Annotated in this window: 54 protein-coding genes, 2 tRNA genes and 1 pseudogene (2 of these 57 only partly in view); 29 read left to right on the top strand and 28 right to left on the bottom strand. The window is 31.7% G+C overall.

Going from position 1 to position 57,671, the window contains the following annotated elements:
• From clpX to AC0L3M_RS09410, 6 genes are all read right to left on the bottom strand, one after another.
• Positions 1–670, bottom strand: the 5' portion of a protein-coding gene (clpX, locus tag AC0L3M_RS09435) for an ATP-dependent Clp protease ATP-binding subunit ClpX (protein ID WP_028283431.1). 563 nt of this gene lie to the left of the window's left edge; 670 of the gene's 1,233 nt are visible here — the first part of the coding sequence; it begins with the start codon at positions 668–670; the stop codon falls past the left edge of the window.
• Between the two features lie 85 nt (positions 671–755).
• Entirely contained in the window at positions 756–1,430 is a 675-nt protein-coding gene (gene clpP / locus AC0L3M_RS09430; protein WP_145003521.1) for an ATP-dependent Clp endopeptidase proteolytic subunit ClpP, read from the bottom strand.
• A 140-nt stretch (positions 1,431–1,570) separates the two neighbouring features.
• The gene (gene tig / locus AC0L3M_RS09425; RefSeq protein ID WP_292942606.1) at positions 1,571–2,899 is read right to left on the bottom strand and encodes a trigger factor; all 1,329 of its coding nucleotides are present in this window, start codon (positions 2,897–2,899) and stop codon (positions 1,571–1,573) included.
• 131 nt (positions 2,900–3,030) lie between these two features.
• A complete protein-coding gene (locus AC0L3M_RS09420) occupies positions 3,031–3,384 on the bottom strand; it encodes a phage holin family protein (protein WP_473430568.1) in 354 nt (117 codons plus the stop codon).
• Positions 3,385–3,408: 24 nt separating this feature from the next.
• Positions 3,409–4,170, bottom strand: coding sequence for an alpha/beta fold hydrolase (locus tag AC0L3M_RS09415; protein ID WP_473430567.1), 762 nt, complete (start codon positions 4,168–4,170; stop codon positions 3,409–3,411).
• A 6-nt stretch (positions 4,171–4,176) separates the two neighbouring features.
• A complete protein-coding gene (locus AC0L3M_RS09410; RefSeq protein WP_473430566.1) occupies positions 4,177–4,890 on the bottom strand; it encodes a pyridoxine 5'-phosphate synthase in 714 nt (237 codons plus the stop codon).
• A 92-nt stretch (positions 4,891–4,982) separates the two neighbouring features.
• Between AC0L3M_RS09410 and AC0L3M_RS09405 the strand changes: the two genes are divergently transcribed.
• The 10 genes from AC0L3M_RS09405 (at position 4,983) to AC0L3M_RS09360 (ending at position 14,159) form a co-directional block, all read left to right on the top strand.
• Positions 4,983–5,642 (top strand): CBS domain-containing protein, encoded by a 660-nt coding sequence (locus AC0L3M_RS09405; protein WP_473430565.1) that lies wholly within the window; start codon positions 4,983–4,985, stop codon positions 5,640–5,642.
• A 2-nt stretch (positions 5,643–5,644) separates the two neighbouring features.
• The gene (locus tag AC0L3M_RS09400) at positions 5,645–6,514 is read left to right on the top strand and encodes an NAD kinase (RefSeq protein ID WP_473430564.1); all 870 of its coding nucleotides are present in this window, start codon (positions 5,645–5,647) and stop codon (positions 6,512–6,514) included.
• 98 nt (positions 6,515–6,612) lie between these two features.
• Positions 6,613–7,302 carry a type IX secretion system protein PorG gene (gene porG / locus AC0L3M_RS09395; protein ID WP_292942625.1) on the top strand — a complete coding sequence of 230 codons (690 nt, stop codon included), beginning with the start codon at positions 6,613–6,615 and terminating at the stop codon, positions 7,300–7,302.
• 58 nt (positions 7,303–7,360) lie between these two features.
• Positions 7,361–8,044, top strand: a complete 684-nt coding sequence (locus AC0L3M_RS09390; RefSeq protein ID WP_414692205.1) for an isoprenyl transferase — start codon at positions 7,361–7,363, stop codon at positions 8,042–8,044.
• 10 nt (positions 8,045–8,054) lie between these two features.
• The gene (locus AC0L3M_RS09385; protein WP_261375356.1) at positions 8,055–10,631 is read left to right on the top strand and encodes a BamA/OMP85 family outer membrane protein; all 2,577 of its coding nucleotides are present in this window, start codon (positions 8,055–8,057) and stop codon (positions 10,629–10,631) included.
• Positions 10,632–10,863: 232 nt separating this feature from the next.
• A complete protein-coding gene (locus tag AC0L3M_RS09380; protein WP_473430563.1) occupies positions 10,864–11,877 on the top strand; it encodes an OmpH/Skp family outer membrane protein in 1,014 nt (337 codons plus the stop codon).
• Between the two features lie 41 nt (positions 11,878–11,918).
• Complete coding sequence (locus tag AC0L3M_RS09375; protein WP_292942639.1) at positions 11,919–12,428, top strand: OmpH/Skp family outer membrane protein; 510 nt, start codon at positions 11,919–11,921, stop codon at positions 12,426–12,428.
• A 63-nt stretch (positions 12,429–12,491) separates the two neighbouring features.
• Positions 12,492–13,271 (top strand): glutamate racemase, encoded by a 780-nt coding sequence (murI, locus tag AC0L3M_RS09370; protein WP_473430562.1) that lies wholly within the window; start codon positions 12,492–12,494, stop codon positions 13,269–13,271.
• 208 nt (positions 13,272–13,479) lie between these two features.
• Positions 13,480–13,665, top strand: coding sequence for a hypothetical protein (locus tag AC0L3M_RS09365; RefSeq protein ID WP_473430561.1), 186 nt, complete (start codon positions 13,480–13,482; stop codon positions 13,663–13,665).
• A gap of 11 nt (positions 13,666–13,676) precedes the next feature.
• A complete protein-coding gene (locus AC0L3M_RS09360) occupies positions 13,677–14,159 on the top strand; it encodes a hypothetical protein (RefSeq protein WP_473430560.1) in 483 nt (160 codons plus the stop codon).
• 284 nt (positions 14,160–14,443) lie between these two features.
• Here AC0L3M_RS09360 and rpsU read toward each other — a convergent pair whose 3' ends face one another.
• The 4 genes from rpsU to AC0L3M_RS09340 form a co-directional block, all read right to left on the bottom strand.
• Positions 14,444–14,638, bottom strand: coding sequence for a 30S ribosomal protein S21 (gene rpsU / locus AC0L3M_RS09355; protein WP_028283445.1), 195 nt, complete (start codon positions 14,636–14,638; stop codon positions 14,444–14,446).
• A gap of 102 nt (positions 14,639–14,740) precedes the next feature.
• On the bottom strand, positions 14,741–15,604 hold the full coding sequence (locus tag AC0L3M_RS09350) for a sigma-70 family RNA polymerase sigma factor (RefSeq protein ID WP_145003481.1): 864 nt from the start codon (positions 15,602–15,604) through the stop codon (positions 14,741–14,743).
• A gap of 158 nt (positions 15,605–15,762) precedes the next feature.
• Positions 15,763–18,372, bottom strand: a complete 2,610-nt coding sequence (locus AC0L3M_RS09345) for an AsmA family protein (protein WP_473432496.1) — start codon at positions 18,370–18,372, stop codon at positions 15,763–15,765.
• Positions 18,373–18,519: 147 nt separating this feature from the next.
• A complete protein-coding gene (locus AC0L3M_RS09340; RefSeq protein ID WP_473430559.1) occupies positions 18,520–19,224 on the bottom strand; it encodes a queuosine precursor transporter in 705 nt (234 codons plus the stop codon).
• Positions 19,225–19,296: 72 nt separating this feature from the next.
• Here AC0L3M_RS09340 and folK point away from each other — a divergent pair, with 72 nt between their 5' ends.
• The 3 genes from folK (at position 19,297) to AC0L3M_RS09325 (ending at position 23,376) form a co-directional block, all read left to right on the top strand.
• Positions 19,297–20,433, top strand: a complete 1,137-nt coding sequence (folK, locus tag AC0L3M_RS09335; protein ID WP_292942665.1) for a 2-amino-4-hydroxy-6-hydroxymethyldihydropteridine diphosphokinase — start codon at positions 19,297–19,299, stop codon at positions 20,431–20,433.
• Positions 20,420–20,902 (top strand): GyrI-like domain-containing protein, encoded by a 483-nt coding sequence (locus AC0L3M_RS09330; RefSeq protein ID WP_473430558.1) that lies wholly within the window; start codon positions 20,420–20,422, stop codon positions 20,900–20,902. Before folK ends, AC0L3M_RS09330 begins: the two co-directional genes overlap by 14 nt.
• Before the next feature lie 128 nt (positions 20,903–21,030).
• Entirely contained in the window at positions 21,031–23,376 is a 2,346-nt protein-coding gene (locus tag AC0L3M_RS09325) for a hypothetical protein (RefSeq protein ID WP_473430557.1), read from the top strand.
• A gap of 13 nt (positions 23,377–23,389) precedes the next feature.
• Here AC0L3M_RS09325 and AC0L3M_RS09320 read toward each other — a convergent pair whose 3' ends face one another.
• Positions 23,390–23,923: an RNA methyltransferase gene (locus AC0L3M_RS09320; RefSeq protein ID WP_339809207.1), complete on the bottom strand. Its 534-nt coding sequence runs from the start codon at positions 23,921–23,923 to the stop codon at positions 23,390–23,392.
• A 99-nt stretch (positions 23,924–24,022) separates the two neighbouring features.
• On the opposite strand from AC0L3M_RS09320, the gene mutS reads away from it, so the two are divergent.
• From mutS to AC0L3M_RS09305, 3 genes are all read left to right on the top strand, one after another.
• Entirely contained in the window at positions 24,023–26,635 is a 2,613-nt protein-coding gene (mutS, locus tag AC0L3M_RS09315) for a DNA mismatch repair protein MutS (RefSeq protein WP_473430556.1), read from the top strand.
• A gap of 95 nt (positions 26,636–26,730) precedes the next feature.
• Positions 26,731–26,802: transfer RNA gene (locus AC0L3M_RS09310), tRNA-Gly, on the top strand.
• A 28-nt stretch (positions 26,803–26,830) separates the two neighbouring features.
• A tRNA-Leu gene (locus tag AC0L3M_RS09305) sits at positions 26,831–26,914 on the top strand.
• A gap of 134 nt (positions 26,915–27,048) precedes the next feature.
• Here AC0L3M_RS09305 and AC0L3M_RS09300 read toward each other — a convergent pair.
• The gene (locus tag AC0L3M_RS09300) at positions 27,049–27,303 is read right to left on the bottom strand and encodes a hypothetical protein (RefSeq protein WP_292942680.1); all 255 of its coding nucleotides are present in this window, start codon (positions 27,301–27,303) and stop codon (positions 27,049–27,051) included.
• Positions 27,304–27,389: 86 nt separating this feature from the next.
• Positions 27,390–28,623 (bottom strand): annotated as a pseudogene (locus tag AC0L3M_RS09295) (3-deoxy-D-manno-octulosonic acid transferase).
• A 120-nt stretch (positions 28,624–28,743) separates the two neighbouring features.
• On the opposite strand from AC0L3M_RS09295, the gene AC0L3M_RS09290 reads away from it, so the two are divergent.
• The 3 genes from AC0L3M_RS09290 to AC0L3M_RS09280 all read left to right on the top strand — a co-directional run bounded on the left by AC0L3M_RS09290 (position 28,744) and on the right by AC0L3M_RS09280 (position 31,378).
• Positions 28,744–29,901, top strand: coding sequence for a DegT/DnrJ/EryC1/StrS family aminotransferase (locus AC0L3M_RS09290; protein WP_341588550.1), 1,158 nt, complete (start codon positions 28,744–28,746; stop codon positions 29,899–29,901).
• A gap of 101 nt (positions 29,902–30,002) precedes the next feature.
• Positions 30,003–31,022 (top strand): UDP-glucose 4-epimerase GalE, encoded by a 1,020-nt coding sequence (gene galE / locus AC0L3M_RS09285; protein ID WP_473430555.1) that lies wholly within the window; start codon positions 30,003–30,005, stop codon positions 31,020–31,022.
• A gap of 164 nt (positions 31,023–31,186) precedes the next feature.
• On the top strand, positions 31,187–31,378 hold the full coding sequence (locus AC0L3M_RS09280) for a hypothetical protein (RefSeq protein WP_028283458.1): 192 nt from the start codon (positions 31,187–31,189) through the stop codon (positions 31,376–31,378).
• A 33-nt stretch (positions 31,379–31,411) separates the two neighbouring features.
• On the opposite strand, the gene lspA is transcribed toward AC0L3M_RS09280, so the two are convergent.
• From lspA to AC0L3M_RS09255, 5 genes are all read right to left on the bottom strand, one after another.
• Positions 31,412–31,894, bottom strand: coding sequence for a signal peptidase II (lspA, locus tag AC0L3M_RS09275; RefSeq protein WP_292942695.1), 483 nt, complete (start codon positions 31,892–31,894; stop codon positions 31,412–31,414).
• Positions 31,887–32,786, bottom strand: a complete 900-nt coding sequence (gene fabD, locus AC0L3M_RS09270; protein ID WP_473430554.1) for an ACP S-malonyltransferase — start codon at positions 32,784–32,786, stop codon at positions 31,887–31,889. Before fabD ends, lspA begins: the two co-directional genes overlap by 8 nt.
• Positions 32,787–32,923: 137 nt before the next feature.
• A complete protein-coding gene (locus tag AC0L3M_RS09265; protein ID WP_473430553.1) occupies positions 32,924–34,480 on the bottom strand; it encodes an NAD(P)/FAD-dependent oxidoreductase in 1,557 nt (518 codons plus the stop codon).
• Positions 34,481–34,505: 25 nt separating this feature from the next.
• Entirely contained in the window at positions 34,506–34,865 is a 360-nt protein-coding gene (locus AC0L3M_RS09260; protein ID WP_473430552.1) for a hypothetical protein, read from the bottom strand.
• Between the two features lie 12 nt (positions 34,866–34,877).
• Positions 34,878–35,789, bottom strand: coding sequence for a dihydrofolate reductase (locus AC0L3M_RS09255; RefSeq protein WP_473430551.1), 912 nt, complete (start codon positions 35,787–35,789; stop codon positions 34,878–34,880).
• A 262-nt stretch (positions 35,790–36,051) separates the two neighbouring features.
• Between AC0L3M_RS09255 and AC0L3M_RS09250 the strand changes: the two genes are divergently transcribed.
• Positions 36,052–36,348 (top strand): isoamylase early set domain-containing protein, encoded by a 297-nt coding sequence (locus AC0L3M_RS09250; protein WP_292942713.1) that lies wholly within the window; start codon positions 36,052–36,054, stop codon positions 36,346–36,348.
• 35 nt (positions 36,349–36,383) lie between these two features.
• Here AC0L3M_RS09250 and AC0L3M_RS09245 read toward each other — a convergent pair whose 3' ends face one another.
• From AC0L3M_RS09245 to AC0L3M_RS09220, 6 genes are all read right to left on the bottom strand, one after another.
• Complete coding sequence (locus AC0L3M_RS09245; protein ID WP_473430550.1) at positions 36,384–37,256, bottom strand: energy transducer TonB; 873 nt, start codon at positions 37,254–37,256, stop codon at positions 36,384–36,386.
• 9 nt (positions 37,257–37,265) lie between these two features.
• Entirely contained in the window at positions 37,266–38,090 is an 825-nt protein-coding gene (locus AC0L3M_RS09240; protein WP_473430549.1) for a thymidylate synthase, read from the bottom strand.
• Positions 38,091–38,180: 90 nt separating this feature from the next.
• The gene (locus AC0L3M_RS09235; RefSeq protein ID WP_473430548.1) at positions 38,181–39,869 is read right to left on the bottom strand and encodes a NupC/NupG family nucleoside CNT transporter; all 1,689 of its coding nucleotides are present in this window, start codon (positions 39,867–39,869) and stop codon (positions 38,181–38,183) included.
• 10 nt (positions 39,870–39,879) lie between these two features.
• Positions 39,880–40,488 carry a bifunctional nuclease family protein gene (locus tag AC0L3M_RS09230; RefSeq protein WP_473430547.1) on the bottom strand — a complete coding sequence of 203 codons (609 nt, stop codon included), beginning with the start codon at positions 40,486–40,488 and terminating at the stop codon, positions 39,880–39,882.
• Between the two features lie 113 nt (positions 40,489–40,601).
• Positions 40,602–41,564 carry an electron transfer flavoprotein subunit alpha/FixB family protein gene (locus tag AC0L3M_RS09225; RefSeq protein WP_473430546.1) on the bottom strand — a complete coding sequence of 321 codons (963 nt, stop codon included), beginning with the start codon at positions 41,562–41,564 and terminating at the stop codon, positions 40,602–40,604.
• 29 nt (positions 41,565–41,593) lie between these two features.
• The gene (locus AC0L3M_RS09220; RefSeq protein ID WP_145003363.1) at positions 41,594–42,340 is read right to left on the bottom strand and encodes an electron transfer flavoprotein subunit beta/FixA family protein; all 747 of its coding nucleotides are present in this window, start codon (positions 42,338–42,340) and stop codon (positions 41,594–41,596) included.
• A gap of 242 nt (positions 42,341–42,582) precedes the next feature.
• On the opposite strand from AC0L3M_RS09220, the gene AC0L3M_RS09215 reads away from it, so the two are divergent.
• From AC0L3M_RS09215 to AC0L3M_RS09190, 6 genes are all read left to right on the top strand, one after another.
• Positions 42,583–43,560, top strand: a complete 978-nt coding sequence (locus AC0L3M_RS09215; protein WP_473430545.1) for a pyruvate dehydrogenase complex E1 component subunit beta — start codon at positions 42,583–42,585, stop codon at positions 43,558–43,560.
• A gap of 76 nt (positions 43,561–43,636) precedes the next feature.
• Positions 43,637–46,138 carry a DUF5686 family protein gene (locus AC0L3M_RS09210; protein ID WP_292942733.1) on the top strand — a complete coding sequence of 834 codons (2,502 nt, stop codon included), beginning with the start codon at positions 43,637–43,639 and terminating at the stop codon, positions 46,136–46,138.
• Between the two features lie 261 nt (positions 46,139–46,399).
• Positions 46,400–46,927, top strand: a complete 528-nt coding sequence (locus AC0L3M_RS09205) for an inorganic diphosphatase (protein WP_145003354.1) — start codon at positions 46,400–46,402, stop codon at positions 46,925–46,927.
• A gap of 274 nt (positions 46,928–47,201) precedes the next feature.
• Positions 47,202–49,619: a sodium-translocating pyrophosphatase gene (locus AC0L3M_RS09200; RefSeq protein ID WP_473430544.1), complete on the top strand. Its 2,418-nt coding sequence runs from the start codon at positions 47,202–47,204 to the stop codon at positions 49,617–49,619.
• A gap of 34 nt (positions 49,620–49,653) precedes the next feature.
• On the top strand, positions 49,654–50,412 hold the full coding sequence (locus AC0L3M_RS09195) for a phosphatase domain-containing protein (RefSeq protein ID WP_473430543.1): 759 nt from the start codon (positions 49,654–49,656) through the stop codon (positions 50,410–50,412).
• 19 nt (positions 50,413–50,431) lie between these two features.
• Positions 50,432–50,695, top strand: a complete 264-nt coding sequence (locus tag AC0L3M_RS09190) for a phosphatase domain-containing protein (RefSeq protein WP_473432495.1) — start codon at positions 50,432–50,434, stop codon at positions 50,693–50,695.
• An 85-nt stretch (positions 50,696–50,780) separates the two neighbouring features.
• Here the strand turns inward: AC0L3M_RS09190 and AC0L3M_RS09185 are convergent, their stop codons facing one another.
• Positions 50,781–51,395, bottom strand: coding sequence for a deoxynucleoside kinase (locus tag AC0L3M_RS09185; RefSeq protein ID WP_145003349.1), 615 nt, complete (start codon positions 51,393–51,395; stop codon positions 50,781–50,783).
• Positions 51,396–51,397: 2 nt separating this feature from the next.
• Positions 51,398–52,177 (bottom strand): hypothetical protein, encoded by a 780-nt coding sequence (locus tag AC0L3M_RS09180; protein ID WP_473430542.1) that lies wholly within the window; start codon positions 52,175–52,177, stop codon positions 51,398–51,400.
• Between the two features lie 156 nt (positions 52,178–52,333).
• Here AC0L3M_RS09180 and AC0L3M_RS09175 point away from each other — a divergent pair, with 156 nt between their 5' ends.
• From AC0L3M_RS09175 to AC0L3M_RS09165, 3 genes are read left to right on the top strand one after another with little or no spacing between them, the layout of a single operon-like run.
• Positions 52,334–52,504 (top strand): hypothetical protein, encoded by a 171-nt coding sequence (locus AC0L3M_RS09175; RefSeq protein WP_473430541.1) that lies wholly within the window; start codon positions 52,334–52,336, stop codon positions 52,502–52,504.
• Positions 52,505–52,515: 11 nt separating this feature from the next.
• A complete protein-coding gene (locus tag AC0L3M_RS09170; protein ID WP_473430540.1) occupies positions 52,516–53,238 on the top strand; it encodes a GLPGLI family protein in 723 nt (240 codons plus the stop codon).
• 33 nt (positions 53,239–53,271) lie between these two features.
• Positions 53,272–55,995: an outer membrane beta-barrel protein gene (locus tag AC0L3M_RS09165; protein ID WP_473430539.1), complete on the top strand. Its 2,724-nt coding sequence runs from the start codon at positions 53,272–53,274 to the stop codon at positions 55,993–55,995.
• A 98-nt stretch (positions 55,996–56,093) separates the two neighbouring features.
• Here the strand turns inward: AC0L3M_RS09165 and rodA are convergent, their stop codons facing one another.
• On the bottom strand, positions 56,094–57,368 hold the full coding sequence (gene rodA, locus AC0L3M_RS09160) for a rod shape-determining protein RodA (protein WP_473430538.1): 1,275 nt from the start codon (positions 57,366–57,368) through the stop codon (positions 56,094–56,096).
• A protein-coding gene (mrdA, locus tag AC0L3M_RS09155) for a penicillin-binding protein 2 (protein ID WP_292942759.1) crosses the window boundary here: on the bottom strand, positions 57,355–57,671 show its end. 1,633 nt of this gene lie beyond the right edge of the window; the window shows 317 of its 1,950 coding nt (coding positions 1,634–1,950); the start codon falls outside the window, past its right edge; its stop codon occupies positions 57,355–57,357. The genes rodA and mrdA overlap by 14 nt, the downstream gene beginning before the upstream one ends.

Raw genomic sequence — 57,671 nt, 5'->3', positions numbered from 1 at the left:
TACGACCACCTTTTGGTGGAACGTTAACTACAGTACCTTCTAAAAGTTTTAGTAAAGCTTGTTGTACTCCTTCACCAGAGACGTCTCTAGTTATTGAAGGGTTATCACTTTTACGTGCTATTTTGTCAATCTCGTCAATAAACACAATGCCTTTTTGTGCTTTATCTAAATTGTAATCTGCAGCTTGTAATAATCGTGTTAAAATACTTTCTACATCTTCACCAACATAACCTGCTTCTGTTAACACAGTTGCATCGACGATAGCTAAAGGTACGTTTAACATTTTTGCAATGGTTTTAGCCATTAATGTTTTACCTGTACCTGTTTGCCCAACCATTATAATGTTTGATTTTTGAATTTCAATATCATCATTAGTTGGCGGTTGTAATAAACGTTTGTAGTGGTTGTAAACTGCTACAGACATTACTTTTTTTGTATATTCTTGACCTATAATATACTGGTCTAAAAAGCTGTTTATTTTTTGCGGTTTCTTCAGCATTAATTCTGCTGAAAGATCTTTAGTGTCTTCTTCTTTAGATTCTTCAACAACAATACCATGTGCTTGCTCAATACATCTATCACAGATGTGTGCATCTAAACCAGCAATTAATAAATTGGTTTCTGGCTTTTTCCTACCACAAAACGAACATTCTAATTCTTCCTTTGCCATTTTTTTTGTTTAAAAGCCAAAGGTTAATTATAAGCTGTAAATTGATTTAAAACTTATAATTAACATGACCCTTTAATTTAAATATTTAGTTACGAGCTAAAATCTCGTCAATCATTCCGTATTCCTTAGCTTTATCAGCTTTCATCCAGTAATCTCTATCACTGTCTTCATACACTTTATCATAATCTTGTCCAGAATGCTTACTAATAATCTTGTAAAGCTCTTCTTTTAGGATTAAAATTTCACGCGCAGTAATTTCTATATCACTAGCTTGACCTTGTGCACCACCTAAAGGTTGGTGGATCATTACGCGAGAGTGCGTTAAACCACTACGTTTACCTTTTTCTCCTGCACATAATAATACTGCTCCCATTGAGGCTGCCATACCTGTACAAATTGTAGCTACATCTGGTTTAATAAATTGCATGGTGTCGTAGATACCTAATCCTGCATAAACACTTCCTCCTGGAGAGTTAATGTATATTTGGATGTCTTTATTAGCATCTGTACTTTCTAAAAATAATAATTGCGCTTGAATTATATTAGCAACTTGATCATTGATACCTGTTCCTAAAAATATAATTCTATCCATCATTAAACGCGAAAACACATCAAATATAGCAATGTTCATTTGACGCTCTTCAATAATATTAGGCGTTAAGTTAGTAGGATACATACTACTTATAATTTTGTTGTAATACGTACTACTTATACCTTGATCTTTTATAGCGAATTTTTCGAATTCTTTTCCGTAATCCATAGTCTGCTTAAATGTTATTTTAATTGAAAAAATTAGGCGCTGTTTAGTCTTGCTAAACAACGCCTAAAGATAATGATTATTTTGTTAAACCGTTCCTAATACATTCTTATCAAATTGATAAAAATATTTGGGAAGATTTATTATTTATCACCATACACTTCTTTAACAAAAGCATCATAAGACATTTCTTTAGTCTTAATGTTTGCTTTTTCTTTGTAAAGGTCCAGTAATTTTTGACTTACTACTTGCTCAGAAATACGTCTTACTTCATCTTGGTTTCCTAATACACGTGCTGCGATGTCATCTAATTCTTTTTCAGAAGGATTTAGTTGTCCAAACTGTGCCATTTGCATTTTAATCATGTTTTTGGCATTTGTTTTAACGTCTTCAAAGTCTACTTTAAGGTCGTTGTCCGACATTAATTTACCTTCGATAAGTTGGTAACGTAAGCTTTTTTCTGACTTTTCGTATTCTTCCTTAGCTGTTGCTTCATCCATTTCTTTTTCACCTGCAGATTGCATCCATTTTGTTAGGAATGCTGCTGGTAAATCAAATTTAGTGTTGTCAACTAAGTATTCTGTTACATCGTTTAATAACTTTTGATCAGATTGTTGTACAAATTGCTTTTCTGCATCTTCTTTGATTTTAGCTTTAAGTTCTGATGCTGATTTAACTGCGTCTTTTCCAAAAAGTTTATCAAATAAATCTTGATCTAAATCTGCTAATTCACGACTGTTTATTTCTGTTATAGTAAAAGTAACTTCTATATCTAATCCGTGAGCATCATCGTGTTGGATTTTTAAAGCGTTCATTAATTCATGATCGTCTTCGTATAATCCTTTAGTTTTTAATGTAATTACATCACCAACTTTAGCACCAACAAATTTCTTTTCTGTTGCTTTTCCTTTAAACTTATCTAAAGTAATAGTAACTGTGTTATCTATTTCTTTTTCTTCGTTTTTAAAAGTACCAGTGATTTCGCTATCCTTAGTAACTTCGGTTTCAGGTGTGATTTTACCGTATTGTTTTTGGATACGTTCAACTTGCTCATCAATCATTTTGTCATCTGCAACGATGTTGTAATGTGTAATGGCTGTTTTGCTTTTTAAATCAACACTAAATTCTGGAGCTAGACCTAATTCAAATTCAAATGAAAAAGAATCAGATTCCCAGTTTATTTCTTCTTGCTGCTTAGGTAATGGTTGCCCTAATACATCTAATTTTTCTTCAGTTAAATATTTGTTTAATGCATCTTGAAGTAATTTGTTTACTTCATCAACTAATACTGCTTTACCGTATTGTTTTTTTACCATTCCCATTGGTACTTGACCTTTTCTAAATCCTGGGATGTTAGCTGTTTTTCTGTAGTCTACTAAGATTTTTTCAACCTTATCGTTATAATCTTCTTTAACGATTTCTACTTTTACTACAGCATTTAATGCATCAATGTTTTCTCTTGTAATATTCATTTATAAATGATATAAAGCCCTAAAAGGGCATTTAACACTAGTTTTTTTAATTAAAAAGGTGTGCAAAAGTACTACTTTTTTATAGTATTGCAAAGTTTTTAACATGTTGTGTTACAGACTATTTTTAAGTTTTACTTAGTTTTAGTATCTGATTTAAAAAAGGATTGTAATAGGGATTGTAAAATTGATAGTAGAATACTAAATAATATGGCTGTCCAAATACTTGATACAGCAAAGCCATCAATAAATTTGTCTGCTAATAGTATTATTAAACCATTGATAACAAATAAAAATAATCCTAAGGTTAAGATGGTTATAGGCAAGGTTAGTATTACAAGTATAGGTTTGATTAATAGGTTTAAAACAGATAATACTATGGCTACAATTACTGCAGTTAGATAGCTGTCTACCACAACTCCGTTTAATATATGTGCTAGAACAAATACTGCTATAGCGTTAAGTAGTAATCTTATAATTAAATTCATAATTTATGTTTTAGTTATTAGACCTTAATTTACAAAATTTGTTACAGCATTATAAAAATCTTCTGGGTTTTCTGCATGTAGCCAATGTCCAGCATTACTGATGGTAATAATATTGGCTTCTGGAAAGTGATTTTTAATAATTGCTTGGTCTTGACTGCCTATATATTCGCTTTTATCACCTCTTAAAAACAGTGTATCTCCTTCAAATTTAGCGTGTGTAGGTAATGCTTCTCCAACTTCGGATACGTTTTCGGTTAAAACATCTAAGTTCATCCTTAGTGCTAATTTTCCTTTTTCAATCCAATATAGATTTTTTAATAAAAACTGTCTTGTACCAGAATCTGACACATAGTTTGCTAATTGTTTGTCGGCTTGACCTCTGCTTTTTATAACATTTAAGTCTAGGCTATTCAAACCTTCTAGTATAGCGTCATGATGTATTGGGTAAAAACGTGGTGATATGTCTGCTATTATAAGTTTGCTTACAAGTTCTGGATATTGTGTTGCAAAAAGCATAGCTGTTTTTCCGCCCATGGAATGTCCTAATAATATGGCATCTTTTATATTGTTAGCGTCAAAATAATGTTTTAAATCTTCAGCTAAAGCTTCATAATAAAAATTGTCGTCGTGAAAACTTCTACCATGATTACGTTGGTCCACAAGATGGACTTGAAAATGCTCAGCAAATTGATTACCTAAAGTTTTCCAATTATCACTCATGCCTAAAAAGCCATGTAGTATTACAAATGGTTTTCCTTCTCCAATAATATTTGAGTGTAAGAGCATATGGATTTATTTTAGTTTATTTTTATACATGTTAACCACGTTTTCTATTCCTAAATATAAACTTTCAGAAACTAAAGCATGACCTATGGATACCTCTAGTAATCCAGGCATATTTTGTTTAAAGTATTGTATGTTATCTAGGGATAAATCATGTCCTGCATTAACACCAAGTCCTAATTTATTGGCTAGTTCGGCACATTTTGTATAAGGTAGTATGGCTTTTTTATTACCTAAACTATATTGATGTGCAAAAGCTTCGGTATATAACTCAATTCTATCTGTTCCTGTTGCTTTGGCACCTTCTATTTGTGCTAAATCAGGATCGACAAAAATGGATGTTCTGATGCCTTTTTTCCTAAATTCAGTAATAACTTCAACTAAAAAAGCTTTGTTTTTAATGGTGTCCCAACCTGCATTACTTGTTAATGTGTCAATACTATCAGGTACTAAGGTTACTTGTGTTGGTTGTAACTCTAAAACCATGTCCATAAATTTTGGGATTGGATTACCTTCAATATTATACTCGGTATAAACTACAGGTTTTAAATCGTAAGCATCTTGGTATCTTATATGACGTTCGTCTGGTCTTGGATGTATAGTGACGCCTTCGGCACCAAAACGTTGTACATCTTTAGCAAACTGAACCACATTTGGTGTGTCGCCACCACGAGAATTTCTTAAAGTAGCAATCTTGTTGATATTTACGCTTAATTTTGTCATACTATTCTATAATTTAAAACACAAAAATACAAAGTATAAGAGGCTTTTTGTGCTAATTTTTAATTAATTTGCAAAACTAAAGTTTTAATAAAATGAACCTTTCAGATTACATAATAAACGATATAAAGCCATTACTTAATTCGGGATTAGTTAGTGATTTACAATTGCTATTTAATCAGTTAACTTATTCTCATATTCCGATTAAAAATGACGAAGGTGTGTATTTAGGATGCATATCAGAAAATGATGCACACTGCTTTCAAAAAGTTGAGGTTATTTCGGATTGTGCTTATGCTACCGAAGGTTTTTTTGTTAGAGAGGATACTAATTGGTTGGATGTTTTGGAAGCTTTTGCACAAAACTCTGCCAATATAATGCCTGTTTTAAATAACAGTAATAAATATTTAGGGTATTATGAGCTTAATGATATTATTGGATTATTTAATGAAACCCCTTTTTTCTCAGAAAATGGAGCGGTTTTAATCATAGAAAAAGGATTGCCAGATTATTCGTTTAGCGAAATTAGTCAGATTGTAGAAAGTAATGACGGTAAATTATATGGTGCCTTTATTTCTAAAATAGAAAATGATATTGCTCAAATAACTCTAAAAATTGGTAATGTAGGATTAAGTGAGATCATGCAAACTTTTAGACGTTACAGTTATAATATAGTATCTGGTCACGAGGAAGATAGTTACTTGGATGGCTTAAAAGAGCGCTCTGATTATCTTAATAAATACCTAAACATGTAATAATGAAAGTTGCCATATTTAGCCAATTTCAGAAAAAAAAGCCACTAGCATCTCTAGAGGTATTGTTAGATGTTTTAAATAATAACAATATTGAAGTTAATATTGAGGATGCCTTTTATAAAGGTGTATCGTCAAAATTAAATACCGCTTATCAAACTTTTACTTCACTAGACTCTAGCTATGACTTTTTAGTAAGCATTGGTGGAGATGGTACCATATTAAGAGCAATAACCTTAGTTAGAGACTTAAATATACCAATAGTTGGTGTTAATACTGGTCGATTAGGGTTTTTGGCTACCATACAATATGACCAGATTGAAGACGCTATACACGCTATTTTGAATAAAAAATATGCTATTTCGGAGCGTAGTTTGTTAACTATTGAAAGCTCTGAGGAGAACTCCGAAATTAATTCTTGCAATTTTGCTTTAAATGAAATTGCTGTAAGCAGAAAAAATACCACCTCTATGATTACGGTTGAAACCGAATTAAATGGAGAATATCTAACGTCGTATTGGAGTGATGGTTTAATAATTTCTACACCAACAGGATCTACAGGCTACTCATTAAGTTGTGGTGGTCCAGTAATAACACCTGATGCGGCAAGTTTAGTGTTAACACCAATTGCACCTCATAATTTAAGTGCAAGACCATTAGTTATAGACGACACTACAGTTATAACTTTAAAAGTTAATGGACGCGAAAAAAAACATTTAGTATCCTTAGATTCTAGAATAGCAACATTGTCCAATAAAACAACTATCACAATCAAAAAAGCACCATTTACTATTAAAATGATAGTTTTAAATAACGAAACTTTTCTAGATACACTCCGTAAAAAGCTACTTTGGGGTGAGGATAATAGAAACTAAACAATAATTTGTTGTTAAATCTGTTTAAAAGTGTAACTATTTCAATCAAATTGTTATAGGCTAATCTTATTTATTATATTTGCAAACTTTGAAGATTTATGAAGCAGTTAACAGTAGTAGTTTTAACATTTTTATGCATACAATTAAGTAGTGCACAAATCAACGAGTTTGGGTTGTATTTGGGTGGTTCTAATTTTATTGGAGATGTTGGTGCTACAGACTATATTGCACCTAGCCAATTAGCAATTGGTGCTATTTATAAATGGAACAGAAGTCCTAGGCACTCTTATAGGATCTCTTTAACCTTTACAGAATTAGAGGGAATAGATAACGACTCTGACGATCCAAGTAGACAAATTAGAGGATTTGAATTTAATAATCAAATTATAGAATTATCTGCTGGTTTAGAATTTACTTTTTTTGATTTTGATTTACATCAAGGTAACTTTGTAGCAACACCATACTTATATACAGGGTTTAGTGTAGCACAACACGATAACTTTTATTACAATAATTTAGGAGAAACACAGTCTGAGGACACACAAAGCTATGCTTGGGGAATACCAATGGTAATTGGTTTTAAAGCAGCTGTGACACCAGAGTTTGTCTTAGCTTTTGAAGTTGGAGCACGTTACACCTTCTCAGACGAGTTAGATGGAAGCGTTCCAGACGCAGGAGAACTGTCAAGCAGAAGTTTTGGAAATTTAAATAATAATGATTGGTATACTTTTACAGGAGTAACGTTAACTTACACCTTTGGAAAAAACCCATGTTACTGCGGATTTTAAAGTGAATATACAAGACCAAATAAATAAAAAACAGTTACCAAAGCACATTGCCATAATTATGGATGGTAATGGTCGTTGGGCAAAACAAAAAGGTATGTTGCGTGCTTTTGGTCATGAAAATGGAACAAAATCTGTACGTCAAACAGTAGAGTCTTGTGCAGAATTAGGTATAAAACATTTAACATTGTACGCTTTCTCTACAGAGAATTGGAATCGTCCAAAGTTAGAAGTTGATACATTAATGAAGCTTTTAGTGTCTTCATTAAAAAAAGAAATTAAAACACTTTTAGATAATAATATTAAACTAAAAGCTATTGGTAATTTAAAATCTTTACCAAAAAAAGTATATAAGGAGTTGCACGAAGTTATGGATTTAACTAAGGACAATACACACATGGATTTAACTTTAGCATTAAGCTATGGCTCTAGAGAAGAGCTGCTAAATGCTGTTAAAGAAATAAGTACTAAAGTTAAAAATAATATAATTTCTACAGAAAATATTGACGAATCGGTATTTAATGCACATCTTTACACGCAGACGTTACCAGATGTAGATTTACTTATTAGAACAAGTGGAGAGCAACGCATTAGTAACTTTTTGTTATGGCAAATAGCTTATGCAGAATTGTACTTTACACCAGTACTTTGGCCAGACTTTACAAAGCAACACTTATGTGAAGCTATTATAGAATATCAAAAAAGAGAACGACGATTTGGGAAAACCAGTGAACAAATTAGCTAAACAATTACCATTGAAAACAATTTTAAATTACACCTTGTTAGCACTGACGCTTATTAGTGCTTTATCTGTTAAAGCACAAGATTTAAGCTACGAAGACGGTAAAAAATTAATTCTAGCCGAAATTACCGTAAAAGGGAACACTAGTTTTAGTGAACAAACCATTATAACCTATTCCGGATTAAGAAAAGGTAGTGAGGTAATGATTCCTGGAGAAGAAATTAGTGACGCTATCAAAAAACTATGGAAATCTAACCTATTTAATGATATCGAAGTTTACTTGCTTAAAGTAGAAGGCGATAGTGCTTTTGTCGAAATTAGATTAACAGACCTTCCAGAACTTAATGAAGTTAAAATTACTGGTGTTAAAAAAGGTAAACACGAAACTATTCTTAAAGAAAATAAGCTTCAAAAAGGTACTAAAGTTACTGAAAACTTAGTAACTACCACAAAAAATTATTTAGAGAATAAATATAAAAAAGACGGTTTTTTAAATGCCAATGTGCAAGTAAAAACAACCGAAATTAAAAACGACTCAATAGCCAAATCTCTTGTAAACATGGTGGTTGCTATTGATAGAGGTCAAAAAGTTAAAGTAAAAAGTATTGATTTTGAAGGTAATAGTGTTTTAAGCGATAAAAAGCTTAGAAAAGCTATGAAAAACACCAAAAAAATTAATCCTATTAGAATTTTAAAACGTTCTAAATTTATTGAAGCAGACTATAAAGAAGACTTATCTAGCTTAATCGATAGATATAAAGAGGTTGGATACAGAGATGCTAGGATAATTTCTGACTCGTTAATTATTAATGATAATAAAACAGTATCATTAAATATTAAATTAGAAGAAGGAGAAAAGTACACTTTTGGAGAAGTAACATTTATTGGTAATACAGTATACTCTGATGAGGTTTTAAAAAGAAAGCTACGTATTGAAAAAGGAGATACATATAATGGTGTACAACTTCAAAAACGAATTGCAGATAACACAAAGCCTGATGGTGATGATTTAACAAACTTATACCAAAACAATGGGTATTTGTTTTCAACAATTAATCCAGTAGAGGTTAATGCAGATGGTAATGTAATTGATATGGAAATTAGAATATCAGAGGGTAAACCTGTATATTTTGATAAGGTATCTGTAGTTGGTAACAAAAAGACTAACGATCACGTTATTTATAGAGAGATTAGAACAAGACCAGGCGAATTATATAGTAAAGAAAACGTAGTACGTACTATTAGAGAGCTAAGTCAATTAGGATTTTTTGATGCAGAACAGTTAACGCCTAACTTTAAAAATCCAAACCCAGAAGAAGGATCGATTGATATGGAATATTCTCTAGTAGAATCAGGTTCTAGTCAAATCGAACTTCAAGGAGGTTACGGTGGAGGAGGTTTTATAGGGACTTTAGGATTATCTTTTAATAACTTTTCTATTAAAGACCTTTTCAAAAAAGATGCTTATAAACCAATCCCAATGGGAGACGGTCAAAAATTAGCATTAAGACTACAAGCTAGTAGATTTTTTCAAACCTATAGTTTTTCATTCTCTGAGCCTTGGTTAGGAGGTAAAAAACCTGTACAGTTTTCAACATCATTATCGCATACAAAGCAATTTTTATATGATGCAACTACTGGAAATGCAGATAAAGACAAACGTTTTAATATTACAGGTATAACTTTTGGATTAGCAAAACGTTTATCAACACCAGATGATTTTTTCACATTATCACAAGCTGTAAGTTTTCAACATTACAATTTAAAAAACTATAATACTGGATTATTTACGTTTGGAGACGGTTACTCTAATAACTTATCTTATACATTAGGACTAAGCAGAAATAATACATTTAATGATCCTATTTTCCCAATGGGAGGATCAAGTTTTACTGCAACAGCAAAACTATCTATACCTTACTCAATGTTTAGTAGTGTAGATTATACTGCTTTAAGTGTAGAACGAGCAGAGAACCAAGCAATTGTTAATGATGGAAATGCAAACGTTATTCTTAGAAATGAAGCTGCAGCTAGAATTAGCGAAATTGACCAAGAACGTTTTAAATGGTTAGAGTTTTATAAAATTAAATTTAAAGGAGATTGGTATACTAGATTAGTTGATAAATTAGTACTTAGACCAAGTGTTGAATTTGGATTTTTAGGAGCTTATAATCAAGACAGAGGTGTAATTCCTTTTGAGCGTTTCTTTGTTGGAGGAGATGGACTAGGTAGTTATAGTTTAGATGGAAGGGAAGCAGTTGCATTACGTGGATATCCTAACCAAGCATTATCATCTCAAGATGGTGGTACAATTTATAACAAGTTCTCATTAGAATTAAGATACCCAATTACATTAAAGCAATCTGCTAAAATATATGCCTTAGGGTTTTTAGAAGCAGGTTCATCTTATGATAATTTTAAAGACTACAATCCGTTTACACTTAAAAGATCTGCAGGATTTGGAGTCCGAATCTTTATGCCAGCGTTTGGATTATTAGGTATAGACTTAGGTCATGGATTTGATCCTTTACCTGGTGGATCTGTTAAACATGGATGGGAAACACACTTTATAATTGGTCAACAATTTTAATTAATAGCTTATAATCCTAATTAAATCAGTAAATAACAATCATAGTTTTTTTGTTTTTTATATTTTTGGCACGATATTTTCTAATAACCTAACAAGGATTTGATAAAAGAATTAAAATTTTTAAAATTAAAATTCGTTATTTTGAAAATACTTACTCAAAAAAACTATTCACTTAACAATGAATCAAGTTATTTTGAGTTTATAATCAAGAAATAATAAAACAAATTCCAAAATGAAAATAAAAGTTCTTATTGTATTGGTAATGCTAGCTGCAGGTTTTTCTGCTAGTGCACAGCGTGGCGTTAGGATTGGTTACATTGATACAGAATATATTTTAGAAAACATTCCAGAATATACTGAAGCTACAAGTCAATTAGAAAGCAAAGTCCAAAAATGGAAAACAGAAATAGAAGGTAAGCTTAATGATGTTAAACAAAAGCGTGAAGCGCTTAATAACGAAAAAGCCTTACTAACTAAAGAGCTGATCGACGAGCGTGAAGAAGATCTATTATTTGAAGAAAAAGAGATTTTAGATTATCAACAAAAACGTTTTGGTCCAAATGGAGATTTAATTATCCAGAAAAGACAATTAATGCAGCCTGTTCAAGATCAAATTTTTCAAGCAGTGCAAGATATTGCTAAAGCTAAAAAGTATGATTTTGTTTTTGATAAATCAGCAGACGTAGTCATGTTATATTCTGCTGAGCGATTTGATATGAGTGAGCAAATTATCAGAACTATTTCTAGAGCATCAAAGCGTACACAAGCAAAAAATAAGGCAGAAAGAAAAGAAGCTAAAGACGAAGATGTTATAGTAGAAATAAATGATGCCCAAGAAGAACGTCAAAAGATATTAGATGATAAAAAAGCAGCAAGAGAAGCTGCGACAGAAGCAAGAAAAAAAGAAATATTAGAGGCTAGAGAAGCTAAAAAGCAAGAAGCAGCAGACAGAAGAGCTAAAATATTAGAAGATCGTGCAAAAGCAAGAGAGGATAAGCTTAATGAAAGAAATGGTAATACCGAAAGTGATACCAATGATGCTCCTGAAAATGTAAATGAAGACGAAAGCGCTAAGCAAGATCAAACTCCTAAAACAAGAGAAGAGATTTTAGAAGAACGAAGACAACAAAAACTAGCAGATAGAGCAGCAAGAAAATTAGAGCTAGAAGCTAAAAAGAAGAAAATCTTAGAAGACCGTAATAAAGCTAAAGACGAAAACCAGAGCGAAGACAACGAGGATAACTAAGACAACTATTAATAATTATAACACACAAATACTTTTTAAAAATGAAACAAATTAAAACACTTTTATTTGCAGCAGCATTATTTATTGGTGCAACAAGTTTTACAAATGCTCAAACCAAAGTAGCTCATATTGATACAGGAGTCCTTGTAGAGTCTATGCCAGAAATGACTTCAGCTAAAGCTGAAATGGAAAAAATGGGTAAAACATATCAAGCAGATATCCAAGAAATGGTGCAAGAATACCAAACTAAAGCTAAGCAATATGAAGCTGAAGCACCTACAAAAACTAACGAAGTAAACCAACAACGTGGTGAAGAGTTAGCACAAATGCAACAAAGTATCCGTCAGTTTCAAGCAGACTCTCAACAACAAATAGAAAAAAAGGAATTAGATTTATTAAAGCCAATTACAGAAAAAGCTAAAGCAGCTATTTTAAAAGTTGGTAAAGCACAAGGTTTTAATTACGTATTAGATTCTTCTCAAGGATCTGGAGTAATTATGGCTGCAGGTAAAGACCTTTTAAAAGACGTTCAAAAAGAATTAGGATTTTAATTAAAATCCCTTTCAAATTAAAAAAAGCTGTCTAACTTTAGACAGCTTTTTTTATTTATAATTATGAGTAAACAACCCATTGGTATTTTTGATTCTGGAGTAGGTGGAACATCCATCTGGAAAGCTATTCATGGATTACTTCCTAACGAGAATACAATTTATCTTGCAGATAGTAAAAATGCGCCTTATGGTCCAAAAGGAAAAGAGGCTATTATAGCGCTTTCTGAGAAAAATACAGAGTATTTGCTTAATCAAAACAGTAAGCTAATTGTAGTGGCTTGTAATACAGCCACGACTAATGCTATTAAACACCTTAGACAAAAATATAAGACATCTATTATTGGTATAGAACCTGCTATAAAACCAGCAGCTTTAAATACAAAAACTAAATCCATAGGTATTTTGGCAACTAGAGGTACTTTAAGTAGTGAGTTGTTTCATAACACCTCTTTGTTGTATAGTGATGGTATTACAATTATTGAGCAAGAAGGCGAAGGTATTGTACAATTAATAGAAAGCGGTAATATCGTATCTAGTCAAATGACAGATTTGCTTAAAACGTATCTTAAACCTATGATACAAGCAAATATTGATTATCTAGTTTTAGGGTGTACACATTATCCTTATTTAGTTCCTCAACTTTTAAAATTACTACCTAGTCACGTAAAAATTATAGATTCTGGTGCAGCAGTTGCTAGACAAACTAAAACGGTGTTGGAACAACACGGTTTATTAAATCAAGTTATTAATAAACCTACTTTAAAGTTTTATTCTAATGGTAATCCTATTATTATGAAAGATTTGTTAGATGGTGATTTTGAAGTTGAATTTTTAAGCTTTTGACCCAAAAAAGTCCCAAGTGTGGTTTTAACCACAGCATGATTTTGAAAAAAATGGCTTTTTCGATGAAATGCATTGTTTTTTGAAAAATAAATTAGTTTTGAAGCTTTTTTTTTTTTGATTTGAGCAACCTAATATAAATCAATATGAAAAAATCAAAAAACCATTTGTCAATTTTACTTTTTTTAAGTCTCTTTTGTGTCTTTACTAATTGCGAAAAGATGAAGATATAAATGTAAATCAAAATTTTAAAGCACAACATTCAAATTTTAAAGTTTCTCATATAGGAGACACAGAAATAAATCAAAATACGATTAGTAATAATGCTTTAGAGCTTTCTAAAAAAATATATGTACAAGGTGTTGCTAGAGCAAAATATACAAATACTTGTAATTAAAAATTATCAATATGAAATACAAAATTATTTTACTTTTATTTAGCTTGTTTTTTAGCAATAGCTTTTCGCAAGAGAAAAATATTGAAGAATTATATATCTACGTTGATAATTCCTCTTTTATAATAGATGATTTAGGTTATCATGCTTATTTTAATATTAAAAGTAGTGACGAGAGATTTTTACACGATACTTATTTGTTTAAAATTGCTTCTCCAGATTTTGAAAAACATGACTTAATTGATTTAGGAGAAGAAAAAGATGTTAATATAATTAACTATGTAAAACCATTTGACGCGTTTGAAAGTTTATCAAATTGCGAATTACATAATAAATTAAGCTTGTTAAAAAGAATATTTATCGTAACAAAAAAACCAAGCGAAAGTTATAATCCAAAAGATTCTGGTAAATTAATTGTTTGGAGTGTTACTTATGATGGTACATTAAAAAATATTATATATACTAACAGCAGTGGAGGTAATTTATTAAAACAATAGATTTTAAAACCTGATTGCATGGATTTATAGTACGCGACTACAAATAATTATAACAATTAGCTTAGATGCTTACAGTTATGAGTCCGATCTCAGATTAGCGCTAGTAAGGGTTTTAAAGTGATTTTAAGGTTGTATTTTAAGATTTAATATAATTTACATAATAATATATTGGGTTTAAGTACGTTGATAACGAATACTTATAAAAAGGAATTATTAATTTTACCCAACAAAAAAACCACGACATTTAAAAATGCGTGGTTTTTTTATATAAATAAAGTAGTTAATTATATATTCTCTGCGTCTCTAAGACCTTGAATGTAACTAGCTTTTTGTATTTGTCTTCTGTTTTTTACAGATGGCTTAGTAAAGTATTGCTTCTCTCTTAAGTTTTGCATAACTTTTACGTTTCTGTGCTTACGTTTGTAACGTTTTAGAGCACGTTCTATATTTTCGCCTTCTTTTATTTCAATTCTTAACATATCTAAATTTTAAATCTGGTGCAAATATCTATTAAATTAAAATATAATTCAAATTAATATTGCATTTTTTTACTATTTAATATCTAAAAAAGTCTATTTAGTTTATCCTAAATAGGTTTTTAATATCTTACTCTTAGAAGTTTGACGTAAACGTCTGATTCCTTTTTCTCTAATTTGTCTTACACGCTCACGTGTTAAATCAAAAGTACGACCTATTTCGTCTAGCGTCATTGCTGGTTGATCACTTAAACCAAAGTTAAGTCTAATAACATCACTTTCTCTAGGTGTTAAAGTTTCTAAAGCTCTGTCAATCTCAGTATTTAATGACTCACGCATTAACTGCGTATCTGGATTTGGAGAGTCGTTAGAGCTAACTAAGTCATATAAGCTATAATCTTCACCTTCTTTTAAAGGTGCATCCATAGAGACGTGTCTACTAGAAATCTTCATGGATTGCTTTACATCACTTATAGTTAGGTCAAGCTCTTTTGCGATTTCTGAAGCGCTAGGAGGTCTTTGATTAACTTGCTCTAGATGAGAGGTTACTTTTCTAATTTTATTTATAGATCCAATTTTATTTAATGGTAATCTTACAATTCTAGATTGTTCTGCTAAAGCAGAAAGAATTGCTTGTCTGATCCACCAAACAGCATAAGAAATAAATTTAAATCCTCTAGTTTCATCAAAACGCTTGGCAGCTTTTACAAGTCCAGCATTACCTTCATTAATTAAATCTGGTAATGTTAATCCTTGGTTTTGATATTGTTTTGCAACAGAAACTACAAAACGTAAGTTAGCAGTGGTAAGTAAATCTAAAGATTTTTGACAGCCTTCTCTAATTTTTTGAGCTAACTCGACCTCTTCCTCTGCTGTAATCATGGGAAGTTTGCTAATGTCTTGTAAGTATTTGTCTAGTGATTTAGATTCGCGGTTGGTAACTTGCTTGGTAATTTTTAATTGCCTCATTCAGTCCAAATTGTTTTAAAGTTATACCAACAATCTAACATTATTTTTGACATTTCCTAATTATTAACAGTTTCTTTTTAGGAAATAGCCCAAACGACTAAAATTCATTAAAAAAACATATAAAAACGACTATTAAATGTTAAAGTTTTCAAATACTATTACTTATCCTTTTTGCCAAACAAGCCTTTTATAGCATCTTTTACTTGGTCTTTAGGCTTGTCATTTGTAGTTTTGGTTGTGTCTTTTGGCGTATTATTTCCATTTAGTATGTTTCCTAAAACATCCTTAACACCACCATTACTTTGTGTTGACGTACTGTCTTTAGGTTTGTTTCCGCCTAATATGTTACCAACAACATCAGTAAGTTTGTCTTTACCTTTATTAATAAGTTTTTGTTTTTCTATTTCAATTAATTGTGAGGTTAGGTTTTTTACACCACTGGTTAAGTCTGTAGTTACTTGTGGTTTTAAAGTGTTTCCAGAAATGGTTGCAGTTACAGGTATTTTAATATCATTTACAGCTGCATCGTTTATTTTGTTTATTAAATTATTGACTTCTGTGCCTAGATATTTTGCTGGTACATCTAATACAACTTGATAATTCATCGTGTTACTAAACGTGTGTGATCCACCAACAGTCATTTTAATATCTTTATATTTTATATCAAAAGGATTAACGCTAACCTGACCATCATTAAAGGAGAGTTTTGTTTTTAAATCTTTTAAATCTAATTTGCTGAAATCTAAAAAGTTTAATTTACTTTCTAACAACGAAAACAATTGTTTGTTTTTAGGTTCTATTTTGGTTGTTAGCAGCTCTGCTAAAGCGTTTCCTGATATCGAGTTTAAAAGTGGTGTGAAGTCTTCGCCTAATGTACCAGATAGATTAATTGAGCTATTTAGTTTTCCTTGTAAAGCTTTAGTTATTGGAGCTAATGCTTGTAATAAATTTAAGTCATTAAATGATTGTGCGATGTCAAAGTTTTTTGCACCAACATTCATATTAAAAGTAGGTTTTGCTGTTTTGGTGTCTATTAGTCCTTCTAGGCTTAAATTACCATTAAATATACTAGAGGTTACATTGTTTAATTGTGCAGTCTCATCTGCGATTTTAAGACTTCCTTTAACATCTTTTAATATTAAGTTATCATAATACACAGTTTTTGCATCTGCCATAATTGTGCAATCTAAAAATGCTGGAATTTTTAAAGCAGTAGCAGGTTCTGTACTTTGATTGACAGGAGCTTCACTGCCTCCTTCAACCATAAAATCGCTAATTTTAAAAACATTAGACTTAACATTAAAGTTTCCTTCTAGTTTTTTATCACTTAATAAAAAGCCAAGTAAATTATTAATACTTCCAGTTGCATTTAGGTCTGATTGACCTGTTGTAGCTATAAAATTATCTAAAGTAATAGTACCTGGATTAAAATTTATGGAAGCTTTAGAGATGTTAATTGGATTTACAATATCTGCAGACGAAAACACAAAATCCGATAGACTAACGCTTCCGTTGTTTTTAATGCGTTCATAGGCATTAGTTTCAATAGCATTCATATCAAAACTAGTATTTAGTTTTGCTTTTAAAATTCCTTTTAATTCATTTTCTAACTCAATTGGATACGCTTTTGTTAAGTTTGCTAAGTTTAAAACACCATCTAAATTAGCATTAACTAGCATGTTTTTGGTTAAATTTTTAATAGTGGCCGAACTCTTAAATTGATCTTGGTCTATTTTAAAATTTAATGTATTAATGTTAACATAAGTATCATCTACGATTCCGTTATCATTTTTAATTTCTACGTTTATATTAATGTTTTCTACACGTTTTGGTAGTTCGGCAAATTTAAAAGAGGCATTGTCTGATAGTATATTAATATCTAATGTCGGAATGGTAGTCTCAGTAGACTGACCTTTAATTATTCCATTTATTTTAAAGTTACCACTAGTATCAACATTGTCTAAGTTTTTAGCATAAGTTTTTGGTATAACAGCTAAAAAATCTTTAAACGTAGATCCTGGATTTTCAAATGAAATATCAATATCCTGATCAGCTTCTATTAATTGTACATAGCCTTTAAACTCTAATGGTAAATCATTAATTAAAGCTTTGTTTTCTTTAAAAGTATATTTACTATTTGATAAATCTAAATCTATTAAGGCATCTAGTTTTAAACTGTTGTTGCTTAAAAATTCCGTGCCATCCATACTAAAGGTTACGTTGGCTTCTGTTTTAGTGTCTAATTCAGATACATCACCAGAGAAGGTTCCGTTTCCGGAATGATTTAAATTGGTAATTTTAAATATAGTGTTGTTAGTTTCATCTAAATAATTAAACGCACTGTTGGATATGCTGTAGTTTTCTATATCAAAAACAAACCCATCACTACTTGAATTGTTATCTGTTGTTGGTGTGTCAGATGCTTTTGCAATATCCCAATTTACAGCACCATCTTTATTAGTCTTTAAATTTACAAATGCATTATCAATTGCTATTGAGTTGATAATTATAGGCTCTTCGGTAGCATTTTTAAAAAGCTCTTTTATAGACATGTCTAACGATAAGATTTGGACTTTAGCTAAAGTATCGTTTTCAAAAGGAGCCACATTGGTTATTGTTAAATTGTCTAAAGTAACGTTAGCCTGCGGAAAACTTCGTATAAAACTTAAGTCTACATCGTCAAAAGTGACTTTGGCATTTACGCTTTCATTAATATAATTTCTAACCATATCTTTTATTTGACTCTGGAAAATAAAAGGACTAGCAATTAATAATGCAACAAGAATTAGTAATGATATACCTACGATTTTTAGCTTTTTTTCATCAAATAGTGTTGTTTAATCTTTATTCTATCTACGTATAGATTAAGTAAATAGTTGTTTAAACAAAAGTATTTAATAAAAGTTTAGCATTTGTTAAAGTAGTTGTAATTCTTCGTTTTGCTTAAGTTTAAAGCGTTTTTTAAATAAGTAAACACCCAAGTATAAAAAGGGCGTATCAAACACTGCAATTATAACTTTAAATATAAAACCGCTAATTAGTAAACCTGCAAATCGGTCCCAACTAATCTCACCAAAAGCGCATAATAAAAACAGTACAGAAAAGGTGTCAACAAACTGCGATAAAAAAGTCGAAAAGTTATTACGTAGCCACAAATGCTTGCCTTTAGTAATGCGTTTCCAAAAATGATAAATCTGGATGTCAACTAATTGTGCTAATAAATATGCCATCATGCTAGCAAAAACAGCAATCATAGTATTACCAAATACGGTAGTAAATAGGCTGTCATTAACAGGCGACCAGCTTGTTGCAGAAACAGCATTAGCGGTAAAGACTATTAATAGTGAAAAAAACGAAGCAAATATTCCGCCAATAACTACTTGATTAGCACGTTTTTTACCGTAAATCTCACTTATTAAATCCGTGATTAAAAAGGTGATTGGATAAGGTAATATGCCAACGGAAACTTCAAATAATTTTGAACCAAAAATTTCAATCTCAAAAGGATACCAATAAAAAAATTTTTGAAAAATAAGATTAGATACCACTAAGGAGGTTATAAAAAGCGCACCTAGAAGTAGATAGATTTTTTGAGCAAGCAATTTGTCTTTTAAGGTCATAAAAACTTATTAACAGATTTGATAAAGATAAGCACTAAGTGAATTTCTTTTAGTTATTTTGCTGAAGAAATTATGCAGGAGATTAAAACAGTATACATAGCATTAGGAAGTAATAAAGGCGATAAGTTTAAAAACTTACAAAACGCTGTAGACGCTGTGTTTGCAGAAGTTGGGACTATTGTAAGTATAGCAAAAGTGTATCAAAGTAAAGCCTTTGGGTTTGAAGGTGATGATTTTTTAAATACATGTATTGCTGTAAAAACAACGCTTAAACCTAAAAAGGTGTTGAGTGTATTGATGCAAATTGAAAAAAAATTAGGACGTACTCCAAAGCAAACAGAAGGGTATGAGTCAAGGATAATAGATTTAGATATTATATTTTTTGAAGATGAAATTATTGAAGATAAAAATTTAATAATTCCGCATCCCGAAGCTCATAAACGTCGTTTTGTATTGGAGCCTTTACAGCTAATTGCAGGCAGTTTTATCCATCCAGAACTAAAACAATCTGTTGACGATTTGTTAGCTATTTGTGAAGATACTAATGAATTAGAACAAATTAAAATTTGGTTGAAAAACCCAAATAAACAATTTGACTTTTCTAAACATAATTATATTGCTATTGAAGGTAATATTGGAGCAGGTAAAACCAGTTTGTCTACACAAATAGCTTCAGATTTTAATGCTAAGTTAGTGTTAGAGCGTTTTGCAGATAACCCTTTTTTGCCAAAATTTTATAAAGAACCGCAACGTTACGCCTTTACTTTAGAAATGTCTTTTCTTGCAGATCGTTACCAGCAAATAACAGACGACTTAGGGCAATTAGATTTGTTTAAAGATTTTATTGTAAGCGATTATGATGTTTTTAAATCTTTGATTTTTTCTAAAATCACATTGCAACCAGACGAGTTTAAGCTGTATCGTAAACTGTTTTACTTGATGTACAAAGACATTGCAAAACCAGATTTGTATGTCTATTTATATCAAAATACAGAGCGTCTTCAGGCTAATATAAAAAAACGTGGGCGTAAGTATGAAAGCGAAATTGAAGATGATTATTTAGAAAAAATTAATGCAGGTTATTTGGAGTTTTTGAAAAGTCAAACCGAATTTAATGTCAAAATTATTGACATCTCAGATAAAGATTTTGTTAAACATAGGTCAGATTATTTATGGTTATTAAAACAAATATGTAATGATGACGCCTAAAATTATAACATCTAATGCAATTTTGGTAATTGGTTTAAAAGACAACTTGACCTTTATTACTAATGCACAAGGAACTGGTGATTTAGCACGTCAGTTTATGCCAAGACTTAATCAAATCAAAAATCGTGTTGGTACTCAAAAATTATCTATTCAGGTTTATCACGATTTTGATTATGCTAAAATGACTCCAAATACAACTTTTGAAAAATGGGTTGGAGTAGAGGTATCTAATTTTGATACTGTTCCTCAAAATATGGCTACGTTAATAATAAAAAAAGGACTGTATGCTGTGTTTAATTTTAAGGGTAAACCAGATGGTTTTTTTAAGGTATGGCAATATATACACACGACTTGGTTGCCTGAGTCTGGTTACAGCTTAGACGATAGACCGCATTTTGAAAAACTTCCAGAAGATTATCATCCTTCAAATCCTGAAGTTGAAGAGCAAATCTGGGTTCCTATTATTTAATCTTTACTTGGTTAAAGTAACGCTTCTTCTTTTTAGTTACATTTTTATTTTCTACGCTTTAGTATTTATTTCGTTGATTTTGTGTAATTTGATTGGCAATCAATCAATTAATTAATCAATCAATTAAAATGAAATATAATCTAAGGTTTGTATTTGTTTTTATTACGCAACTTGCATTCGCGCAAAGTAATACTTTCGATTCTGTTATTACCGCCTTACAAAAAGACCAATTACTTTTTGAAAAAGTGTATGTGCATACTAATAAAACAAGCTATTCTGCTGAAGATGTTATTTGGTTTAAAGCCTATGTTTCGGACGCTTATAATAAGCCTTCTGCACAAACGTCAGTGTTATACGTAAGTTTGTTTAGTGATAATGGTGTGCTTGTAGACACTAAAAATGTCTTAATCACAAATGGTGTTGGTGTTGGACAATTTCAGTTTTATCAAGATTTACCAGAAGGGTTTTACTTTGTCCAAGCTAATACCAATTACATGAAAAACTTTGGAGAGGCGAATACATTTGTTTCTAAGGTTTTTATAAACGGAAATATCCCAAAACCTAAAACAAACACATTAAAGCATACAGTATACGACGTTCAGGTGTTTCCGGAAGGCGGTTACCTTTTAGAGGATGTGAACAATACATTAGGGTTAAAGGCATTGGTGAATGGTAAGAGCAGTACATTTAGTGGACGCGTTTTAGATTCAAATAAAAAAGAAATTACCACATTTAATGAGGATCATTTAGGGATGGGTAGTGTAAGGTTTAATTATAAACCTTCAGAATCTTATGTAGCCGAGTTTTTTATAAAAGACACTATTATAAAAGTTATGATTCCTGAAGCTAATAAAAAAGGAGTTTCGGTCATGGTTAACACGTCAAATAAAGATGTTGTTAGTGTAAAACTTCAATCTAATCGCGCGACTGTAAAAACCAATCATCCTAAGTACACGTTATTATTTCATCAAAAAAATAAAATATTTGATTTTGTTCAGTTAACAATTCAAGATAGTCTACCTGTAGTTTTAGAGTTAAATAAAAAGTCTTTATTTAATGGCGTAAATACCGTTACTGTTTTTGAAAATAATAATCCAATTTTGGAACGACAGTTTTTTATCGATAAACCTGAAAAATATTCAGCAATTGAAATTGAAAAATTAAATGTTCTTCAAGATTCTATTATATATCAACTTAAATTAAACGATTTAAATGTAAAAAGTAACTTAAGTATTTCAGTGCTTAAAGCAGATACAGATTATAAACCATATACGACAATACAAAGTGCTTATTTGTTATCACCTTATGTTAAAGGCTACGTGGAAAATCCAGCGACATATTTTAATCAAAACACTAAAGATAATACTAGAAAGGTTGATTTGTTGCTATTAACCCAAGGTTGGTCGCAGTATACGACTAAAGCATTTGTGGATTATAACAATCCTAAATATAGTTATGATTTTGAATCTGGTTTTAGTCTAACAGGTACAGTAAGTCCGTTAAAGTCAAATAATTTAGTTTTACTTTCTGATGACAATCAAATTGTGGCTAAAACGTATTTAAATAGTAAGCTTAATTTTAAATTTAAAAATTTAATAGCGTACAAAGGGGATTCAATAAAAATAGGTTTTATTCGCAATGGTCAACAATTAGTCAAGCCTCTTAACATGTATTTTGATAGTATTTCAAAGCTAACAAATAGTTTAAATAGTTTTTATTACAATAAAAATAATGGAGCGCCTTTAGTGGTAGATGATTTTTATAAAACAAAGCACGAAAATAATGTTTTGGATTATGTATATACTAACTCAACTTACTTGGATACAGTAAAGCTTAAATCTAGTAAAGCGCATAAGATGAGGTTAGATAGTAGGGCTTTTATGAAAAAATATAGAGAATACGAAGACAGTATAATGTTTTATGACCCAATGGAGATTCCAGAACAATATTATAATAAAAATCTAACTTTATTTGAATATTTAAAAGCAGCGGAAGGTGCTAGTTTGGTTAGTTGGAGAGGTGTGGAAACTTATCTTGTAGCCAGAGGTTTGGAGGCGTTTTTAAAAGTGGATGGTAAAGGAATGGATACTTATAGCTTGCCTAGTGCATTGCAAATGAGGATGGAAGATATTAGTGATATAGCTTTTAGAAGAGAATCAAAAATCACCATTTTTCATGTGTTTACTACAGCAAATTATAAAAATAATATAACGGAATTATTCAGAAAACATTTTTTTGAATCAGGATTTGATAAAGCAAAAACTTATTATGCTCCCAAATATATTAATACTTCAGATAATTTAGAGCAAGAGGTGGATTGGAAGCCAATAGTTGTTACCGATAGCAAAGGGCAATCGGTTTTTAAAATAATCAATGGTCCAGAAACAAATTATTTGCTTTCCATACAAGGGTTTTCCGACAATGGTGATTTAATTAGCGAAATAAAGTTTTTAAACGATATGCTAGTTGAATAATTGAAATTTAAACTTATAATGCTTTTAGTTTAGAGAAAATATCCCAAGTCACAACACCACAACTTACACTAATATTAAGCGAGTGTTTGGTCCCAAACTGAGGGATTTCAATAACAACATCGCTTGCGTTGACTACATCTTGAGCAACACCTTTAACTTCGTTTCCAAAAACCAAAGCATATTTTTTATTAGTTTCGACTTTAAAGTCATCTAACATAGTGGCATTTTCAGCTTGCTCAATAGCACAAATAGTGACATTTTCAGATTTAAGTTTTTCAACTAAATCTAAAGTGTTTTCAATATGTTCCCAAGCTACAGTATCTGTACTGCCTAGAGCTGTTTTGTGTATGTCTTTATGTGGTGGTGTTGCAGTGATTCCGCATAAGTATATTTTTTCAACTAAAAAAGCATCACTAGTTCTAAACACACTACCAATATTATTTAAACTTCTAATGTTGTCTAAAACAATAATTATTGGTGTTTTTTCTGCAGATTTAAAGTCGTTTACACTCAATCGGTCTAATTCGCTGTTTTTTAGTTTTCTCATCAAAATAATTGTGAATAATTATCAATAACTAAACTTAAATAGACTTCTTAAAAAATCAATATTTAGTTACATTGCAAACTTAATAAAAACGTATATCCTTTGGCAACAAAAAGCAAAAAAGTCACTCCGTTAATGAAGCAATACAATGCAATCAAGGCTAAGTATCCTGATGCAATGTTATTATTTAGAGTTGGGGATTTTTACGAAACCTTTGGCGAAGATGCTATAAAGGCAGCAGGTATTTTAGGTATTACTTTAACTAAACGAGGCGCAGGAAGTGATAGCGAGACAGAGCTGGCAGGTTTTCCGCATCACTCTATAAATACCTATTTGCCTAAATTAGTAAAATCAGGAGAGCGTGTTGCTATTTGTGACCAATTAGAGGACCCTAAGCAAACCAAAAATATCGTTAAGCGTGGTGTTACAGAATTAGTAACGCCAGGAGTTGCACTAAATGATGAGGTGTTACAATCCAAAACAAATAACTTTTTATGTTCAGTTTACTTTGGCAAGGTTAATATTGGGATTTCGTTTTTGGATATTTCAACAGGAGAGTTTTTAACCTCACAAGGAAATCAAGAATATATAGATAAGCTACTTCAAAATTTTAGTCCAAGTGAAGTTTTAGTAGCAAAACCAAAGCGTAATACATTTACAGATCATTTCGGAGCAGATTTTCACACGTTTAATCTTGAAGATTGGGTCTATCAATCAGATTATGCAAATGAGACGTTGTTAAAACATTTTGATACTAAGTCCTTAAAAGGATTTGGAGTTGAAAATTTAAATGAAGGTATTATAGCTGCAGGTTCAATACTTCATTATTTAGCCGAAACACAGCACAACAAACTAGAGCATATCTCTTCAATTTCGCGTATTGCAGAGGACGACTATGTTTGGATGGACCGTTTTACAATCCGAAACTTAGAGCTTTACAACTCTACAAACAATAATGCAGTTACCTTACTAAATATTATTGATAAAACCATTTCTCCAATGGGAGGACGATTGCTTAAACGTTGGCTAGCATTGCCTTTAAAGCAAATAGATCAAATCAAGCAACGTCACGAAGTCGTATCTTATTTAAAAACAGATGGTGTTGTATTGGACAAGATTCAGCATCATATAAAATTAATAGGCGATTTAGAGCGATTAATATCTAAAATAGCAACACAAAAGGTTAGTCCTCGGGAAGTAATTCAACTTAAAAATTCTTTAGAAGCTATAATACCTATTAAAGAGTTGTCTTCTAATTGCGATAATGAGTCCCTTAAAGTTATAGGAGATAATTTGCAAAGTTGTAATGTGCTTCGCGAAAAAATTAAAGAAACTTTAAACGAGGAAGCACCAGTTAATATCCTAAAAGGAAGCTCCATAGCTTCTGGATTTTCATCCGAATTAGATGAGCTTAGAGCATTGTCTACTTCAGGAAAAGATTATTTAGATAAAATGTTACAACGCGAAAGTGAGCGTACAGGGATTACATCTCTTAAAATAGCATCTAATAATGTTTTTGGATATTATATAGAAGTAAGAAACACACATAAAGATAAAGTTCCGGAAGAGTGGATCCGTAAACAAACGTTGGTAAACGCAGAGCGTTATATTACTGAAGAACTTAAAGAATACGAATCCAAAATTCTAGGAGCAGAAGAACGCATCATGGCAATCGAGCAAAAGTTATTTGCAGACTTGGTACAATGGATGAATCAGTATATAAAACCAGTACAGCAAAATGCGTATTTAATAGCCAAAATAGATTGTTTATGTGGTTTTGCACAATTAGCATCAGATAATAATTATGTATATCCAGCATTAGATGACTCGCATGATTTAGATATTATTGATGGTCGTCACCCAGTTATTGAAAAACAACTGCCAATTGATCAGCCCTATATTGCTAATAATGTATTTTTAGATAGAGATGCACAGCAAATAATAATGATTACTGGACCAAACATGTCAGGTAAATCAGCAATCTTACGTCAAACAGCATTAATAGTATTATTAGCTCAAATAGGTAGTTTTGTGCCTGCAAAAGAGGCTAGAATAGGTGTTGTCGATAAAATATTTACACGTGTAGGTGCAAGTGATAACATATCAATGGGAGAATCTACTTTTATGGTAGAGATGAATGAAACAGCATCTATCTTAAATAATATCTCAGATCGTAGTTTAGTCTTGTTAGATGAAATTGGAAGAGGAACAAGTACCTATGACGGAATCTCTATTGCTTGGGCTATTAGTGAGTATTTACACGAGCATCCAGCAAAACCTAAAACGTTATTTGCAACCCACTATCATGAGTTAAATGAAATGACAGAGACCTTTGAGCGTATTAAAAACTTTAATGTCTCTGTAAAGGAGTTAAAAGACAATGTGCTATTTCTGCGTAAGCTTGTCCAAGGTGGTAGCGAACATAGTTTTGGTATACACGTAGCAAAAATGGCTGGAATGCCACAACAAGTGCTAAGACGCGCTAATCAGATCTTGAAAAAACTAGAAAAAAGTCATTCAAGCGAAGAATTGACAGATAAAGTAAAATCGATGCAAGATGAAATGCAATTAAGCTTCTTTAATTTGGACGATCCATTGCTTGAAAATATAAAAGAAGAGATCTTACATATCGATATTGACACCTTAACACCTGTTGAAGCTTTAATGAAGCTAAATGAGATCAAACGTATGTTGGTGAAAAAGAAGCAAGTATAAATTTTTTTAATTTTTTTTCAAAAAAAGCTTTGTACTTTGTATAAAAGTACTAAATTTGCAACCGCAATACGATATTGCACGTTCATTTAAAGACTGCGAAAGTAGCTCAGGGGTAGAGCATCACCTTGCCAAGGTGGGGGTCGCGGGTTCAAATCCCGTCTTTCGCTCTGAGAATTTTCCTTAAAATATTCCTTCGCTCGGGTGGTGGAATTGGTAGACACGTTGGACTTAAAATCCAATGTCCATTAGGACGTACGGGTTCAAGTCCCGTCCCGAGTACTAGACCTCTTGTTAATCTTATGATTTTCAAGAGGTTTTTTCATTTATAAAAGTTGAAACCAAGTCCGTTTAAAACAAAAAAACCTTATCAATTGATAAGGTTTTTTAAATTTAGTAAGTATTTAAAAAAAGAATTAATCTTTTTTCAAGTCATCAGATACCTCATTAACTGCATCTTTAACAGATTCTCCTGCTTCTTTAGTTTCATTTACAGCATTATCTATTGCTTTTCCTGTAGCTTCAAATCCATCTTCAACAGCTTCACCAGTCTCTTCAGCAGCATTCTCAATAGCGTCTCCTGCTTGTTCTGCGTTATTTTTATCCTCTTCTCTACAAGATGTAAAAGTTATTGCTGATACAAGAACAGCACTTAATAGTAATTTTTTCATTAGTTATTATTTTTAGTGTTTAATATGTTATCAAACATAATACTTAAATTAGTAAATAAAGAATTATGGTTTTGATACATAGTGCTTTATTTACGTAAATACTGCATGATTTGGATTATAGCTCCTTTATTTTTTTTAATAAAATCTTCGTTTTGTTTACCGGTAGTTAATCTTAAATCTGTATCGCTTATTAAACTATTTAATACAGAGCTTAATTCTGCAAAATTAGAAATTGATTGGACACCTTTATTTTTAATCATATCAAACGCTTCTGGAAATTTTTGATAGTTTTTTCCAATAATTATAGGGATTCCAAATACAGCAGGTTCTAGTATATTATGTAATCCAGTGTTGCCCATAGCACCACCTACATAAGCTATATCTGCATAGCTATATGTTTTGCTTAGTAAACCAATGGTGTCTAAAACAAAAACGTCATATTGTTTTAAATCCTGTTTTTCTTTTTTGGAAAATAAAACAGTAGGCTTAATTAAGCCTGACTGGATATTCTCTATTTGTTTAGGCTTAATATTATGCGGAGCAATTATAAATTTAACAGGTGTACCACTATAGTTATTAATAAATTCAATTATTAACGACTCGTCTTCTGGCCATGAGCTTCCAATAACGATACATAGTTTATTGTTTTTAAACGCGTTAATAAACTCTAAATTATTATCTATGTTTAATTGGTTTGATACACGATCAAATCGTGTGTCACCAGAGATGGTTACATTTTTATAATTTATAGATTCTAAAAGTTTCTTAGAGGTTTCATTTTGAGTAAATATGTGTTCAAAAGCAAATAAAGCCTCTCTAGTTTGACTGCCATACCATTTAAAAAAGATTGATCTTTTCTAAATACAGCGGAAATTAATATGGCTTTAAGGTTTTTGTTTTTTAATTCATTTAAATAATTAGGCCATATTTCATACTTAACAAATACGGTTAATTCAGGATTGACAAGACTAATAAAACGCTTGGCATTCTGTTTTGTGTCTAACGGTAAGTAAACTACAATGTCCGCAAAGGGAGCGTTTTTTCTTATTTCGTAACCTGATGGTGAAAAAAAGAGAGTATAATTTTATGATTTGGATAATCCTTTCTTAATTCTGTAAAGATGGGTAAACCTTGCTCATATTCGCCTAAAGACGCACAATGAAACCATAATGTTTTTGACTTCTTGTGTAATAATTGATTTAGTTTAGTAAAAGTTGTCGCACGACCATTAACTCCCAATTTTAGTTTATTATTAAACAAACTTAAAAGTTTTAAAACAACAGAAGTAAGTTGTATTGCTATATTATAAAGTAAATTCACGTATCTATTTTTGCTAAAATAAACAATTCATTGCTTAGCGTTTGGTATTTTTGTAAATTCGATAATTATAAATTAAAAGTAAAGCTAAGCTTCTTAAGCTAGTTTACCATATATACAGACATGAAAAAAATACAAATGGTTGATCTTAAAGGTCAATACGCAGCTATAAAGGATGTTGTAGATTCTTCAATCCAGGAAATAATTGACAATACAACTTTTGTTAATGGACCTAAAGTACACGAGTTTCAAAAAAACTTAGAAAACTACTTAGGTGTAAAACATGTCATTCCGTGTGCAAACGGGACAGATGCGTTACAAATAGCAATGATGGGATTAGGTTTAGAGCAAGGTGATGAAGTCATAACTGCAGACTTTACCTTTGCAGCAACCGTTGAGGTAATAGCTTTATTAAAGCTAACTCCAGTTTTAGTAGATGTAGATCCAGAAACTTTTAATATAGATATAGACGCTGTTAAAAAAGCCATTACGCCAAAAACCAAAGCGATTGTACCTGTACACTTATTTGGTCAGTGTGCCAATATGGAAGCATTAATGGATTTAGCAAAACAGCATAATTTATATATAATAGAGGATAATGCACAAGGTATTGGTGCAGACTATACCTATTCTGATGGTACTAAAGCAAAATCAGGAACCATTGGTCATGTTGCATCAACCTCTTTTTTTCCATCTAAAAATTTAGGGTGTTATGGAGATGGAGGAGCGATATTTACTAACGATGATGATTTAGCACACACCATAAGAGGTATTGTAAATCACGGAATGTATGAGCGTTACCACCACGACGTAGTAGGTGTAAACTCGCGTTTAGACTCAATACAAGCAGCAGTCTTAGATGCAAAATTACCTAAATTAGATAGCTACAATAATGCACGACGTAATGCAGCTAGAAAATATAACGCAGCATTTAAAGACATAAAAAACATAATTACACCAAAAACCGTAAATGGATGCGAAGGTATTTGTGATACCTGTAACTGTCACGTGTTTCATCAATATACATTAAAAGTTAAAAATGTAGACAGAGACGCTTTGGTAAAGCATCTAAACGATAACGGAATCCCATGTGGTGTATATTACCCAATACCATTGCACGCGCAAAAAGCATATCGCGATACAAGGTATAACGAGGCCGATTTTAAAGTTACCAATCAATTAATAAAAGAAGTGATTTCATTGCCAATGCATACTGAGTTGGAAGATGATCAAATAGATTTTATAACAAAAACTATTAAAGATTTTATAGCAAACAATTAGGACGTTACCACAAGGGTCGGGCTATCCACTAAAATCTTTTTTTGCCATATATGGCAGCAAAAAAAGGATACCGTTTCTATCCCTAACGCACGCATAAGCAAATGAAGATACTAGTTACAGGAGGTTTAGGCTTTATAGGGTCGCACACAGTTGTTCAGCTTCAAAATAGTGGATATCAAGTCGTAATTATAGATAATCTCTCTAATGCCTCACTAAAGGTATTAGAAGGTATTGTATCTATTACAGGACAACCACCAATTTTTGAAAAACTTGATTTAAAAAGTAAGGTAGCAGTACAAGCCTTTTTTAAAACGCATCAAGACATACAAGGCGTTATTCATTTTGCTGCAAGCAAAGCAGTAGGAGAGAGTGTGGTTAATCCATTAATGTATTATGAGAACAATGTAAACACTTTAGTTTATGTATTACAAGAGTTAACAAAATTAAAAGTGTCTAACTTTATTTTTAGTTCCTCATGTACCGTTTATGGTCAGGCAGATAGTATGCCAATATCCGAAACAGCACCAATTAAAGAAGCCCAATCACCTTACGGTAATACTAAACAAATTGGAGAAGAAATTATAAAGGATGCTTGTCAAGTATATCCTAATTTACAAAGTATAGCATTACGATATTTTAATCCCATTGGAGCGCATAAGTCTGCAAAAATAGGAGAGTTGCCCATTGGTGTCCCTCAAAATCTAATACCATACATTACACAAACAGCAATAGGTAAACGTGATCAGTTATCCGTGTTTGGTAATGACTATCCAACAAAAGACGGAACCTGTGTTAGAGATTATATACATGTTGTTGATACAGCTAAAGCACACGTTGTTGCTTTACAAAGATTATTAAATAATGAAAACCAATCCAATTTTGAAGTGTTTAATATTGGTACAGGACAAGGGAGTACAGTGCTAGATGTGATTAAAACTTTTGAAAAAGTATCTAATATAAAGCTAAATTATAATATAGTAGACAGACGACTAGGAGATGTAGTAACTGCATACGCAGACACATCTAAAGCAAATAAAATTTTAGGTTGGCAGGCAGAATATGATTTAGAGGATGCTATTTTATCCGCTTGGAATTGGCAAAAGACCTTAAAAAAGGATTAACAAATCCTAAATTAGATAGTATATTGACTGATAATCTCTTAATTTTTGCGTCTAATTTTTAGAGATTTCATATTAATATTCTGATTAACAATATTTTAGTTATTTAAATTCGTTGTTGGTAATTATTCTGTTTTACTTTGTACGCTAATGCAAATGACAAAATAATGAAATTGATTACAGTAAAACGTCAGACAAGACAAGAAAACAGATTTGCTCCTAAAATGGGACGACTAAATGCCAAAGTAACTTATATTAAAAAACAAGTGCTAGGCATACCAGTAAAAACGCTTCATAAATATCGTGAAACGTATTACGGAGAAGTAAAAGATTGCAGAGATTGTAATTTAGCAAGATAAATAAAAAAGCCTCGATTTAAATCGAGGCTTTTTTTATACTTTTTTATTTTTAAAACTGCCTACAATTAAGCAACCCATACCAACCATAACAGAGACATCTGCCAGATTAAATATACCAGTTCTAAATACGCCTCCTAAATCGATATGTAAAAAATCGGTAACAGACCCATAAACAACTCGGTCATAAACATTAGCTATTCCACCACCAATAATGCAGCAAAACCCGACTAAGGTCATTGTATTAATTGTTTTATCTTTAATAATGTGTCTTAACACCAATGCTAAAACAATAATTGGTAGGATTAACAATAAAGCAATTCTAAGGGTAGGACTAAAGTCACTTCCCATACCTAAAAAGGCACCTTTATTTTCTACATTATGAAGTGTAAAATATTGTCCAAAAATTTCAGTTTCAGATCCAGCAATAACATCAGCTCTAACAATAAATTTAGAGACTTGATCTAAAATAATATTAAAAACAATTAAACCAAGTATTAGTATGTTTCTACTACTCATCCGTTTTAGTTTCTAAAGTTGCAGATTCGGTTTGCGCTTCTCTATCTATTTTTTTAACTAATCCTTGAAGTACTTTTCCTGGACCTACTTCAGTAAATAAAGTAGCACCATCTTTAATCATTTGTTGTACAGATTGTGTCCAACGTACTGGAGCAGTTAACTGGGATATTAAATTTGCTTTTATTTCGTTTTCATCTGTAATTGCAGTTGCAGTTACATTTTGGTAAATAGGACAATTTGGTTTGCTAAATGTTGTATTTTCAATAGCAGCAGCTAATTCTTCTCTTGCAGGTTCCATCATTGGAGAATGGAATGCGCCACCAACAGGTAGCATTAAAGCACGTCTTGCACCAGCTTCTTTTAACGCTTCGCAAGCACGTTCTACAGCACTAACTTCTCCAGAGATTACTAATTGTCCAGGACAATTATAGTTTGCTGCGACAACAACACCATCTATTTGCGCGCAAACATCTTCTACAACTTTATCCTCAAGACCTAAAACAGCAGCCATAGTACTTGGTTGTAACTCGCATGCTTTTTGCATAGCTTGAGCACGTTGCGATACTAATTTTAAACCATCCTCAAAGCTTAAAGCTCCAGCAGCTACTAATGCCGAGAATTCTCCTAGACTATGTCCTGCAACCATTTCTGGTTTAAAACTATCACCTAAAGTTTTAGCTAAGATTACAGAGTGTAAAAATATAGCAGGTTGCGTAACCTTGGTTTCTTTTAGTTGGTCTGCAGTACCTTCAAACATAACATCTGTAATGTTAAAACCTAATATGGCATTAGCATCTTCAAATAAATGTTGTGCTTCTGGTGAGTTTTCGTATAAATCAAGACCCATTCCTGTAAATTGGGCACCTTGACCTGGAAATATATATGCTTTCATTGCTTTCTTATTTAAGTAGCGAAAATAAGAATAATATCTGTATATGTAGCATGTCAGATATTAAGATTTACTTAAGGTTTAACCTTAGTAATTAAGGTTGTATCGCTATTAATGACTATAATTAAAGTCTAATTAAATTAAAGGTTTCCTGTTGCAGCTTCTGCACAACGCTCACCATCCATAGCAGCACTAATAATTCCGCCAGCATATCCACCACCTTCACCACATGGAAATAAATTTGTGATTTCTGGATGTGCTAAATTTTCAGTTCTTGGTATACTAACAGGAGATGAGGTACGTGATTCTACTCCAATTATATTAGCTTCTTCAGTATAATAACCTTTCATTTTATCACCAAAAGCTTTAAAGCCTTTTCTTAAAGATGCTCCAATTAATTTAGGAAATAAACTATGTAGTGGTGCACTTTTTAAACCTGGTTGATAAGACGTTTCATTTAAGGTATTAGATAGCTTTCCTTCTACAAAATCGGTCATGCGTTGTGCTGGTGCAACTTGGCTGCGTCCTCCTGCAGTAAAGGCTAGTTTTTCTAAATCCTTTTGAAATTCTAAAGCTTTTAAAGCTCCAAATTGTTCGTATTTTTTAAGATCACGTTCTGCATTAATTTCTACAACTATTCCAGAATTTGCAAATTTATTATTTCGTCTAGAAGGTGACATTCCGTTAACAACAACTTCTCCGTTGGCTGTTGCTGCAGGTACTATAAATCCGCCTGGACACATGCAAAAACTGTAAACACCACGACCGTTAACCTGTTGCACCAAACTATAGGATGCTGCAGGTAATAATTCTGGTCTTGGTCCTTCACAGTGGTATTGTATGCTGTCTATAATATGTTGTGGATGTTCTGCTCTGACACCCATTGCAAAAGATTTTGCTTCGATTGCAATATTTTTATCGTGTAATAATTGAAAAATATCACGAGCAGAATGTCCTGTAGCTAAAATTACTTTGTCTGTAATTAACTCTTCTCCATTTTGAAGTTGAATAGCTTCAATTTTGTTATTCTTTATTGAAAAATCAGTAACACGTGTGTTAAAATGAATTTCGCCACCAAATTTTATTATGTTTTCTCTAATATTTTGAACCACTTTAGGAAGTTTATTGGTCCCAATATGTGGATGGGCATCAACCAAAATTTGATCTGTTGCCCCATGATATACAAGGTTTTCAAAAATACGACGTACATCACCTCGCTTTAAGCTTCGTGTATATAATTTACCATCACTATAGGTTCCTGCTCCACCTTCTCCAAAACAATAATTAGAATCTTCATTTACAAAATGGTCCTGATTAATTGCTTTTAGGTCACGACGTCTGTCTTTTACATTGGCACCACGCTCTAAAACAATTGGTTTAAACCCTAATTCTATACAGCGCAAAGCTGCCCACATACCAGCTGGACCAAATCCAATAATATGAATTGGTTTTGCTTTGGACACGTCTTTATAGTTAAACGTATAATCTGAAGTTTCTGGAACAGGTTCTTTTATGTAAACAGATACTTTATAGTTTAATATTATTTTAGGCTTTCTGGCATCAATGGATTTACGTAATATTTTAATACCAGTGATGTCGTCTTTAGACATGGATAGCCACTCCGCAGATTTTTTAATTAAAATATCTGGAATCTCTTCTTCCTTTAAAGAAACACGAAGTTGAATGTCTTTTACCATGCTGCAAAATTAGGCAAAATATAATCTATCCAAATATATTTAGGGCAATTAGTCCAATTAAGCAACCAAAAAAGAACATTGAAATGATTAATTTGTGAGAAATCTCAAAATCTACACCCTCAATTTTTGGAATTTTAGCTTTTAATTTTTTTGATATTAAAGACCCAATGATAGCGTCAAAAACACCAAGTATTCCACAACACATTATTCCTGTAATTGTGTTACTGAATTTTGCAGAATATATAGCGACAAGGCCATAAATTATTATTGATCCAATAGTTAGTATAGCGTAGTTAAAGTTTAAGACCCTTGAAAATATTGCTCCAATAGCGTCAAAAACAGCGACAACTAGAAAACCTAATAACAATACTAATATAGTATTCATTTTACAAGTGAATTAGTTCCTTTCAAAAGTTAAAAAAGAAAATTCAAATTCATGATTTTCATCTTTTTTATGAAATGTGTTTGCGGTTTCTTTCCATTGTGTCATGTCAATTTCAGGAAAAAAGGTGTCTGCATCAAAATTAGAATGAACACGAGTTAACTCAATTTTGGATGCATAAGGCATGGCTAGTTTATAAATTTCTCCTCCACCAATTATAAAGGGTTGCGAATCATTTTTAGCTAAGTTAATAGCTTCTTCTATACTGCCAACAACTATAACACCTTCAGGTGCTTTATAATTAGATTGCCTAGATATTACTATATGAGTACGATTTGGTAGTGGCTTTGGAAAGCTCTCAAACGTTTTGCGACCCATAACAATATAGTGACCAGAAGTTAAGGCTTTAAAACGTTTTAAATCGTCGCGTAAATGCCATATTAGGTCGTTGTTTTTACCAATTTCATTATTTTCGCCAGCAGCAACAATCATGGTTAGATTGTTTACAGCTTTAGTTTGTTGTTTATTAAAAACTTTACTTTTAGCAATGGTTAGATCTTCTTTTTCAACTTGTAGTTTAAGTTTTTCTATTCTAACGTTTTGTTTATTTACAAGTTTGGCTAACTGTTGATCTTCCCATGCTTTACCCATAAATTTAGAGGTTACAAACACATTAGATACATGGTATAAAAAGATAAATAACCAAGCCATTATGGCAAATACAAACCAATTAATGCCAAAAAACTTAGTGTCTTTACCAATGCCTAAAACTGTATTAGCAACTATTAAAAAAACTGCTCCAATTAAGAAAATTACAAAATGAACGTATAATCGCTTTTTTTGCTTAATCCTGCGTTGTGCATTTTTTATTAATTCTAACTGTTCTTTATCTATTTGCGGTTTTTCTTTTTTCTTTAATCCAAACATAGCTAACTATTATAATGTAAAGTTAATGATTTTATGATATTTGATTTTGTAAATTTTAAACGAAATCGATTTAGTTTGATTGTCAGTTGTTTACAGTTGTTTTTGTGCTGATATTATTAACAATTTAGTACACTTAATTTAATGAAAATGATGATTTTAAGCGTTAATTTTAATAATCTCATAAAAGTTTAAAATTAATTAATTTTTATGTTGATGACTGAAAAAATCTTATCTAATTTTAAAGCTTTAAAACATTAATATTATGGCTATTAAGAAACAATTTTTGAAAAGTAAACCAATTTGTAAAGTCACTTTTACTGTTCCAGCAGCAGGAGCAAAGGAAGTTACTGTTGCAGGTAATTGGAATGAATGGAATACTGCAGCCGAACCATTAAAAAAGTTAAAAAACGGAACATTTAAAGGTACTGTAAATCTAGAAGCAGGTCAGGCTTACGAGTTTAAATATGTAGTTGATGGACAATGGGAAAACGAAGTCGAGGCAGACGCTTATGTATGGAGTGATTATGCAGCCACAGATAATAGTGTTATAAAGTTATAAGGCTTTAAAATGCTAAAATTGGTCAACATTTATTCCTATCTTTTTTTACGTTTAAGCCTTTTACGTTCTTTTCTTTGAGCAGCTGTTTCTGCAATATTAAAGGTTATTGGTAAACCGTAAGGAACGTTTACTGCCTTACCTTTTTGCATTCCTGGTGATTCTAGTTGAGGTAAAAGTTTTATTACTCTTTTGGCTTCTTTTTCTAAAGCAGGATGTGGCGCTCTGGTTAGGATGTTTACAACTTTGGCTTCTTTGTCTATCTTAAAACCAACATATATTCTGATAACTCCAGAAGGCAAATTAAGTGTAGATGCTAAGTTAGTATTAAAATTTTGTAGCACATGTCTGCCAATAGCATTGCTCATACATTTTCTTGCTGCTTCTTGGAGTAAACTAGGAGCGCAACCTGGATATACAGGAACTTGTTCTACTAGAGAAAACGGAACATCTTTAGGTATGTAGTTTTTTATTGGTATAATGGTACTATCTGCTCTATTAATTTTAAAACCCAAGAGTAGGTTTTTATAATCTGCAACTCCATTGTCATATTTGTCTAATACAGGTAATACTTTAGGAAAACTATCCTCAAGATAATTTAATTCATTTTTTAAACTGTCCATATAAATATGAAATCCAGACATTTTTTTTATTAAATCTCCTTGTTCGTTAAAAAATAAATTGGCAGATAGGTCTAGTGTATCTTTTTTTGAATAACGGATTATTTTAGTTTTTATACTTTTTGTTAATGAAGAATCTATGAATTGTAAAACCTTATCTTCAAAACATAACTCTAAATCCTCTGCAATCTGGCAACCAGGAAATATTGCTTTTTCGCGATTATATTCAGGTTTAGATTGGCTAAATGCAAAACTTGAAAATAAAAATAAACAAAAATAGATGTATTTCATTTGATAAATTTATACAGCCACAGCACCTTTTATGTGTGGATGTGGATTATAATTTTCTAAGGTGAAATCTTCAAATTTAAATTCAAAAATATCTTTAACATCAGGGTTAATCTTCATTGTTGGCAATGGTCTAATGTCTCTAGAAAGTTGTAATTCTAATTGTTCAAAATGATTGCTATAAATATGTGCATCTCCAAAGGTGTGTATAAAATCACCTGCTTTATAACCACAAACTTGAGCCATCATCATAGTAAATAATGCATATGATGCAATATTAAAAGGAACACCTAAAAAAGTATCAGCACTACGTTGGTATAATTGACACGAAAGTTTACCATCTGCTACATAAAACTGAAAAAAAGCATGACAAGGTGGTAATGCAGCTTTACCATTGGCAACGTTTTCTGAAAAACTTTTTGAGTTGTCTGGCAATACTGAAGGATTCCATGCAGAGACTAACATACGTCTACTATCTGGATTGTTTTTTAAGCTATGTATAACATCTTTAATTTGGTCTATTTCATCACTATTCCAATTTCTCCATTGGTGTCCATAAACAGGTCCTAAATCTCCGTTCTCATCTGCCCAATCATTCCAGATTTTGACTCCGTTTTCAGTTAAATACTTAATGTTTGTATCGCCTTTTAAAAACCATAATAATTCATATATAATGGATTTTAAATGTAATTTTTTAGTGGTTACCATTGGAAAACCTTCACTTAAATCAAAACGCATTTGATAACCAAAAACACTTTTTGTTCCTGTTCCTGTACGATCTCCTTTTTCGTTTCCGTGTTCTAATATATGTTGGACTAGGTCGTGGTATTGTTTCATTTTTATTAAATTTTCAAGAATTTAAAAGTATAAAAAAGGGTTAACATTAAAATGTCAACCCTAAAATATATATAAAAAGTTATTAACTGTCTATCCGATAATCATACCAGCAATTGTAGCCGAAATTAGTGAGGCTATAGTACCACCCAATAATGCTTTCATTCCAAATTTAGATAACGTTTTACGTTGTCCTGGAGCTAATGATCCAATGCCACCAATTTGAATTCCTATAGATGCAAAGTTAGCGAAACCACAAAGCATATACGTTGCCATAATTATAGATTTCTCGTAAGTTAAGTGTGTTGCTTGGGCAACGTCTTTAAGTTCTGCTAGTTGGATGTATCCAACAAACTCACTTGCTGCTAATTTAATACCTAGTAACTGTCCCATAAGTGCCATATCTGTTTGTGCAACACCAATTAACCACATTAAAGGTGCAAATATGTAACCCAAAATAAGCTCTAATGATAAGGCAGTATAGCTTGTATTATGTTCAATCCATTCGTTTAAAGAAGTAACATCTCCAACCCATCCAAGGATTCCGTTAACCATTGCAATAAATGCAACAAAAACTAGTAGCATGGCACCAACATTAACAGCTAATTTTAATCCTTCAGTCGTTCCGTTTGCTATAGCATCTAAAATGTTTGATCCTATTTTATCTTGTGACACTTCAACGTCAGTGTTTACCTCTTCTGTTTGTGGAAATAGTATTTTTGAAATTACTATCGCTCCTGGAGCTGCCATTACAGATGCTGCTAATAAGTGCTTAGCATAAAATAATCTTAAAGCTTCATCATCTCCTCCTAAAAAGCCTATGTAGGCAGCAAGTACTGCTCCTGCAACTGTTGCCATACCACCAATCATAACTAATAGCATTTCTGATTTAGTCATTTTTTCTAGGTATGCCTTAATAAGTAAAGGTGCTTCTGTTTGACCTAAAAAGATATTTCCTGCTACACTTAAGCTTTCTGCACCAGATATTTTAAGTGCTTTAGATAATAGCCAAGCCATAGCTTTTACTAAACGTTGGATAATTCCTAAATAAAATAATAAAGACGTTAATGCAGAGAAGAATATAATAGTTGGTAAAACTTGAAAAGCAAAAATAAATCCAAAGGTATCCATATCTACCACTAAACCTTCAAATAGAAATTTACTTCCTGCTCTAGTAAAATCTAGTACACTTATAAATAAACCACCAACAAACTCGAAAGCAGTTTTAATAAATTCAACTTTTAAAACACCAATAGCAATTAATAGTTGGAAGGCTAAACCTATTCCAACAATCTTCCAATCGATTGCTTTACGGTTACTACTAAATAAAAACGAGATAAAAATTAGGGCTACCATACCTAAGGCACCACGCCATAAACTATTAAAAGAAAATCCTTCGCTTGGTATAATTTTATTGGCTTCTGATACTGCTAGCTGAGCAGCTGTTTTTTCTTTTATTTTAAAAGAATAAACGTTTTGTTTTTCTTTGAATACTAATGTAGAGTCTGTTAATGTTTGTACTTTAAGTCGTTTAGTTACATCTGCTGGTGTATCGTAATAAAAAACTAATACATTATTTTGAAATAGATAATCTCCCGTTTGATTATTGTGTGTAAATGCGCCTTCTTTTAAAGTAAGTATGTCATTAGCCAATAGGTTAATACTTGTGGAGTCTAGTTTTGTTTTGCTTGCCTCGAGTTGCCAATCTTTTTCAATGTCTTGGGCAAAAATAGACGTAATACTTATTAGGGTCGCTACAATAGCAAGTGCAAAATGTTTCATTGTAAAGGGATTATCGTTTAGAGATTTCGTCTCTTATTTTAGCTGCTTTTTCGTAATCTTCGTTAGTTACAGCTTCGTCTAGAAGATTGTGTAATTCTTCTACTGTTTTGGAAATATAATCGTCTTGAGAAGGTTCCATCTCTAATTCCTCGTTAAGGATATCTTCAATTAAGATATTATCTGGATCCTCTTCTTTTGTTGGATCTACTTTTAAATAGATTCCTGCTTTATCTAATATGTTTTTATAAGTAAAAATAGGAGCATCAAAACGTAAAGCTAAGGCTATAGCGTCACTAGTTCTAGCATCTATGATTTCTTCAATATTATCGCGTTCGCAAATTAAAGAAGAATAGAAAACACCATCTACCAATTTATGTATAATGACTTGTTTGACTACAATATCAAAGCGGTCCGCAAAGTTTTTAAATAAATCGTGAGTTAATGGTCTTGGAGGTCTTATTTCTTTTTCTAAAGCTATAGCAATGGATTGCGCCTCAAAAGCACCAATGACAATTGGTAGTTTTCGGTCGCCATCTAATTCGTTTAAAATTAGTGCGTAAGCGCCATTTTGTGTTTGGCTATACGATATGCCTTTTATATTTAATCGGACTAAACTCATAGTATTTAAAAAGCAAAGAACTGCTTAAATTAGGACTTTACCAAACTGCACTAGGCAGTTTTTGTACATAATTTAAACAGTCCTTTGTTAATAGAACTTAAATTTATAAAAAATTATGCGTTTGCTGCTTTAAACGCTTTTAATTTTTCAATAAGTTGTGGGACAACTTCAAAAGCATCTCCAACAACACCATAATCTGCTGCTTTAAAGAAAGGCGCTTCTGGATCTGTGTTAACAACTACTTTTACTTTAGAGGCATTAATACCTGCTAAATGCTGTATAGCTCCAGATATTCCGATAGCAATGTATAAGTTAGAAGCTACAGGTTTTCCTGTTTGTCCAACGTGCTCACTATGAGGTCTCCAACCTAAGTCAGATACTGGTTTAGAGCATGCTGTTGCTGCACCTAAAACATCTGCTAACTCTTCAATCATTCCCCAGTTTTCTGGTCCTTTCATTCCACGACCTGCAGATACTACTATTTCTGCATCAGCAATTGTAACTTTATCTGTTGCTTTGTCTACCGACTCTACATTTACACCTGAATTTGGTAAGCTAGGCGAAAAATCTTCAGCAGCAGCTGCACCATTATTTTCTACTAATCCGTAAGAATTGTTAGAGACTCCAACAATTTTAACATCTGTATCTATTGTTGTTAAGTTGAATGCTTTATTTGTAAAAGCAGTACGTTTAACTGTAAAAGGAGCTGTTGAGGTTGGTACTTCCATTACATTGGATGCGTAACCTGCTTCTAAACCTACAGATAATATTGGTGCTAAATATTTGCTATCTGCACTTTGACTTAATATTACGACCTTAGTCCCTTCGTTTTTTGCTGCTTGTGCAATTGCCGAAGCGTATGATTTTGCATTAAAGTTTTTTAAAGCATCATCAGATACTTTTAATACTTTATCTACTCCGTATTTTCCTAATTCTGAAACATCATTGGCGTTAACTGCAACTGCTGTAACTGTCGTACCTAATTGGTCAGCGACTGCTTTGGCGTAAGAAGCAACTTCAAAAGCTGTTTTTTTAAAGGTTCCGTTTTCTGATTCTGTATATACTAAAACTGACATGTTTTTTTTGTTTTAAGATTAATTACTAATTAAATGACTTTAGCTTCGTTATGAAGTAAGTTAATTAATTCATCTAAATTATCTGGCGACACTAACGTTACAGCACCTTTTGGAGCTGGTTTTTCAAACTTAACAGACGCTGTTTCTACTGATGCACCTATTGGTTCTAAAACATTTAATGGTTTTTGACGTGCTTGCATAATACCTCTCATATTTGGTATACGTAAATCACTCTCTTCAACTAATCCTTTTTGACCACCAATTACTAAAGGTAGTGCAGTAGATACGCTTTCTTTACCACCATCAATTTCTCTAACAGCTTTAGCGTTAGTACCATCTAATTCCAAACTAATACAATTAGTTACAAAATTAGCATCAACCATTTCTGCAATCATACCAGGTACCATACCTCCATTATAATCAATAGACTCACGACCAGCAATTACTAAATCATAACCACCATCTTTTACAACTTTAGCTATTTCTTTAGCGACTTGGTAACCATCTTTAGCTTCAGTATTCACTCTAATTGCAGAGTCTGCACCAATAGCTAATGCTTTACGTAATGTAGGTTCTGTTTCAGGACCTCCAACATTAATAACATCTACAGATGCACCTTGTTTTTCTTTAAACCACATGGCACGTGTTAAACCAAATTCGTCATTAGGATTAATTACAAATTGTACTCCAGTTGTGTCAAATTTTGAATCTCCATCTGTAAAATTAATTTTTGATGTCGTATCTGGTACATGACTAATACACACTAAAATTTTCATATTTTTTTGTTTTTTATGAGTTCTGTTACGTTAGATGTAATCAACTATAACGATATAGTACGTCTAACCTTAATTTTATTTTTGAACAAATTTAGGCATAAAAAATGCGCTTAAATCTTACGGTTACGAAGATAATTATTTTATTTTGAAAAAATACTATGCATGCATAGTAAATTTTAAATAATTCTTTAGTCTAAAGTTTTTCATTTATTGTTATTTTTGCTTTTCAAATTATTAATTAGATGAAGACAATTCAATTTAGAGAAGCTATTTGCGAAGCCATGAGCGAAGAAATGCGTAGAGATGAGAGCATTTTTTTAATGGGAGAAGAAGTAGCAGAATATAATGGTGCTTATAAAGCGTCAAAAGGGATGTTAGATGAGTTTGGTGCAAAACGTGTTATTGATACACCAATTGCCGAACTTGGTTTTGCAGGTATCGCTATTGGGTCTACCATGACAGGTAACAGACCAATCGTAGAATACATGACGTTTAACTTTTCGTTAGTTGGTATTGACCAAATAATTAATAATGCAGCCAAAATTAGACAAATGTCTGGAGGTCAATTTAATTGTCCAATAGTATTTAGAGGTCCAACAGCAAGTGCAGGACAATTAGCAGCAACACACTCTCAAGCTTTTGAAAACTGGTTTGCAAACACACCAGGTTTAAAAGTTGTAGTGCCATCAAATCCATATGATGCTAAAGGGTTATTAAAATCTGCTATTCGTGATAACGATCCTGTGATCTTTATGGAAAGCGAGCAAATGTATGGTGATAAAGGTGAAGTGCCAGAAGGAGAATACACAATACCATTAGGTGTTGCCGAAATAAAAAGAGAAGGTACAGATGTAACAATCGTATCTTTTGGTAAGATTATTAAAGAAGCTTATATCGCAGCAGATAAATTAGCTGAAGAAGGTATATCTTGTGAGATTATCGATTTACGTACAGTGCGTCCAATGGATAGATCAGCCATTTTAAAGTCTGTTAAAAAGACTAATCGTTTAATTGTTTTAGAAGAAGCTTGGCCTTTTGGTAACGTAGCGACAGAAATTACATATTTAGTACAAAGCGAAGCATTTGACTATTTAGATGCACCAGTTATAAAAATTAATACAGCAGATACACCTGCACCTTACTCTCCAGTATTGTTAGCAGAGTGGTTACCAGATCATAAAGATGTTATCACAGCTGTTAAAAAGGTAATGTATAAATAAAAAATAGTATTTTAGATTTATCAAAAGCTTCATTAGCATGATTGTTGATGAAGCTTTTTGTATTAAATAACCATATATGAATAGTAAACTTTTTTGCCTCTTTTTTTTATTAGGAAGTCTTTTTGCAATTGCACAAACAAAAGTAAGTGGTGTTGTGTTTGATGAGTATGATCAACCAGTGTCATTTGCAAATGTTATTTTTAAAGGGTCTTCAATTGGTGTTATTACTAATGAAGAAGGACGTTTTTATATGGAGGATAGTAATACTTGGGAAACATTATCTATATCATTTATAAGTTTTGAAACCCAAGAAATTAAACTAACTAAAAAAGTAAATTACGATTTAAAAGTTATTTTAAAAGAAGAAGTTGCAGCTTTAGATGAAGTAGTCATAGTATCTGGTAAGCAATCCAAAAAAAATAATCCAGCGATTGATATCCTTCGAAAAATATGGGCAAATAAACGTAGTAATGGATTAAAAAAGTACAAACAATACCAATACGATAAATACGAAAAAGTAGAATTTGACCTAAATACAATCGATAGCTCATTAATGAAAAGTAAGCTATTTAAAGGTATGGAGTTTGTTTTTGAGCAAGTAGATACCTCTAACGTAACAGGTAAAACGTATTTACCAATGTTTATTAATGAGTCCTCTAGCCAAGTGTATGGTGATAATATTATTAATGAAAAACGCGAAGTATTAAAAGGTAATAAAAACTCAGGATTTAGTAATAATCAAATTATAATAGATTTTGTTGATGACCTATACTCGGATTACGATGTATATGATAACTACTTAAAGTTTTTTGATAAAAGTTTTACAAGTCCAATTTCTAGAACCGGAATTCAGACCTATAATTATGTGCTAGCAGACAGTAGTTTTATAGACAATAAATGGTGTTATAATATTATTTACTATCCAAGACGTAAAAACGAGTTAACCTTTAAAGGAGATTTTTGGGTAGCAGACACCACATTTGCTATCAAAGAAATTAACATGCAAGCCTCTAAAAGCGCAAATATAAACTGGGTTAAAGAGATTTATATAGAACAAGAATTTGAAGTCCTTAATGATTCTGTCTTTCTTATAAAACGAGATTACTTCATGAGTGATTTTGCATTTAATAAAAAAGAAAAATCAAAGGGAATTTACGGTAAGCGTACCACACTATATGATAACTATACGTTTGATCAAGTAAAAGATCCTAAATTTTATAAAGAAAAAGTTTACACCTTTGACCAAGACATCTATAATCAAGATGATAGTTTTTGGGATAAAAACAGAATGGAATCTTTAAGTAAAGACGAAAAAGGTGTTTATGTCATGTTAGACTCATTAAAAAACACCCAAAAGTTTAAACGCCTTTATAATCTTGGAAGCATATTAGCCTCAGGTTATGTCGAGTTTCCAGAGCTTAATTTGGATTATGGACCAATCTTCTCAACCTTTGGTTATAATGAAGTGGAAGGCGTAAGACTAAGAGCAGGTGGACGTACATACTTTGGTCAAAACGATATGTGGCGTATCGAAGGATATACAGCTTACGGATTTAAGGATAATAAATTTAAATATGGATTATCAGGTAAATGGTTACTAGATAAACGTAGTCGATTAATTATATCAGGAGGAAACCGACGTGATGTAGAGCAAATTGGAGCAAGTCTAACAACAAGTACAGATGTTTTAGGTCGAAGTTTAGCCAGTAGCTCAGTAGTTGGAACAGGTACAAACGATAAATTAACAAACATCAATTTAAGTACATTATCAATCGAAGCAGAGCCTTTTAGAAATTTGGTAACACGTGTTAGCGGAAGCTATAGAACTTTAGAGTCAGCATCACCAACCTTTAGTTTAGATTACTTTACAGATGCAACACAAACCACTACCAAGTCGGATCTTAAACAATACGAAACAGCATTTTCTATGTCCTTTTTCCCTAACAGAGAAATGACAGGTTATGGTGTAGAAAGACGAACTAAAAATGATGACTTTGCTAGATTATTTGCACAAGTATCAGTCGGTAATCAAGGGGTTTTAGACAGTGATTTTGATTATACTAAATTACAATTTTCATATACACAACCATGGTCTTTAGGTGGTTTTGGACGATTATACACAACCGTAGAAGCAGGTAAGACTTATGGTGAAGTACCATTAGGTTTATTAAGTGTTGTACCTGGAAATCAAAGTTATTTTTCAATTTATAACACCTTCTCTAATTTAGATTTTTACGAGTTTGTTACAGATGAATATGCAACGTTACATGTTGAGCATAATTTTAATGGACGTCTGTTTTCTCGTATACCATTCTTAAAAAAATATAATTTAAGAGCCATAGTTGGTGCAAGAGGTGTTATTGGAGATGTTAGTCAAGAAAATCGCGATATAAATGCTTCGGGATTAATATATAGAGCGCCAACTAAAGAAGCGTATTACGAGTATAGTGTTGGAGTTGGTAACATCTTTAAAGTACTAAGAATAGATTTTAATTTTAGAGGTAATTACTTAAACGCAGTAACCAACCCAGATGCTAGAAAATTTGGAGTTACTGGAAGCTTTGGCTTTTATTTTTAGATAAATACACAACACGTTTACTGTAAATTGTACAAGGATAAATATTAATTGTACAGGAATTACTAAAACAAATAATTAGGATAATTTTTAATTATTATAAAAGTTTAGCGGTTGATTTTATATTAACTTAACAATTAAAACCTTAATCGGTATTTTTCGTTTTTTATATTTGTCAAAACCTAAATAATCTTGTACTTTTGCAAGCCGAAAAAGTAAAGCAAAATTTAAATTCCGCTTGACGGAAAACTAAAATAATATTATATGAGTCCATCTGGAAAAAAGACATTTGACGTATTAATTGAAATACCTAAAGGAAGTAGAAACAAGTATGAGTACGATTTTGAATTAAACAAAATTCGTTTTGACCGTATGTTGTTTTCTTCAATGATGTATCCAGGAGATTATGGTTTTATACCAGAAACTTTAGCTTTAGATGGAGATCCATTAGACGTTTTAGTAATGGGAACAGAGCCTACTTTTCCAATGTGTGTAATGGAAGTAAAACCAATTGGTGTTTTCCATATGGCAGATGAAAAAGGTCCTGATGAAAAAATAATTTGCGTACCAGTTACAGATCCTATTTGGAATAGCTGTAATGATATCGAGGATTTAAATCCACATAGAATAAAAGAAATTACTCACTTTTTTCAAGTGTATAAAGACTTAGAGAAAAAGAAAGTTGATGTTGGTGGATGGGGAGATGCTAAAGAGGCATATGAAATCTTAAACAAATGTGTAGAGCGTTATGAAAATAGCGAGCATAAAACAAATGGAGATTTTACTATCTAAATAGTACATCTAAATTTTAATTAAAACCCTCTCATTGTATAATGAGAGGGTTTTTTGTTTGCAATACTATTTGATTTATCTGTTTTGTAAGTACTTGTGGTTTTGTCGTAATAGTAAATAATAATTTCTGTTTTGTTTTCAAATATTATTATAAATGTAAATTTAATGTTAAAAAATTGCGATGTTAATATTTTAACTTCTGTTTGATTTTGTTACTTTAGCAGTAATTAAAAACTAATCAAAAACTAATCAAAAACTAATCAAACAAACTTATATGGAATCAATGATGATTTATATGCCTATTGCTATGGCAATTTTGGGCTTAATTTACATGGTTATTAAACAATCTTGGGTAATGAAGCAAGATGCAGGTGATGGTAAAATGAAAGAGATTTCTGATCATATCTACGAAGGTGCTCTAGCTTTTCTAAACGCAGAATATAGATTGTTGTCAGTTTTTGTGGTTATAGTAAGTGTGCTACTTGCTGTTGTCGCCTATTTTGTACCAACTACAAGTTATTTAATTGTAATAGCTTTTGTATGTGGAGCTGTTTTTTCTGCAGCTGCAGGAAATATAGGTATGAAAATAGCAACTAAAACAAATGTTAGGACTACACAAGCTGCAAGAACAAGTTTGCCAAATGCGCTTAAAATTTCATTTGGAGGAGGAACTGTTATGGGATTAGGTGTTGCAGGATTAGCAGTGTTAGGTTTAACGATATTTTTTATAGCATTCTTTCAAATATTTATGGATGGAGCTTGGACTAATACTATGGATATGACTATTGTATTAGAGACTTTGGCTGGTTTTTCATTAGGAGCAGAGTCTATCGCGCTATTCGCAAGAGTTGGTGGAGGGATTTACACTAAAGCTGCAGATGTTGGAGCTGATTTAGTAGGTAAAGTAGAAGCTGGTATACCAGAAGACGATCCACGTAATCCTGCTACTATTGCAGATAATGTTGGTGATAATGTTGGAGACGTTGCTGGTATGGGAGCCGATTTATTTGGATCGTATGTTGCAACTGTTTTAGCAGCAATGGTTTTAGGTAATTATGTAATTAAAGATATGGGTGGAGCAATCACTGATGCTTTTGGAGGTATTGGTCCTATTTTACTTCCTATGTCTATTGCAGGAGTGGGAATAATAATTTCTATAATTGGAACGCTATTAGTTAAAATTAGTAGTAATGACGCTAAAGAGTCACAAGTAATGGGAGCTTTGAATCTTGGAAACTGGGTGTCTATTGGTTTAGTTGCTGCTGCATGTTATGGATTAGTGACTTGGATGCTACCAGAAACAATGCAAATGAACTTTTTTGGAGAAGGTCTGCAAGATATTTCTAGCATAAGAGTGTTTTACGCAACTTTAGTGGGTCTATTTGTAGGAGCAGTAATTTCTTCGGTAACCGAATATTATACAGGATTAGGTAAAAAGCCAATTTTAAAAATAGTACAACAGTCTAGTACAGGAGCAGGAACAAATATTATTGCAGGTTTAGCAACAGGTATGATATCTACATTTCCTTCAGTATTACTATTTGCAGGAGCAATATGGGCATCGTACGCATTGGCAGGATTTTATGGTGTTGCTTTAGCAGCCTCTGCAATGATGGCAACTACTGCAATGCAATTAGCAATTGATGCGTTTGGACCAATATCTGATAATGCAGGAGGTATTGCCGAAATGAGTGAGCAAGAACCAATTGTAAGAGAACGTACAGATATACTAGACTCGGTTGGAAACACAACTGCAGCAACAGGTAAAGGTTTTGCTATTGCGTCTGCAGCATTAACATCATTAGCCTTATTTGCTGCTTATGTCACATTTACAGGTATTGACGGAATTAATATTTTTAAAGCACCAGTTTTAGCAATGTTATTTGTTGGAGGAATGGTGCCTGTAGTTTTTTCTGCATTGGCAATGAATGCTGTAGGAAAAGCAGCTATGGAAATGGTTGAAGAAGTGCGTAGACAATTTAGAGATATTCCAGGTATAATGGAAGGTACAGGTAAGCCAGAATACGATAAGTGTGTTGCTATTTCAACCAAAGCATCTTTAAAAGAAATGATGTTACCAGGATTATTAACCATTGGGTTTCCTTTGGTTATTGCTTTTGTTCCTATGATTTTTGGAATGAAACATTTAGCAATTGCTGAAATGCTAGGAGGTTACATGGCTGGTGTTACGGTAAGTGGTGTGCTTTGGGCTATTTTTCAGAATAATGCTGGAGGCGCATGGGATAATGCAAAAAAATCTTTTGAAGCAGGTGTCGAAATTAATGGTGAGATGACTTTTAAAGGGAGTGATGCACATAAAGCAGCAGTAACAGGAGATACTGTTGGAGATCCATTTAAAGATACTTCTGGACCATCAATGAATATTTTAATTAAGTTAACCTGTTTAATTGGTTTAGTAATTGCACCAATTTTAGGAGGTCATACCGAAACTGGAGTAGCTAATACAGACCAAGTAACTATTGAAAAAGAAATGATAGTTAACGATAATATTGCTGAGGCAACAATAACTTATTCTGTAATTATTGATGGAGAAGAGGTTGTTAAACAAGAACGCTTTAGAGGAAGTAAGGAAGATGTAGATGCTAAATTAAGAGACTTTGAAGCGTCTAATAATGTAGCGACTGAACAAAACAAAAAAACAATTAAAAAAATTGATGTCAAAAAAGGGTAATCCTTTATCAGAAATTTAAATTTTAAACCTGCTAATGACTTTAGCAGGTTTTTTTTATATTATATTTGATGTGATGAGTTGGTTTAAGAAAGATCCTTTGCAAATTATTTCATTTTTAAGTTATGGTACATCTAAGCGATTATACCATCGTGGTCGTGCGTTGGAAGATGAAACTATTGATTTAGAACAAAAAAGCTTACTAGCTTTAGTTTTAAATACATGGAAAAGATTTGAAACAGACGAGGTTAAAAAGACAAAGTTAAAAATAACATTGCCTAATAATAAAGTCATTTATACCAAGACAGATAAAGATGGTTATTATAAAATAGATAGAGCAATTGAGGATGTTGAGGTATTCATAAATACTGAAGGTTGGTTAAATATTGAAGTCGCTTATGATGATGCTACCCTAAAGCGAAACATACAAAATCAAAATAAGTTTCCTGCGCAAATACTTATCCCTAATTTAAATTCTGATTTTGGAATTATTAGTGATATTGATGACACTATATTACATACAGGAGTGGTTTCTATATTAAAATGGCGTGTATTATATAATACTTTTTTTAAGCATGCTCAAAATAGAATACCACTTGAAGGCGCTGCTGAGTTTTATCATTTATTGCATAAAGGACCAAATGGAGATAAGGCTAATCCTATATTTTATGTTAGTCATAGTCCATGGAATTTGTATCGCTACTTAGAGTTTTTTCTCAAAAAAATAATTTCCCAAAAGGCCCTATTTTACTTAGAAGTTTCAGAACTATTTTTAAAAAAAGTCATCTACTTGTAAGCCAGCAAAACAGTTAGAAATACAAAACATATTAAAGACATATCCCGATTTTACTTTTATATTAATAGGAGATAGTGGAGAGCATGATCCAGATATTTATCTAGAGATTGTTAATACTTTTCCCAATCGTATTAAAGCGGTTTATTTAAGAAGTGTAAACGATAATAAAAAAATTAAAAGAGTAAAAAGTTTACTTAACGCTTATAATACAACGCCTGTTTTATTAGTTAATTCTAGCAAGGACGCTATAATACATGCTAGAACAAACGGATTTGTTAAGTAGTTATCCTTATAATCATAAAAAAAAGGTCACATAATTATGTAACCTTTTTTATATTTAAAGTGTTTTTTAAACAAGTTAAGTTATTCTAAAATAACCCATTTATTTCAGCATCAATTTTATTAATTATAGTTCCTAAATCTTCAGGATTAGCAACAAAGTCCATATTATCTACATCAATTACTAATAAATTACCTTTAGTATATCCATGGATCCAAGCTTCATAACGTTCGTTTAATCTACTTAAATAGTCAATACTAATTGAGTTTTCGTAATCACGACCACGTTTATGTATTTGAGATACTAGATTTGGGATAGAGCTACGTAAGTAAATCAATAAATCTGGACCTTCAACAAAACCTTCCATTAAATCAAATAACGATTTATAGTTTTCAAAATCACGATTGGTCATTAAACCCATTGCATGTAAATTAGGTGCAAAAATGTGCGCATCCTCATATATTGTTCTATCCTGAATAATATCTCTTCCGCTTTCGCGAATTTGTGATACTTGTCTAAAACGACTATTCAAAAAGTAAACCTGTAGGTTAAAACTCCAACGCTCCATTTGATTGTAAAAATCGTCAAGGTAAGGGTTGTCTACAACGTCCTCTAATTGAGCCTCCCAGTTAAAGTGTTTGGCTAATAATTTAGTAAGCGTCGTTTTTCCTGCGCCTATATTTCCTGCTATGGCAACGTGCATAGTTAGTCTGTTTTAAGTTGGTATTGATAAAGTAATTTGCGAGTGTAAATATACAGGATTTGATTGGTTACAAAAAACTGACTTATTAACATATTTGGTATATCGATCGCACTTATAGTTTTTGTTTCGTGGTTATAAAAATTTAATATATTTTCTTTCTCAAGTATTAAATTTTCGTTGTATGCTTTAATGTTTGTGTAGCCATCATTTTTGAACTTATAAACTAAGCTTCCAAAATAATTATAGCAATACAAGTTGTTTTCGGTAAGAAGCCAACAATAATTATAATTACTAGTCAGGTCTAATACTTTGGAGCTAACCGGAATTGTCTTATAGCGTGTGGTTTTGGTTTGATAATCATACAACTCTAAGTATTGAAAATCTTGATTAAATAACCATATCGTATTGTCAAAACCCGTTGTAACGTGAGAAATATTTTTATAAGGTTGTAACGTGTTAAAGTCTAATTTAGAGACTTCGGCTAACCTATTATCTAATATAATTACAGTGTTTAAGTCACCATAAAACACATTAATTTTTAATGGATTAAAAGTGTGCACAGACGTTATATTACCTAATTGGATATTGCTGTAATTAATAGTGTGTTTATCCGATTTTTTAAAAAGCACATTATTTTTAACATAATATAGGTTTTCAAAATTATTTTTAGAAATAAAAACATCAGCATTAAGGCTGTCCACTGCTATGTAATTTGCAGATATTTTGTCTTGAGCGGACAGTGTTAAGCAGCTGATAAAAAAGAAAAGCACTAGTTGTTTCATGGGTTAACAATGTACAAAAACTAAAACAAACCTGTAACAATTTGTTTGTCAAGTAGACTAATATTTTTATTAGTAACTTTTATCTGTTATAGATTAAACTATCTGTAAAAATAAGAGTCTAAAGTGTAGAATATCAAATAATAAAATTTAAATAAAATGAAATTAAAATCAACTTTTAAAAATCTAGCAACGCTGTTAGTATTGATTATTACTTCAAGCGTTTTTGCGCAAGATGCTTTTCAGGGTCAGGCAACTTACATGTCAAAAACGACAATGGATATGGATAATTTTGGTGGTCGCGAGTTAAGTCCAGAGCGAAAAAAATGATAATGGAGCGTATGAAAACAATGCTTGAAAAAACATTTATTCTAGATTTTAATAAATCAGAATCTACTTATAAAGAAGATGAATCATTAGAGGCTCCTGGTGGTGGAGGAAGAGGTTTTATGATGGGTGGAATGGCTGCTGGAACAATCTATAAGGATGTAAAAGAAAACGTACTATTACATGACCAAGAGTTTTTTGGAAAGCAATTTTTAATTAAAGATAGTTTAGTAAAATTAGATTGGAAAATGAGTGGCGAGTCTAAGCAGATTGGTAAATACACCGCTTTTAAAGCAACTGCTACTAAAAAAGTAGACGCTGCAGATTGGACAAATATGAGAAGAAGAGGAAATGATGGAGATAAAAAGAAGGACGATAATAAAGAAGTTGCAGAAGTAAAAAAAGATAGCACTAAAACTGATGCACAAAAAGATCCTTTTGATGATATTGAAATTCCAGAAGAAATTGAAGTGACTGCATGGTACACAATGGACATACCAGTTAATAGTGGTCCTGGTGAATATTGGGGACTTCCAGGTTTAATATTAGAGGTTAATGCAGGTAGAACAACTATATTATGTTCTAAAATTGTTATGAATCCTTCTGATAAAAACGAAATTAAAAAACCAACCAAAGGTAAAGAAGTGACAATGGAAGAATACCAAGACATTGTAAAGAAAAAAATGGAAGAAATGCGCGAGATGTTTAGATCACGTGGTGGAAGAGGTAGAAATTAATTTTTTTCAATAAAAACCAATCAAAAATAACAAATGAAACACTTATTTACAGCACTACTGTTTTTAGTAGTAAGTACCACTTTTGCTCAAGTCAAGTTTGAAGGTGTCGTTAAGGATAGTACAGGATATGGACTAGAGTTAGCTAATGTTGTTGCTATAAACCAAGCAACAAAAACGCTTGAAGCGTATTCTATCACTAATGATAAAGGACGTTATAAATTAAATTTAGATGTTAATTCTTCTTATAGCATTCAGGTTAGTTATATTGGAATGAAACAAATTTCTGAAACCATTCAAACCAAGGAAACCGATCTTTTTAAAGATTATGTAATGGCTATGGACAATAGTTTGGATGAAATTGAAATCACCTACGAAATGCCTGTAACTATTAGTGGAGATACAATAACCTATAATGCAGATTCTTTTAAAAACGGAACAGAACGTAAACTTGGTGATGTATTAGAGAAAATGCCAGGCGTTGAGGTAAATGATGATGGTGAGGTAGAAATAGAAGGAAAAAAGGTTGGTAAAGTCATGATTGATGGTAAGGAGTTTTTTGATGGTGATACTAAATTAGCTACAAAAAATATTCCTGCAAATGCTATTGATAAAGTGCAAGTTTTAAAGAACTATTCTGAAGTTGGACAGTTAAGTGGTGTGACTAATAATCAAGATAATATTGCTATTAATATTAAATTAAAAGAGGGTAAGAAAAACTTTTGGTTTGGAACAGTAACAGCTGGAGCAGGAGACTCTAGTAGTGGTGAGTTGTACTTAGCACAACCTAAGTTATTTTACTATAGCCCTAAAAAAAGTATCAACTTTATTGGTGACCTAAATAACATTGGAGAGTTGGCATTATCTAGACGAGATATATTTAATTTTTCAGGTGGTTTCCAACAACCTAGTCAACAAAGCGGAACTAATATTAGCTTAGGAAGTAACGATTTAGGCTTTAGACAACTTCAAAATAATCAAGCTAAAAGTTTAAATACCAAATTTGGTGCAGCTAACTTTAGTTACTCGCCAACAAGTGTTTTGGACGTTAGTGGATTTGCGATTTTTGCTAGTAGCAGAATTGAATTACAAGAAGACAGTCAAGTCTTATATACAGATCAGACATTAGGGATTCCAGATGAAACTACAGCTAGTAATACGCAACAAAAAAGTGATTTAGGACTAGTTAAATTTAGTGCTAAGTATAAGCCAAATGCTAATAATCAATTGGATTATGATATACTTGGACGTACCTCTAAGGATCAGCAATTTAACGGAACTTTTTCTAATGTTGTTGGTGCAATTGAGCAATTTGAAGAAACTAATCCGTATAAAATAAATCAAAACCTGAATTATTATTATACCATGGATGAAGATAATATTTTTGCATTATCCGTTCAACATTTATTACAAGATGAAGATCCTTTTTATAATGCACTATTACAAAATGATCCAACAAGTTCGGCAGATCCATTTGATAATACTGCAGTAGGTTTAGGTCTAGATGGTACGCAGGTTTCTTACGATGTAAATCAACAAAAACGTGTTAAGACCAATCAGTTAGATGCTAAGGTTGACTATTGGAATATTTTAAACAAAAAAAGTGATATTAACTTTACTGTTGGTACGATATATAGCAATCAACAGTTTGATTCTAATGTGTTTCAGACTTTGGATGATGGTAGCGAAGTTGACACCAACACATCAATACCAGGAGTGTCAGATATAAATGATATTAAATATACATTTAGCGATATATATCTTGGTGCGCATTACCGATTTAAAACAGGTAAATTTACTATTAGTCCAGGTTTATCTGCGCATGCTTATAGTGCAGTTAATGATCAATTTAACACAACAACTAAAGATAACTTTTTTAGAGTGCTTCCTGATTTAAATGTACGTGTACAATTAAAAGGAACTGAAAATTTAAATTTATCATACAAAATGCAAACCCAATTTACAGATGTAAATCAGTTTGCTCAAGGTTTAGTTTTAAATAATTATAACTCGCAGTTTATAGGTAATCCAGAGCTAGAAAGTGCATTATCACATAATATAAACTTAAGCTACTTTAGCTTTAATATGTTTAATTATACTAATGTATTTGCATTTATAAATTATTCTAAGAATATTGATAACATTAGAAACGTATCAGAGTTTCAACCTGGATCAGTTATTAGAACTAGTACACCATATAATTCTGGCTTAGAGGATGAAAGTTTAAGTGCTAGTGGACGTTTTCAGAGACGTTTTGGTAAATTACAAGCCAGTGTAAGAGGTACATTTAATTATTCTAAGTTTAATCAATTTATTAATACTCAAATTTCGGTTAACGAAAACTATAACCAAAGTTACACCACAGAGTTGCGTTCAAACTTCAGAGAAGCACCTAATTTTGAGATACGCTATACGTATGGCTTAAACAACAGTGTTCAAGGAGATAGAACTACTAAAATATATACTAACGCACCAGCTGTTGAGTTTGATGCACTAATATTTAAAAAGTTTACTTTTAAAACAGATTATACTTATAGTCGTCAAACTATTGATGGTAATAGTAATAGTTTTGGATTATGGAATGCTAATTTAGCTTACCGTAAAACTAGTGATAGTAAATGGGAATATGAATTAAAAGCAACTAACTTGTTAGATACAGATTCTAGAATACAGAATAGTAATGGAGCATTTTCAGTTAGCACTAGTGAGTATTTTATACAACCAAGATTTTTAACTGCAAGGTTTATTTATAATCTATAAGTTACATAAAGTCATATTATAAAGCCCTTTAAATTAATGTTTAAAGGGCTTTTGTTTTGGTCTAGGTTATAGTAAATATGTTTAATTATTATTTAGACTTACCACTGATTAATACGATTAGAATCTAACTTAATGAAAATAAAAACTAATATAGTAAAGCCCCAAAGTCCAGAACCTCCATAACTAAAAAAGGGTAGAGGTATACCAATAGTAGGTATTAATCCCATAACCATGCCTATATTAATTAAAAAGTGTAAAAATAAAATAGCTCCTACAGCATAACCATACATCCTGCTAAATTGATTCTTCTGTCTTTCAGCTAAAACTAATATTCTTACAATTAAAAGTAAAAATACAACGACTGTTAAGAAGCTTCCAATAAAACCCCATTCTTCGCCAACTGTACTAAAAATGTAATCTGTGTGTTGTTCTGGTACAAAATTACCAGTTGTACGTGTACCTTCTAAAAAGCCTTTTCCTTTAAATCCACCACTACTAATTGCTTTTTCAGACTCGTTAAGGTTGTAAGCAACGGTCTTCTTCATGCGTTCTAGTTTGTCAGGATCTTTTTCTAAACTTAACCAAACTGTAATACGATCTTTTTGATGATCAGGCAGTATGTTTTCATAAAAAAAACGAACAGTAAATGCTAAAGATGTGCACAGTAATATTACAATTAATGGTTGTATTATTGAAGGTTTCTTTTTTCTTGTAAAATAGTATGTAAGTACTATAATTGCAGTAATTAATAGTGTGCTTATAACTCCAAATTTTAAAGCAAATATGGAGAGTAATATTAATAAAACACCAATAATTAAGTAAATATGCGGTAATCCTTCTCTATATAATACAAAGAAAAATGCACCATAAACTATGGCACTTCCAGCATCTGGTTGTAGTAAAACTAAAAGAGCAGGTACAACTATAATAGCAAAGGTTTTTAGCTGATCACTAAATCGTCTTATATCAGTATTTAAATCGCTAACATATTTAGCAACAGCTAACGCAGTAGCAACCTTAGCAAATTCGCCTGGTTGAAAGGTAAATGATCCAATGGGATACCAAGATGTTGCTCCATTTATATTTTTACCAAAAACAAAAAGACCAGCTAAGGATATTAAGGCAATAAAATAAATAATGCTAGAAAACCGCTCGTAAAACTTAGACTCTATGGAGAGTACCAAAACAATTAATACTATAGATAGTCCTATAAATACTAGTTGTTTACTGTAAAAATGAGAGAAATTTGTAAACTCCAACGCTTCACCAGAATGTGATGCAGAGATTATGTTTACCCAACCAAAAATGACTAGAATAAAAAACAGGAAGATTGTTAACCAATCAAATTTATAATATCTATCAGTTTGCCTCATCTTTTAGTTTAGGTGTCACTTCCTGCAATAAGTCGGCATCTTTTAATGTAGGTGCAGGCACAATTTGCATTTGTGTTTCTCTGTTAATTTTAAAAGGTGCTCCGGATTGTGGTTTAGCATATTCGTTTTCTAGACTATGTGTTAAAATCCAAGTTTCTAAATCTGTTCGAGATATGGTTCCTTTTAAATATTTTTCAATCATTAGACTAGCCATTCTACCAGCAAATCGGCTTCCCCAATACCCATTTTCAACAAAAACAGCAATTGCTATTTTAGGATTGTCTTTTGGTGCAAAAGCAACAA

It is taken from the genome of Olleya sp. KJ81-1 (assembly GCF_055808135.1).
This window is presented reverse-complemented; position numbering and strand designations above follow the sequence as displayed.

Excerpts from the sequence above, each read along its gene's own strand:
- clpP (WP_145003521.1), bottom strand. The coding sequence starts at position 1,430 with ATGGATTACGGAAAAGAATTCGAAAAATTCGCTATAAAAGATCAAGGT.
- tig (WP_292942606.1), bottom strand. The coding sequence starts at position 2,899 with ATGAATATTACAAGAGAAAACATTGATGCATTAAATGCTGTAGTAAAA.
- AC0L3M_RS09420 (WP_473430568.1), bottom strand. The coding sequence starts at position 3,384 with ATGAATTTAATTATAAGATTACTACTTAACGCTATAGCAGTATTTGTT.
- AC0L3M_RS09415 (WP_473430567.1), bottom strand. The coding sequence starts at position 4,170 with ATGCTCTTACACTCAAATATTATTGGAGAAGGAAAACCATTTGTAATA.
- AC0L3M_RS09410 (WP_473430566.1), bottom strand. The coding sequence starts at position 4,890 with ATGACAAAATTAAGCGTAAATATCAACAAGATTGCTACTTTAAGAAAT.
- AC0L3M_RS09405 (WP_473430565.1), top strand. The coding sequence starts at position 4,983 with ATGAACCTTTCAGATTACATAATAAACGATATAAAGCCATTACTTAAT.
- AC0L3M_RS09400 (WP_473430564.1), top strand. The coding sequence starts at position 5,645 with ATGAAAGTTGCCATATTTAGCCAATTTCAGAAAAAAAAGCCACTAGCA.
- porG (WP_292942625.1), top strand. The coding sequence starts at position 6,613 with ATGAAGCAGTTAACAGTAGTAGTTTTAACATTTTTATGCATACAATTA.
- AC0L3M_RS09390 (WP_414692205.1), top strand. The coding sequence starts at position 7,361 with ATGGATGGTAATGGTCGTTGGGCAAAACAAAAAGGTATGTTGCGTGCT.
- AC0L3M_RS09380 (WP_473430563.1), top strand. The coding sequence starts at position 10,864 with ATGAAAATAAAAGTTCTTATTGTATTGGTAATGCTAGCTGCAGGTTTT.
- AC0L3M_RS09375 (WP_292942639.1), top strand. The coding sequence starts at position 11,919 with ATGAAACAAATTAAAACACTTTTATTTGCAGCAGCATTATTTATTGGT.
- murI (WP_473430562.1), top strand. The coding sequence starts at position 12,492 with ATGAGTAAACAACCCATTGGTATTTTTGATTCTGGAGTAGGTGGAACA.
- AC0L3M_RS09360 (WP_473430560.1), top strand. The coding sequence starts at position 13,677 with ATGAAATACAAAATTATTTTACTTTTATTTAGCTTGTTTTTTAGCAAT.
- rpsU (WP_028283445.1), bottom strand. The coding sequence starts at position 14,638 with ATGTTAAGAATTGAAATAAAAGAAGGCGAAAATATAGAACGTGCTCTA.
- AC0L3M_RS09350 (WP_145003481.1), bottom strand. The coding sequence starts at position 15,604 with ATGAGGCAATTAAAAATTACCAAGCAAGTTACCAACCGCGAATCTAAA.
- AC0L3M_RS09340 (WP_473430559.1), bottom strand. The coding sequence starts at position 19,224 with ATGACCTTAAAAGACAAATTGCTTGCTCAAAAAATCTATCTACTTCTA.
- folK (WP_292942665.1), top strand. The coding sequence starts at position 19,297 with ATGCAGGAGATTAAAACAGTATACATAGCATTAGGAAGTAATAAAGGC.
- AC0L3M_RS09330 (WP_473430558.1), top strand. The coding sequence starts at position 20,420 with ATGATGACGCCTAAAATTATAACATCTAATGCAATTTTGGTAATTGGT.
- AC0L3M_RS09325 (WP_473430557.1), top strand. The coding sequence starts at position 21,031 with ATGAAATATAATCTAAGGTTTGTATTTGTTTTTATTACGCAACTTGCA.
- AC0L3M_RS09320 (WP_339809207.1), bottom strand. The coding sequence starts at position 23,923 with ATGAGAAAACTAAAAAACAGCGAATTAGACCGATTGAGTGTAAACGAC.
- AC0L3M_RS09300 (WP_292942680.1), bottom strand. The coding sequence starts at position 27,303 with ATGAAAAAATTACTATTAAGTGCTGTTCTTGTATCAGCAATAACTTTT.
- AC0L3M_RS09290 (WP_341588550.1), top strand. The coding sequence starts at position 28,744 with ATGAAAAAAATACAAATGGTTGATCTTAAAGGTCAATACGCAGCTATA.
- galE (WP_473430555.1), top strand. The coding sequence starts at position 30,003 with ATGAAGATACTAGTTACAGGAGGTTTAGGCTTTATAGGGTCGCACACA.
- AC0L3M_RS09280 (WP_028283458.1), top strand. The coding sequence starts at position 31,187 with ATGAAATTGATTACAGTAAAACGTCAGACAAGACAAGAAAACAGATTT.
- lspA (WP_292942695.1), bottom strand. The coding sequence starts at position 31,894 with ATGAGTAGTAGAAACATACTAATACTTGGTTTAATTGTTTTTAATATT.
- fabD (WP_473430554.1), bottom strand. The coding sequence starts at position 32,786 with ATGAAAGCATATATATTTCCAGGTCAAGGTGCCCAATTTACAGGAATG.
- AC0L3M_RS09265 (WP_473430553.1), bottom strand. The coding sequence starts at position 34,480 with ATGGTAAAAGACATTCAACTTCGTGTTTCTTTAAAGGAAGAAGAGATT.
- AC0L3M_RS09260 (WP_473430552.1), bottom strand. The coding sequence starts at position 34,865 with ATGAATACTATATTAGTATTGTTATTAGGTTTTCTAGTTGTCGCTGTT.
- AC0L3M_RS09255 (WP_473430551.1), bottom strand. The coding sequence starts at position 35,789 with ATGTTTGGATTAAAGAAAAAAGAAAAACCGCAAATAGATAAAGAACAG.
- AC0L3M_RS09250 (WP_292942713.1), top strand. The coding sequence starts at position 36,052 with ATGGCTATTAAGAAACAATTTTTGAAAAGTAAACCAATTTGTAAAGTC.
- AC0L3M_RS09245 (WP_473430550.1), bottom strand. The coding sequence starts at position 37,256 with ATGAAATACATCTATTTTTGTTTATTTTTATTTTCAAGTTTTGCATTT.
- AC0L3M_RS09240 (WP_473430549.1), bottom strand. The coding sequence starts at position 38,090 with ATGAAACAATACCACGACCTAGTCCAACATATATTAGAACACGGAAAC.
- AC0L3M_RS09235 (WP_473430548.1), bottom strand. The coding sequence starts at position 39,869 with ATGAAACATTTTGCACTTGCTATTGTAGCGACCCTAATAAGTATTACG.
- AC0L3M_RS09230 (WP_473430547.1), bottom strand. The coding sequence starts at position 40,488 with ATGAGTTTAGTCCGATTAAATATAAAAGGCATATCGTATAGCCAAACA.
- AC0L3M_RS09225 (WP_473430546.1), bottom strand. The coding sequence starts at position 41,564 with ATGTCAGTTTTAGTATATACAGAATCAGAAAACGGAACCTTTAAAAAA.
- AC0L3M_RS09220 (WP_145003363.1), bottom strand. The coding sequence starts at position 42,340 with ATGAAAATTTTAGTGTGTATTAGTCATGTACCAGATACGACATCAAAA.
- AC0L3M_RS09215 (WP_473430545.1), top strand. The coding sequence starts at position 42,583 with ATGAAGACAATTCAATTTAGAGAAGCTATTTGCGAAGCCATGAGCGAA.
- AC0L3M_RS09210 (WP_292942733.1), top strand. The coding sequence starts at position 43,637 with ATGAATAGTAAACTTTTTTGCCTCTTTTTTTTATTAGGAAGTCTTTTT.
- AC0L3M_RS09205 (WP_145003354.1), top strand. The coding sequence starts at position 46,400 with ATGAGTCCATCTGGAAAAAAGACATTTGACGTATTAATTGAAATACCT.
- AC0L3M_RS09200 (WP_473430544.1), top strand. The coding sequence starts at position 47,202 with ATGGAATCAATGATGATTTATATGCCTATTGCTATGGCAATTTTGGGC.
- AC0L3M_RS09195 (WP_473430543.1), top strand. The coding sequence starts at position 49,654 with ATGACTTTAGCAGGTTTTTTTTATATTATATTTGATGTGATGAGTTGG.
- AC0L3M_RS09185 (WP_145003349.1), bottom strand. The coding sequence starts at position 51,395 with ATGCACGTTGCCATAGCAGGAAATATAGGCGCAGGAAAAACGACGCTT.
- AC0L3M_RS09180 (WP_473430542.1), bottom strand. The coding sequence starts at position 52,177 with ATGAAACAACTAGTGCTTTTCTTTTTTATCAGCTGCTTAACACTGTCC.
- AC0L3M_RS09175 (WP_473430541.1), top strand. The coding sequence starts at position 52,334 with ATGAAATTAAAATCAACTTTTAAAAATCTAGCAACGCTGTTAGTATTG.
- AC0L3M_RS09170 (WP_473430540.1), top strand. The coding sequence starts at position 52,516 with ATGAAAACAATGCTTGAAAAAACATTTATTCTAGATTTTAATAAATCA.
- AC0L3M_RS09165 (WP_473430539.1), top strand. The coding sequence starts at position 53,272 with ATGAAACACTTATTTACAGCACTACTGTTTTTAGTAGTAAGTACCACT.
- rodA (WP_473430538.1), bottom strand. The coding sequence starts at position 57,368 with ATGAGGCAAACTGATAGATATTATAAATTTGATTGGTTAACAATCTTC.